The sequence below is a fragment of the Trichococcus ilyis genome, from assembly GCF_900109135.1.
Classification (GTDB): Bacteria; Bacillota; Bacilli; order Lactobacillales; family Aerococcaceae; genus Trichococcus; species Trichococcus ilyis.
On record NZ_FNYT01000016.1, the window covers coordinates 1 to 57,671 of the forward strand.

The following is a 57,671-nucleotide window of genomic DNA, read 5'->3' on the forward strand; positions in this document are numbered from 1 at the left end:
GAACCGTGGGGGCCACGGGGTTAGCCTAACGAGAATCTGACCGATAGGTCGGAGTTTTTAGGAATCTCCCACCTCTAAGCATAAGCATAGGTGGGAGTAGTTCAATTAAATTTAACGGCGGTTCCATATGCGATCACTTCAGCTGCGCCTTGCATGATTGCAGAGGAAGCATACCGAATGTTTACAACCGCATCCGCCCCTAAAGCAGTCGCTTCGTCCACCATCCGCTTTGTTGCTATAGCCCTGGCTTCATTCATCATTTCGTTATAGGCTTTGAGCTCCCCACCGATCAGCGTTTTAAGCCCTTGTGAAATATCGCGCCCTAAGTTTTTGGACTGAATCGTACTCCCCTTGACTAGCCCTAACATTTCCAATTCTTTTCCGGTTATGTAATCAGTATTGACTAAGATCATCGTCATCATCCTCCTTGATTTCCTTCATTCTTTCGATTAACAGGTACACCATCAGCACGATTAATCCGATTGGGATAACAATCAACAGTATTCTCACAAGTATAGGGAGCTCACCAGAGTCAGCGAGTCCCAGCCAGAGGTAGAAGATAAAATAGGAAATGACCAAAAATGTAATCACTATTGGTGCTATCATTTTTTTCGTTTGTTTTTTCAATAGCATTACCCACTTTCTGCATCTTCAAAAAATTATTACATTCTCTGTACAGTATACCTTATCCAAAGCGAGCATATCCAACATATACCGCTTCCGTCAAAGAGTATCGTCGGCAGCTCCTGTAATGCTGCATGCAACATTCTGATTTCGATACTTGTCAAAGCAATCGAAATCTGCACTGTTCTCCTCCGGCGAACGGAGGCTTCGCCGGAGTTCAGCCAACATTCTTGCTCGCGTTCTCCGATGGCGCCGGCTTCGCAGGAGTTGAGGCTACCTATTACCGACGAACTCCGGTGTGCGGCCTTTCGCCGGAGTTGCGGACGGATTCCGGGACCGCGATTTTTACGTTTTTATCGCGCTCCACGCAAAGAAGCGGCCGCCCATTGCCGGGACGGCCGCTTCTTTGCGGTTGTTTCTGATTTTATTGGTGCTGTCGCCCTTTTGCCTGGATGTCGGTCGGCCGAAATTGTCGAATGCTGAGAGGACATTCGATTGTTTGACGGCTGCAGGAGGCGAAATTGTCGAATGTTGGGAAATATTCGACAATTTGCCCCACCGGATCCGATCGTTCGCTGCGCTTCTACCCGCGCGGCAGCTCGACTTTCATCTTGGTGCCGCGGCCGAGGGTGCTTTCGACGGTGATGGAGCCTTTCAGCAGGTTGACGACGCGCAGGACCAAGGCCATACCGAGGCCGTTGCCTTCGGAGGCGCGGGATGGATCGCCTTGATAGAATTTGTCGAAGAGGTTGGACAGTGTTCTTTGGGACATGCCGCAGCCGGTGTCGCTGATCTGCACATAGACTTTCTTGGCGTCGGACGTTTGGGTGATCGTGATTTTTCCGTTCGGGTCGGTGAATTTGATCGCGTTCGACAGGATGTTGTTCCAGACGATATCGAGCATGCCGCTGTTGGAGGCGATGAAGACATTTTCTTCGAGATCGATGTCCAGTTTGAGGTTCTTCTCTTCGATCAGGAGCTCGTGCTTCAGGATGGCTTCTGCCAGTTGTCTCGAGAAATCCAGTTTTTCGATGTCCAGGATGATTTCCTGGTTCTCGAGTTTGTTCAGCTGGAGGACGTTTGTGATGAGGGAATCCAGCTTTTTGGAGGCTTCGACGATCGTATCGATGTAGTCCTGGGCATACACGGGCGACAGGTCGGCTTTCTGGAGGGCAGTTGCATAGCTTTGGATCACCGAAAGCGGGGTTTTCATCTCATGCGACACGTTGCCGACGATGTCGTTCTTCAGCGTCTGGATGCTGCCGAGTTCCTCCACCATTTTGTTGAAATCCTCGAACATGACATCGATGTAGTCGTACTTTTCCGGCTTGTGGTAAGGCTCGATGCAGACGCTGAAATCCCCTTCCGCGACGGTCTTGGCGGCCTGGCTCATGGCCTTCATCGGCTTGTCGAAGTAATATTTTTTTTGGTAAAAGATGATGCTGATGATGACCAGCGTGACGATGGCCCAAAAGCCCACCATCGACAGCACATAGAAAAGCGGCATGTGGTCGATGCCGACGTAGGAATTGTAGATGAAGGCCTGTGCGACCGCTAAAGCCATCAGCACCCAAAAAATGATCAGAAATCCGTACCAATAGCTGAGTTTCCGTTTCACCCGCGGATCGATGCGGCTGTCTTCCTTTTGCTTTCTCATTCTGTTTCCCCTTCCGTTCGTGTGAATAAAAAGAAACCCTCCGCTGGACTGATGGGAAGTCCGGGGCAAAGGGTTCTGAAGTTGCTACTGCTTTTAGTTTTTGCGTTTCTTGACGAATGCGCCTACGCCGACTGCTGCGGCTGCCACTAATACAAGCAATACTTTCGGATCCATGCGATCACATCCTTTCGTTGTCTTCAGCATTTTTTACTTTCTTCAATTATACGTAAAGCTGTCTTTGATGATTCGCAAACCAAGGAGGCACGCCAATGCTCCATAGAAGACCCCTGAAAGGGCGCTGGCGAATGCGATGTTGCTTTCGTTTGCGGCAGACATGAGGGCCGTTTGCGTGAGCGAAAAGCAGAGCAGCGTCGATGACAAGCTGATGGCACGCAAGGCCTTCGCCTCCAGTGAAGGGCTGTTGCGCAAGCGGACGGCGCCGCGCACATGGATCCCGAACAGGATGAACGTATACAGCGCAATCAGCACGGCAATGTGCAACGGGTACGTCCCCGTCGTTCCGCCAAAGAAAAGGCGCACGGAATAGAGGATATAGCAGCCGCTGGCAACTGCGATGATCGTTCCGATCAGCCGATAGCTTTTGCTTTGGGCTGCCGGTTCCTGATTGTGCATCCTGATGGCGATCAAGCGGGCAAGCCCCATCCCAGCGCTGTACAGAACATTCGCCAGCATGAAGACCGATACATAAATCAGGCTCCAGACCGCCTTCGCGACGACAAGCAGGACATCTTTTGCAAGGCTCAAATGCGCGTACACGAATTGCCGATTCTTTTCTGGCGGGTGACCTTTTGAAACCTGATTTGCGCTCATTTGAGAACGGCCTTGTAGCCGATGCCGTGGACGGTGGCGATCTCGAAATCGTCCTGCTGCGAAAATTTTTCCCGCAACTTCATGATGTAGACGTCCACTGCCTGCAGGCTTGTCTTGCTTTCCAGTCCCCAAAACTCGTCCATCAGCTGGGCGCGGGAAAAGGTCTTTTGGGGATAGGACAGCAATTTGAAGAGGATGGCGAACTCGCGGCCGGTCAGCGGGATTTTTTCTTCGTCCACCGTCGCTGTCTGGGTATCGGCATCCAGCACAAGTCCTCCGACCACGACTTTCCGTTCACCGAGGATATTCGCCCGCCGCAGCAAGGCCTCCACGCGCAGGATCAGTTCGTTCAGGTCGACCGGCTTCACCATATAGTCATCGATGCCGATCCGGAAACCTTTTTGCTTCGAGATGATGTCATCGCGGGCCGACACGAACAGGATCGGGATTGTTTTGTTCAAGGACCGGACCGTTTTGGCGAACTCGAAGCCATCCACAAAGGGCATCATGATATCGGAAATCACCAGATCGTAGTGTTCCCCGTAAAGCAGGACGTAGGCTTCGTTCGGGTTCAGACACCCCTTCACCGTGAAGCCGTAATCGGTAAGGTAGCTGCAGACGATCTGGTTCAGCTTCAGGTCGTCTTCCACCACTAGTAGTTTCGTCATCGTTTCCCTCCCTTCGATGGACTAACTATATAATGTCCACGTAACGGCAACGTAAACAAAAAGGGGTACTGTCGTTTTTGTTGGAAAAAAGAATAGGGGGGCCGGACCTCCGGCAAAAGACCGGTTGGCCGGAGCAGGTGCTGCTGCCGGGAAGACCAACGCCTGTGAATACCGGCTCACCGGAGAAGCGGAAATGCTCGGACGCCTGAACTCCGGGGAGACTGGCTTCCCCGGAGTTCAGGGCCCACCAGGATGCCGGGGCACTCGGATGCATGCGAAAAAAAACGGCTGTCCCCCAAACGGGACGGCCGCTTCCTGCGTTTTTCTCCTATTTTTATTCCGAAACAACCACGCGCACGCGGGCCAAGTTCTTGATCCGTGCCAACGTGTTGGTCCGCTCACCCTCTCTTCCGGATTCCACCAACAGCACCGGGAAGTAGGTTCCGCTTTCCGGATAAGCATGCGCGATTTCCACCCTTGCCCGGGTTTTGGCATCGTTCAGGAACGTCAATTCCGCCAAGGTGCTGAATGCACCGGACCGATCCAGATCGAAGGCGGCGGAAAGAAGCTCTCCTGTTCCCTCAGGCAATTCGATTTCCCCAACCAAGCGGACCGGTTGATCGACTTTGACCTCGGCGCGCTGTCCGCCGTCCGCTGCCAAATGGACGCTCGGCTGAAGGCCTTTGCGGTCGTTGCCCCGCTCCGGAAACACGACTTGCCCTTTCTCGATCGTGTAGCGGAAACTTTCGGCAGGTGCAGTGCCTCTTTCCACCCAATCGCTCAAATCCAGCAACGCTTGGTTGACCACTTCCATATAAGGAACGACGTGCAGGTTATCGTACTCGTTTTCGGCATCGCCATGCATCGCGTTTTCCACGTACCACAGGCGGTTGCTGTCCTCAGCCTGCTTGCTTTCGATTTTTTTCCTGTTCCAGTCCTGCTGCCACGGGAACGCACTCTCATCCATCAGGCATCCCACCATGATCGTTTTACAGGAAAAATGCCCCGGGTCAGCGACACCGCCGCTGCCTCTCATCAATCCATCCGTTACGGAGAAAGGCAGGTTGCGCTGCGGATAGATCGGCTGGCCCTCCTGATCCCGGAATAGTTCATTCCAGGGCGTATGGCCGTCCTCAAAAGGCGGCAAATTATGCCGGTGATACGTCTGACTGGCCAAGTAATCGGCGTTTTCCAGAACAATATCATCCCCGATCGACAGTTTAGCCAAGGTTTCCAACAGGGCCGGCTGGTCCATGCTGGCCCCTACCGAAAGGATGCCGTTCTTGAAGGAGCCGATCGGAATGATTGCCCCTTCAGCGGCTCCGGAATGGACTTTGAGGATGGCTCCCGCGCCGATATAAGCGGGTGCTTCCGGATAAGCTTCCAACTGAAGATGATCATTATGCCCCAAATCTTGCAGCAAGGATTTCCAGGCATCATCGATTCCCGAGAAGGAATCCGTTTTTGCCGATTGACCGACAGACGGAAAATGAACGGCCTTTATTTTTGTCGGGAATTGGGCTCTCGCCTTATACGCCGACCCCTCCTTGTCGTAACCCAAATAGCCGGGCTTGTTCCAGAAATCGGCATAATAGGAAGGATCCATCATCCCGATGGCCGGCGACAACACAGGCAGGGCACCGGCTCCGATCAGATCCATCGCGAAAATCGTTTTGGGCGGAAAGCCCATCTGGATCAGTTCGTTCAATGCGGCTTTCTCCTCTTCGGTCAGGCCCTCTTCCATAGCATGCGTGCTGCCTGGCTCGATGGCATCAATGATGGACGGCAATTTGCTTTCCAATACCCGCTTCGCATGCACCCGCACCGTGAAATTGTTCGGCATCGCGGCATTCGATCCGGAAACAATCGGAACGGCACCGTCCCAGACACCCTCTGTGTTCGTAATGCAGCCAAGTGTCTTGTAGGACCCGCCACTGCCCCCGTAAACATAGCCGTAAGTGCGCTGTTTGCCGTACAAACGTTCCGCCACGATGCGCGAATACTCGGCAACTTGGGCACTGGACTGCCAGATCAGACTCGGGTCAGGAGAGAACCCGCCCATATTGGACTCGACAAAATAGGCCCCCGCCGAAATCGCAAAGATGATTTCATCACCTTTTTCGGAGTATTGGGCAGCATTTTCATTCCCTTGAACTGGTGCCAACCGCTGAAAAAAGCGATGTTTGTACGTTTCCTTATCCGGAAAATAGAGGGCAAACTTTACGGTCGTCCCATGGAAGCCGCCGTGGATGTATTTGTGGCGGATCGGTGCCTCACGCCACTCCTCCTTGTCTATGTAGGGATTGCTGTAATTGCGGTCATTTTTTGGAAGATATTTTTCTGATTTCATCATGGTTATTCCCTGCTTTCCTGCTGTCAAATATGCAATGCTCACCCTCCATTTTAAAGCGTTTTCTTTTTTTAGGGAGCCATATTTTCGCTTTTACGGATACATTTTCGACAACAATATCGGAAGCAGGCCGGAACCGATGTGTGATTTTTGCTTACTCCTTGTTTAAAAGGCGGAACATGCATATGCTCCGCCTGGAGTTTGGATGATAATCCGCTGTTTAAGGTTTTGCCGCGGCCAAATCACTGGTCGCGATCTTCCCTTCGGCCTGCAGCCAGAGGATTTCGTCGCGCATCGTGTCGCGGAAAGGCCGGACTTTGTAGCCGAGTTCACGCTTCGCTTTTTCGGAGGAAAAATTGTTGTTGCGCAGCATGTTGTACACGGCGAAGGAAGTCAGGCGCGGCTGGCTCTTGGTCAGACGGCCGACGATATCGGAAGTTTTGCCCAGTATTCTGGCCAGAGGCGCCGGCAAGATTGTCTTGACGTTCTTGGCGCCGCTCAATTCGGAAAGCAGGTCGAACATCTCCCGCATCGAGACGAGTTCGTTGCTCATGATGTAGGTTTCGCCTTTGCCCCCTTTGCGTGCGCAGGCGATGCAGCCGGCTGCCAGATCGCGGACATCCACGGCGTTGAAGGAGCCTTCGATGCCGGCCTTCATTTCGCCCGCCGCGTAGTCAATCACGAAAGTGCTGACGGGACCGTAGGCAAAGTCGTTCGGCCCGCAGATGCCGGACGGGAAGACGATCGAAGCGTCCAGGCCCTGTTCCACCGCATCCATGACCAGCTGGCTGGCTTCGGCTTTGGTTTGGCCGTAGAAACCGATGATGCCCTGCGGCGAAAAGCTGTTTACTTCCTTGATCTGCTGGCCGTTCGGCAATTCAGGGATGGCGCTGGTCGAACTGATGTAGACAAACTTTTTGACTTTCTTCGCGAACGCCTGCTTCAGCATATTCCTCGTCCCATTGACATTGACTTCGTGCACGTTCGGATTGTAGTCGCCGCTGACGGTGACGATGCTGGCGCTGTGGATGACGTAGATATCCCGATCGCCCACATCAAAGAAGCGGTCCAGATCGGCTTCGACCGTGATGTCGCCGAGGACGACAGTCACTTCCGAAGGCACATGCCCCAAGGCGGGATCCCCCTCCAAGACCAATGCACGGACGTCCTCCCCTTGTTCGATCAGTTGTCTGGAGATGTTGCTCCCCAAAAGGCCTGCAGCACCGGTCAATAAAAACAGTTTCTTCTTCATTTTCTTTTCCACCTTTTCCTATTTTCTTGTTTGCTTATTTTCTTGTGAAGGGTCCGACTCCGGAGGCGATGCAGCCGCCGTCGCAGACGATGTCGGTGCCGGTCAGGTAGCCCATCCGCTCGTCCAGGCAGGCCGCGAACAGTTGCGCGATCTCTTCCACTTTGCCGGGCCGTTTGATGGCATTGTATTGGATGTACGTCTGTGCTTCCTCCGCCTCCAGTTGGCCCATCGGCGTTTCGAAGTTCCCTGGCGTCACCGAAAGGACCCGAATGCCCCTTTCCCCGAAGCGGGAGGCATCCTGTTTGGCCAGCCAGATGACGAAATGCTTGGATATGCCGTACGCCACGCCGCTCCTGACCTTTTTCGGGAATAGCTGCAGCCAGCGCATCATTTTTTTCGTGAACAAGGCTTCGTTTTCCAGCGCCAGCCTGTAGAAACGCGTCGGCATAACGATCCGCGGCGTCAGATAGGCCGACATCGAGGAGACGTCGATGAGACATCCGCCCTCTTCAAGGACATCCCTGAAGGCATTGTGGATATGCAGCGTCCCCAGCGCATTGGCGGCCATGATCGTTTCGGCCTCGCCCATATGCGGCGACATGCCGGCCGCATGCAGGACACCCTGCACCTTACCGAGACCGGTGGCGAAATCCGCCAGCGCCTCGACCGACTGCCGATCCGAAATGTCGCAGGCGAAGGTGGCGACATTGCTGTCATAGAATTCCAGCTCTTTTTTCGCTTGCAGCAATTTTTTCTCATTTCTTCCGACAAGAACCACATTTCCGTAGTCCCCGAGTATTTTCGCGGTCGCCAAGCCCATTCCGCTGCCGCCGCCCGTGATGACATATACTTTTTCCATGTGAGCATCTCCTTTTGATGGCTTCAGTTTATAATTTCCATGTAACAGCAACGTAAACTCTTCTATTTTTTTCGGGATTTGTTACACTGGATTTACCTGGCGCGCATATAATGAACGAAACAAGAGCGAACAAGGAGGAACGGATATGGCAACGATTTTGGTGGCGGAGGATGAAAAAAATCTCCAATTGTTGATACGGGCGCAACTGAAACCTTACTATACGGTGCTGACGGCGGACAATGGCGAAGAGGCGCTGGCGATCATCGAGTCGCAGCACATCGATCTGCTGATCGCCGACATCATGATGCCGAAGATGGACGGCATCGAACTGCTGCGGGAACTGCGCCGGGACGGCTTTGGGTTTCCGGTGTTGTTGCTGACGGCGAAACAGACGATCACGGACAAAAGGGAAGGCTTCAAGACCGGGGCGGATGATTATTTGACGAAGCCGGTCATCTACGAGGAACTGCTTTTGCGCATTGAGGCCCTTCTGCGGCGGGCGCACATATCGGCGGAACAGAAGATCCGGATCGGCGATGTGACGGTCGATTCCGCAACCTATACGCTTTCGGACAGTGAGACCGTTGTTTCGCTGCCGAAGAAGGAGTTCGAGCTGCTGTTCAAATTGCTCTCCTATCCCGGACAGATTTTCACCCGCAATCAGTTGCTGGATGAAATTTGGGGCTATGATTCGGAGAGCAGCGAGGATACGATCAAAACGCACATGAATCGCCTGCGCAACAAATGCAAACCGTTCGAGGTGTTCCAGCTGCTCACAGTGAAGGGTTTGGGGTACAAGGCGGTCATCACGGAGGAGGCGGGCAATCATGGCACGCAGGCATAATAAGCACAAGGATCCGCTGGCGCACTGGCTGATCATGCAGGCGCTCATCATCGTGGTGGCTTCGGTGATGGTTTCCTTACTGGTTGTGGTTTTCTACAACCTGATCACTTCCCCGGCGGAACCGATTGATTCGATCATCGGGATCGGCATGTTTTTCCCGATGGCGGTTGTGACGGGTGTCCTTTTTTACTTCTTTTCCAAAAGGATGAACGAGAACACCAGCAAGTTGATGAATGCCATCAAAGAAGTTTCGTCGGGAAATTACCGCTACCGATTGGAAGCAACCAAGGGACCTTTCCAATCGATTTTCAAGGATTTCAACAAGATGACGGAGGAACTTGCCGGCGTCGAAATGCTGCGGAACGAATTCGTCAACAAATTTTCGCATGAGTTCAAAACACCGATCGCCTCAATCAACGGTTTCGCCGACCTGATCCTGAGGGGCGACAGCAGCCCGGAAGAGGAGCGCCAGTATCTCGAAATCATCCTGGCGGAATCGAAGCGGCTCGCCGCCTTATCCACCGATTCCCTGCTGCTGTCCTCGCTGGAATCGCAACAGATTCTGCCAGACAGGAAGCGTTACTCTCTGGATGAGCAGCTGAAGCAGGTCGCCATCCTGCTGTCCCCGCAGTGGACAGCGAAGAATCTGCAGGTGGAGCTGGAGCTGCCGGACCTGACTTATTTCGGAAATGCGGAACTGATGCAGCACGTCTGGATCAACCTGCTGAACAATGCCATCACCTACACACCCAACGGCGGCACGATCACCATTTCCGGCAAAAAGGAAAACGGCCGAATTGCGGTGACGTTCCAGGATTCCGGCATCGGGATGCGCTCCGAAGAGATCGCCAACATCTTCAACAAATACTACCAGAGCAACCCGAACGACAACGGCCGGGGCTTGGGGCTCGGTCTGGCGATCGTCAGCCGCATCGTCTCCCTGGCGAAGGGCCAGATAACCGTCGAAAGCGAGCAGGATAGCGGGAGCACGTTTACGGTTTATTTGCCTGATTTTCCCGAAGCCTGAGGAAAAATAAACTTTGCCGGCACCTGATATTCCGGCTGCAAAAAAACTGCTGCCGAGGGACAGGATAAGATCCCCTCGGCAGCAGTATTCTGTTCAATTCATTATTTTTCTTCCAAGCCAATGACGATTTTGTCCAGTTTGCTGAAGTATCGTGAGGCAAAGAACGTGATCGCCAGCAACACCATCGGAATGAAACTGTACAATAAGCGGATCATAAGCAGCGCGCTATCCGGCTGTACGGCAGCTGCCCCATCATAACCTGATGTGCTCAAAAGTATCCCGAGCAGAGCAGATCCCAGACCCATACCGATATTTCCGAACAACATACCCAATGAATTCGCTGTCGCTTCCATCCGCGGCAACTTTACGGACTCGTTATAGGAAGCCAAATTCATTACCATAACAGCTTGCAAGTAACTGACCGGCAGTAAGGAAAAACCTGTGAAAAGGAAAGCGATGGCCAGCATGATCATATTGTCTCCAGCAAAGAAGTTCAGGAAATACCCCACCATTCCGACAATGGTTCCCAAAGCCACCACACCGGAAACGGAGATCTTGTTCATCAGTTTCGGGAACGAGAACATAACCAGAAGCATAAGGATATTTATTGCCTGCAAAGTGCCGAGCTTTCCGATATCCCCTACGATTTCGGTAAAGTAGAAAGCACCCACGTTCAACGTTGTGATCATTTGGATCGGAGCAAGAATAAAACCGTATACCCAAGCAAATTTGTTCTTCTTCAGCATCTCGACGATTGTTTTGATTTCGAGCGGCTTTTCATTTCCGGACTCCAGACCTTCCAGGTTTTCCTTCACAAAGAAGAAGCGCATCAGGCCGATGATGACCAACGGGATGGCATACAGTGCCACCAGATTTCGCCAGCCTGCGGGACTCGTGGCCATGCTGGCCATCAATTTCGGGAACGTGATTGTAACGACCATGGCCCCGAGCGTCGAGATGATGCCGCCGTAGGAAGAGACTTTCCCCACCATCTGCCGTGTGCCGAACGCGCGGATGATGTAAGGCGTTTGATTTGAGTTCAACAGAGAAGTAAAGACCGTGTGCACCAATGTGTACGAGGTGAAGATCCAGATGGATTTTGCAACCATCCCCAGGCTTGCCGGTGCCGAAAACATGAACAGAGTGCCTAGCCAAACCCCAATAATAGCTAATTCATACGGTCTCGCTTTCCCGAAACGGGTGATCGGACTTTTATCGACCAGATAGCCCAGGAACAAATCCACTACGACATCCACCAGTTTGCTCGCAAACAGCAAGCTCCCTACCAAACCTGCATTCATGCCCAATGTGTTTGTCGCGAAGAACGTCAAATATCCTACGACTGTGAAACTCGCGGCCAACGAAATATCCCGGCTTTTCCAGGCCAGAAATTTTCCTACCGGCAAACGCTCTTTTTTCGGCTTTGTTGCCTCCGCCATTTCCTCTACCAATTCAACTTTTTCAGCCATTTTTTGCATCTCCTTTTATGTTTGCGTTTTCAATTTTTGTTACATACACACCGGCATTGCTCTTGTTCGCAACACCAGTATGCACGGATCTGTTATTAATAGTCCTCTATGCGCCATTCCTCGTGCCAACGGATGATCGGGCGATCGCCTTCCCATTCGATAGGCAACCAAACGTAGTTGGCTTTCGATGTGTCCACATTCCCCAAGATCGGCGAACCCATCAGTTGTTTCTTCTCTTCATCGGTCGTCGTGTAGCGCTCGTCGAATCGTGCTGCGATTACTCTTGACAGGATATCGTACCTTTCCGCCGTCATCACGTAATCGGGTACCCAACGGTCGGCCAAGGCAATGTACAGATCTTTCTCTGGGTGCTTGAAGATGCCGGAAATCTGGCTGTTGTAGGAGGAACGGCTTTCATCTTCCGGATGCAGGTTCCCCATCACCTTGTATGGTCCCAAATGATGCGCGGCAATCGCCGCCTCGGACGGGTTCGGCACATAGTTCGTCAACCCGCTCGTCAACAGGTAATGGCGGCCGTTGCGTTTCACATAAGCCGGTGCCTCCCTGATGAATGGCGGGATCATCCCGTCGAAGTTTGTCACATAATCCGCCTTGACATCCAAGTAGTCCGCGGTCAGTTCCGTGGAAGTCATATTCTTGTGGTCCGACTCGAAATGGAGATGGGCCTGCTTCGTCTCTTCATCCACAGCCAAGTCGAAGTCCCCGACTTTTTTGCCGAACGGACGGTAGTTTTCTTTGATGACTTCGTACGGACCCAAGAGGCGATCCGCCGTCAGGATCACGAAACAGGCCGCGTCTCCGCTGATTTTGATCCAGCAGACGTATTTTCCGGTCTCTTCATTATAAAGGATATGCGGGCGGTCCACACGCTGATTCGGATGCAAGTTGGATTGTTCATCCTCGAGGTTCGGTGGGATGATCAGTCCTTCATCCTGCCAGTTATACAGGTCCTGCGAAGAATAGGCGCGGATGCCGTAAGTCCAGATGCTGTTCTTGCCGTCCGTCTTCTCCTTGTTTTCTCCGTACCAATAGAAGGTGCCGCCTTCGAAGAAAAGCTTGCCTCCATGCGCTTCGATGCGTTTTCCGTTTGTGTCCAGCCATTCTTGGCCGGGTCTGATTGCTGTATACATAAGTCCCTCCTGTTATTTTACTGCCAGCGGTTCGAATGTCAGGGCAGTGTTTTTTGCGATTAATCCCAATATTCTTGCTGCGCTGCGTTTCAGGTCTTCAAGGTCCACTTGTCGAGCGGCTACCCCCGCGATCAGGTCCTGCACTTGCTGCGGCGTCCCGGGCGTCACCAGGTCGCATTGGGCAAAGTGGGCTTTGAGGATATCCCCTTTTTCTTCGTGGATGGACTCCCAATCGCTCATGACCAGTCCTTCATAACCCCATTCGTTCCGCAGCACTTTCACAAGCAGATCGTGGTTGTTGGTGCTGTAGACCCCGTTGACTTTATTGTATCTCTCCTTCATCCTGGCTTTTCGGCTAGGATATTTTTTCGATTTTGTTCAGTTCCTGGTTGACTTGAACGATCATTTCTTTCGGAACGGCCTCCCCGGCTTGCTTAAGCAATTCTTCGAGCGTCATCCCGTTCATCATACGCTCCATCGCTTCGTTGCGGTCCAGGCCTTGCGCCACATCGCCACGCTTTGAAGAAGCATGCGCGATGATGCTGTTGACCAGTGCCGCTCCGCTCTGCGTTTTGCGGATGGTCCCCAAAGTTTCCTTGATGGACAATTTGCCTTCGGGAAAGGCCATGCCCGGCTCATCGAACCAGTTATGGATACCCGTGCTCGGCAGCGTATAATCCGGATTGGCTTGCGCTGATTTGCGGATTGCGATCGCATCCACCAAATCTCCCGATCTGGCTTCCAACCGGTGTTCTCCGGCAAGCGGCACTTCGAAAGTGAACACATGCTGGCCCGTCTTTTCCGCGATCAGCTCCCCATTGCTGTACAGAGCGACTTTTGTTTGGTTGGAATAGACTTTGACTTCGGACAGCGCTTCTGTGCGGTCGATGTAGCGCCGGCCGGTGATGTGCACGAACGGTTCAGCCGACAGGTAGGCTTTGTAGAGATAGAAGGCGTCCTTTTTCGTCTGGCGGTCAAACGTGACCAAGCCTTTCTGGTTCAGCCCCTTTTCCCCGCCTTCCTCGCGGCCGTCCGCCGCAAAATCGAACATGTTCCAGGCATGCGTCGCCCAGATGTATGGCCGCTCCTCGATCGTCTTCAGCAGATACTCATGGTACACGCATTGGAATTGCTCTGTGTAATCGCCGCGTTCCGGTGTCGGCGTCTGCCATTTGATCGAAGCGTCCGCTCCGTATTCGGCGAGTCCGATTGCTTTTTCCGGATGCTGCTTATGGAAATCATCGAACCATTTTTCGTTGTCTTCGAGGCTGCCGAAGTACCAGCCGAAGTAAAGATTGTAGGACTGGATATCCGGAATCTCCAGAATTGGATCCTCGATCTCCAGCATGATGACGTGCGCCATCGTGGTCGGACGTGTGGCATCCAGCGTATGCGCCAAGTCATTCAATGCCTGATGATTGTCGACCAGATCCTCCGACTTGCCGGAAACGGTGATTTCATTCGACAACCCCCAAGTGATGATGGAAGGATGGTTGTAGTTCTGGACGATCAGTTCGCTCAGCTGGCTGAGCGTATTCGCCCGCCCCTTCGGTAAGTGCTCGGAGATGTAGGGGATTTCCGCCCACACGATCATCCCGTGCTGGTCACAGAGGTCATAGAAATACTGATCGTGCTGGTAATGGGCCAGGCGGATTGTGTTCGCGCCCATTTCGGCGATGAGCGCCATATCAGTCTCCTGCATCTCTTTCGTGATGGCGTTGCCGACCCCCTGCCAATCCTGATGCCGGGCGACACCGCGGAGCGGATAACTGTTGCCGTTCAAGTAAAAGCCTTTCTCCGGATCGAAATGAAAACTTCTGCATCCGAATGCCGTCGCCACCTGATCGATTTCCTCCCCGTCCTTCAGCAACGTAGCGGTCAGGTGGTACAGATGCGGATCTTTGACGCCGTCCCAAAGGCGCACAGCCTCGATGAACAGCGCCGCTTCCGCTTTGCCATGCTTCACTTCGACGACTTCCTCGGCCACTCCCGCAATCGCGAATCTGACGCTGTCGGCATTGCCGGTCACATCAGCCTCTACCCGCACCGTCGCTTGGTCCAAAGCCTCGTTCAGGTTCGGCGTGACCATGATGCCCGGCCCGCCATGGCTGTCCAGATCGAAATGGCTTTTCGGCACCGCAATCAGGTACACGTCCCTGTAGATGCCTCCATAAAAGGTGAAGTCCGCTTTCTGTGGGTAGACGTAATCGTTTTTCCGATTGTCGACTTCCACGATCAACTCGTTCTCGTCCTCCAAAAGCTCCGTGATGTTCACGCGGAAAGTGGAATAGCCGCCGTGGTGGACTGCAGCCGACTTCCCATTGACGATGACCCTCGCCGAGGAATTGACTCCCCGGAATTCCAGGTAGATGTCTTCAGCTTGGGGATCCAAAACACCCCGATCGAATGTTTTCCTGTACCGGCAGACTCCGCGGTAATAATCGTTCCCACCATCCTGCCCATCTAGGTGATTCCATGTATGCGGCAATTCGACCGCAGTTGTCTCATTCTCCTTCGTGAAGAACCAATTTTGATTGAATAATTTTATCTGTCGCATCTATCTTCCTCCTACTCTTTGACTGAATTATAAAACGCTTCCAGAGATCAGCGTAGCCATATATTCGCTTTAAAGAACATTTATTGGCTGACTTAACAAAAATCGCATAAAAATCAGAACGCTTTCAATGTACAAACATTCGGCTTTATGTATATAATTTAGACAAACATCACCAAAGGAGGAGCGTTTATGGATACACTTGAGCAAAAAATCAATTTTTTCGCAGAACTGATTTCCTGCAACTATGCCATCGAACTCACTACTTATGATCAGGATATGAACTTCATCCAATCGAACGGCGAAAACAGCCATGTATTTGATAAAATGTTGGAATACAGCGATGCCAAGCAGTCCATTTTGGAATACAGCGCCGCTTCCGGCCAGCACTATCCGGTCGTGCTGAGTGATTCATTCGACCTGATCTGGATCGCTTGCTTCGAGAAGAAGGACGGTGCGGTCAAAAGGATCCACCTGCTCGGGCCAGCCTACATCAGTGAATATGCCATCAACAGCCTCCAATCCAAGCTGGATTACCACAATATTTCCCTGAGCCTGCGCAAGATGATCCTGAACAAAATCACCCAAGTGCCGATCATCATCCGCGGTCTGTATTTCCAGTACGCTATTATGCTGCATTATTGCCTGACAGAAGCGAAAATATCAGCCGCAGATCTGCAGTACGTCAGTCCTGATGAGAAAGAGAGCATCAATCCTGACTTTGATGAAGCGGATGCCTTCGATCCCGACAAGAGCCACACCGGTGTTTGGGCTGCCGAGCAGCGGATGCTCTCCATGATCGAGGAAGGCAATCTGAACTATCATGAGGCACTGAGTTCCGTCGCCACCCTTAGCCGGGGCGTCAAGATCCGGACAACGACCCCACTGGCCCAAGCCAAAGCATCCGTCATCACCTTTACCGCCCTCTGCAGCCGTGCCGCAATCAAGGGCGGCCTGTTATCCGGAATGGCCTACACCATCGGCGACTATTACGTGCAAAGCATCGAGAACGCGAAGTCCGTTTCCGAGCTGGGCATCATCAGCCATGAGATGTATGAGGATTTTGTCTTGCGGGTGCACAACCTCAAACAAGCCGCCCTGCATTCCGCCACAGTCCAAAACATCCATGATTATGTTCAAATGCATATCGAGGACCGATTTTCGTTGGGAGACATTGCCCAGCAGTTGGGCTATACCGAATATTACTTGAGCAAAAAATACAAAAAAGAGACCGGCAGCACGCTCAATGACTACATCCAGCAAAAAAAGATCGACCACGCCAAATTGCTTCTGCGCACCACCAAATACTCCGTGCAGGAAATCGGCGATCGCCTGCATTTCAGCTCGCGCAGTCATTTTTCGGCCGTTTTCCAGAAATGGACCAATCAAACGCCCAAGGAATACCGGGTGGAAAACTACCGGAATTGAAGCCATCCAGCCATAAGAGGATTGGATAAAAAAACGCTGCAGATTGTGGGCGGGGGTTTCTTCTACGGCGAACGGAGGCTTCGCCGAAGTTCAGCCAACACTCTTGCTTGCGTTCTCCGATGGCGCCGGCTTCGCAGGAGTTGAGGCTAACTATTACCGACGAACTCCGGTGTGCGGCCTTTCGCCGGAGTTGCGGACGGATTCCACGATTGCTGCTTTACGTTTTTGCAGCATTTAACTTTACAAATTTGCAGGCTCCAATTTTACGTTTTTGTAGCTACCTTCTATAGCAATTGCTCTTGTGTATGCATTCGGCGGAGAAAAAGGCCGCGAAATGTGGTAAAAGTACTGCGTTGTTCCGGTAATCTTCCCGAAATATCGGATGTTCCGCCAAATAAATCTGAAAAAACCGCAAGGAAGCTGTCGCTTCTTTGCGGTTTGATGGTGGGATTGTATGTTCCGGGGTTTGCGTTCGGGTCGAGATTCCCCGCCAAAATGGATTTCACGGGGAATCTCGTGTTGTCTGCGGACGTTTTTGCCCGCCAAGGCAGTTTTAGCGGGTTTTCTGACTGTAATTTGGGCTGATTTTCCCCGCCAACGAAGTTTTGGCGGGCTATTTCTGGACATTAATCCGCTCTCCAAAAAGAAGCGGCCGCCCCGCAATGGGACGACCGCTTCTTTGCATACATTTTCAGGCTGCCTTCACTCCAGCATATCCTTATAAATATCCTTCAATATCGCCAGCTGTTCGTCCGTCCAGGTGCCGCGCTGGCGCTGGTCGCGGAAGCGGCTGCTTTCGCCCTCCAAGGCTTTTTTGGAGCGCTTGATGTCCTTGTAGAGCTCCAGGGCGGAGATGCGCTGGGCGCCTTTCGAGAAGACGAGCTGCTGTTCGGCCAGGTCGCTGGTGGCGACGTAGACTTCGGTCAGCACGTTGCGCAGCTTTTTGACGACGCCTTCGATGTAGGTGTCGGCGGTCTCTCCCTGAGCGGTGAAGATGACCTTCACCTTGTATTTGGAGTATTCTTTCGTGATGCCGGGCACGAACTGGGCGTCGAAGACGCACCAGATTTCGCTGCCTTCGTAGTTCTGGTAATCGGACAGCGCCTGCAGCAGTTGATCCCTGGCCTCTTCGATGAGGTCCTGGTTCTTCAGCTTGACCAGTTCCGGCCAGGCGCCGATCATATTGTAGCCGTCCACGATCACGATTTCTTTCTTCAGCATGATCTCACCTCGCTTTTTCTGGTACGCAGACGCAGCCGTTTAAACGTGGCGTTTGCGGAAAACTTCGTACATCATCAGTCCGGCGGCGACGCCGGCGTTCAGGCTTTGGACGTGGCCGACCATCGGGATGGTCAAGAGGCCGTCCGCGGATTCCTTCAGCAGACGGGAGACGCCTTTGCCTTCGTTGCCGATGATCATGGCAAGCGGCAAGGTCGTATCCCACTGGCGGTAATCCTGCCCTTTCATGTCGGTGGCATAAATCCAGACACCGCGTTCCTTCAATTCTTCAATGGTACGGTGCAAGTTCGTGACGCGCACGACCGGGACATGCTCGATGGCGCCTGTCGACGCTTTGGCGACAGTCGCCGTCAAGCCGACTGCGCGGCGTTTCGGGATGATGACCCCATGCGCGCCGCAGGCATCCGCGGTACGCAGCACAGATCCCAAGTTATGCGGATCCTCGACGCCATCCAGGATGATGAAGAAGGGATCTTCGTTCTTGGCGGCGGCCGCTTCGAACAGGTCATCGAGCACAGCATACTGGAATGCAGCCGTAGCGGCGATGACACCCTGGTGGACGGCGTTGTCGGACAACGTGTCGAGCTTGGTTTTCGGCACCGCTTGGATCTGGATCTTGCGGTCCTTCGCCAGCTTGATGATGTCGCCTAATTTTTCGCCGCCCAGTCCGTCCTGGATGAACAGTTTGTTGACGTCGCGATCGGAGCGCAAAAGCTCCAATACCGGATGGCGGCCGATCACGAAGTCTTCGTTTTCGGGTGTTTCTTTTTCTGCTTCAGCGCGGCGTCTTGGTTCCGGTCTGCCCTTTTTTGGGGCATTGCGGGTGTCCTTGAACGCGCGGTTCGGTTTATTTTTCATAGTTGTTTTCCTCGACTTCTTGGATACACCAACGGATCAGCTCTTCCAGACGTTCCTTCTGGCCGGAGAGGTGCAGGTAGCCCATCAGCGACTCGAAGCCGGTCGCGATGCGGTAAGTCGTCACGTCCGCATTTTTGGCGATCGTATGGCTTTTGCTGTTGCGGCCGCGGCGGTACATATCCGTTTCTTCCTCACTCAGGAAGCCCTCTTTGGCGAGCAGCGCCTGCATCAGCTTGGCTTGCGCCTTTGCGGAAACGAAGAAAGTCGCCCGGCGGTGGAGCTGGTTCGGTTTGGTGTGCCCTTTTTCTAATAAATGCGTGCGGATATAGGTCTCATAAGCGGCATCGCCGACATAGGCCAAGGCGAGGCCGTTCAATAAGCTCCAGTTCTGTTCTGTCACTAGGCTCTTCTCCATCTGGTGCCTTGGGCGGTGTCATCCAGGATGATGCCCTGATCCTTCAGGTAATCACGGATTTCATCGCTGCGGGCAAAATTTTTGTCTGTTCGGGCTTGCGTCCGTTCATCGATAAGCGCCTGGATGGCATCATCCAGCAAGGCCTCTTCACCCAGCACGACGCCGAAGACGCCGGCCATCGCTTTGTACAAAGCCAAAGCTTCGCTGAGGACCGCTGCGGAAACGGCTTCGCCTTCCGCGTAGATGTTCAGCTCCTTCGCGAATTGGTAGACGACCGACATGGCGTTGTCCGCCTGGAAATCGTCGTCCATTTCGGTGATGAACTGTTCCTGCAGCTTTTGGAACAAAGCCAACTTCTCGGCATCGTCCGGCAATGCCGCAGCGGCGGCCTCCAGACGGTACTGGGCGTTCTGGTAGGCGATTTTGACCTTCTCCAGGTTGATTTTGGCTTCTTCGAGGGCTTTCGCGCTGTATTTCAGCGGACGGCGATAATGCGCCGTTCCGAGGAAGAATCGCAGCACCTGCGCATCGACTTCCTTCAGGATATCATGCACCGTCACGAAGTTGCCGAGCGATTTGCTCATCTTTTCGGCTGTCTCGCCGATCGTGACGAAGCCGTTGTGCATCCAGTAGTTCGCGAAAGTTTTGCCGGTTTTGGCTTCGCTCTGCGCGATTTCGTTCTCGTGGTGCGGGAAGGTCAGGTCGTGGCCGCCGCCGTGGATATCGATCGTGTCGCCCAAGTATTTGGTCGCCATCACCGAGCATTCGATGTGCCAGCCCGGGCGTCCCGGACCCCAAGGCGATTCCCAGGAGACTTCGTCCGGCTTCGCTTCTTTCCAGAGCGCGAAATCGAGCTGGTCCTCCTTCTTGACGTTCTCTTCCGCGTCCAGGCGTTCGCTGGCGCCGACGATCAGGTCCTTGATCGACTGGTCGCTCAGTTTGCCGTAGTCCTTGAACTTGCCGGTGCGGTAGTAGACATCGCCGTCAGCCGCATAGGCATAACCTTTTGCGATCAGCTCCTCGATGAAGGCGATGATGTCCGGGATGTTCTCCATCACGCGCGGATTCAGCGTCGCTTTTTCGACATGCAGGGCCGCGGTGTCTTCATAGAAGGCAGCGATGAACTTTTCGGCGACTTCTTTGGCGGAAATGCCCATTTCTTTGGCGGCGCGGATGATTTTGTCGTCGACGTCGGTGAAGTTGGAGACGAAGTTCACGTCGTAGCCGCGGTATTCCAGATAGCGGCGGACGGTGTCGAAGGCCACCGTGCTGCGCGCGTTGCCGATGTGGATGTAGTTGTAGACGGTCGGTCCGCAGACATACATCGCCACCTTATTTTTTTGGATCGGTTGGAACGCTTCTTTTTCGCGCGTCAACGTATTGTAGATTTTTAACATTTTGCAACTCCTTTCCGGCTTCGAAAAAAGGGCTCGCGGCCCTTTTTTCGTTTGCTGATCATTCGGTCTTGTCTTCTTTACTTTTTGTGGTAACGGACGATTTTTGCCGGGATGCCGACAGCCGTGACGTCAGGCGGAATTTCGCTGACGACGACAGCGGAGGCGCCGATTTTGGCGTTGTCGCCGATTTTGATCGGGCCCAGCACCTGCACATGGGCGGACAACAGCACGTTGTTGCCGATGGTGGGATGGCGCTTGCCGGTGTCCTTTCCGGTTCCGCCCAAGGTCACGCCATGATAGATCATGACATCGTCGCCGACCTCGGCTGTTTCGCCGATGACGATGCCCATGCCGTGGTCGATGAACAGACGGCGGCCGATCGTCGCGCCCGGATGGATCTCGATGCCGGTCAGGAAACGCCCGAGATGCGAAAGCACCCGGCTGAATGTATACCATTTTCGCTTATAAAAGAAATGAGCGATGTCATATATAAGGATGGCATGCAGCCCGGGGTACGTCAGGACAACTTCCAACGTACTCCTGGCAGCCGGATCATGATCTTTTATGGTCTGAATCGTTTCGCGTAATCTATTCAAGTCCTCTCATGCTCCTTTTTGGATTATCCATCCATTATATAGAATCAGCTCATTTTTGCTAGCCTTTTTTGGTGGCCTTACATTTTTTCAAGGACGCTGTTCAGGTGAGCCAAGCTCTTCTCTCTGCCCAGCACTTCGATGGTCTTGCCGATTTCCGGCCCGTGCATTTGGCCGCTGACGGCGACACGGATGGCCATGTAAAGGTTCTTGCCTTTGATTTTGGTTTCTTTTTGGACGGCCTTGATGGCGCCCAGGATTTCGGCTTCCTCGAACGGCTCGATGGCAAGCAATTGTTCTTTGAATGCAGCAAGCACGATCGGCGCCGTTTCGGCAGCTAGGATTTCCTGCGCTTCCGCGTCCAGGTTGATCTCATCCGTGAAGAACAGCTCGGAAAGGGCGACGATCTCAGCGGCATAGCTCATCTGCTCGTGATACAGGCTGATCAGCTTCTTCGCGTAGGCTTTGTCTGCCTCGGTCGGGTTTTCCGGCAGTTTGCCGGCAGCCACCAAATGCGGCGTAGCCAAAGCAACAATTGTGTCCAAGTCGGCACTCTTCATGTACTGGTTGTTGATCCATTCCAGTTTCTTCTGGTCGAAGGCGGCAGGCGATTTGCTCAAGCGCTCCGGATCGAACATCTTGATCAGATCCTCTTGCGAGAAGATTTCGTCTTCCCCGACCGGTGACCAGCCCAGCAGCGTGATGAAGTTGAACATCGCTTCCGGCAGGTAGCCCAAGTCTTTGTATTGTTCGATGAACTGCAGGATCGACTCATCGCGTTTGCTCAGTTTTTTGCCGGTCTCGCTGTTGATGATCAAGGTCATGTGGCCGAAAACAGGCACTTTCCATTCGAACGCTTCATAAATCATCATCTGTTTCGGCGTGTTGGCGATGTGGTCATCCCCGCGCAGGACATGGGTGATGCCCATCATATGGTCGTCGACGGCCACCGCGAAGTTGTAGGTCGGGAAACCGTCGCGTTTGCGGATGATGTAGTCCCCGCCGACGCTGCTGGCTTCGAACGTGATCGGCCCTTTAACAATGTCATCGAACGTATACGTGTTTTCGATCGGCACACGGAAACGGATGACCGGCGTGATGCCTTGTGCCTCTTTTTCCGCTTGCTGGGAAGGCGTCAGGTGCGAGCAAGTGCCGGCATAATGAGGCATTTCGCCACGGGCACGCTGATATTCGCGTTCCGTTTCCAATTCTTCCTCGGTGCAGTAGCATTTATAGGCTTGGTTCGCAAGCAGCAGCTGATCGATCAACGGATCGTAGATGTGCTGTCTTTCGGACTGGCGGTACGGGCCGACTTTGCCGGGTTTGTCCGGACCTTCATCCCAGTCCATCCCCAGCCATTTCAAGTTTTCCAGTTGGCTCGCTTCGCCGTGCTCGAGATTGCGTTTTTGGTCCGTATCCTCGATGCGGATGATGAACTCGCCGTCGTTATGGCGGGCAAACAGATAGTTGAACAATGCGGTACGGGCGTTCCCGATATGCAGGTTACCGGTTGGGCTTGGTGCATAACGTACGCGGATTTTCTTTGTCATATGAAGTATCCCCTTTTCTGTAAAGCTGTTTGTATCGTGCTGGCTTCTTTATTTGATGCCTTTTTGTGAATGGGTAGGCTTCGCAAAAATCATGCGGCCGGCCGCTGTCTGCAAAGCGCTCGTGACGACGACTTCGATCGTCTCGTTCATGTAATGCTGGCCGTCTTCCACGACGATCATCGTGCCGTCGTCCAGATAGGCCACCCCTTGGTTGCGTTCCGTTCCGACTTTGATGACGGTGACGACCATGTATTCGCCGGGGATGACGACCGGCTTCACGGCATTGGCCAAGGCGTTGATGTTCAATACCGGCACATTCTGGAATTCGCAGACTTTGTTCAGGTTGTAGTCGTTCGTGACGACGATGCCGTCGATCAGCTTCGCCAGACGGATCAGCTTGCTGTCGACTTCAGGAATTTCTTCGAATTCGCCGTCGTAGCTCTCGACGATGATGTCCTCTTCTTTTTGGAGTTTGTTCAGGATATCCAATCCGCGTCTGCCTCGGACGCGCTTCAGGCTGTCCGACGAATCCGCGATGTATTGCAGTTCGCGCAAAACGAAGTTCGGGATGACGATGACGCCTTCGATGAAGCCGGTTTTGGCGATATCATAGATCCGGCCGTCGATGATGACGCTCGTATCCAGAATCTTGTATTTGCGGAAAGTGTCGTCCGCTTTGCGGTCCAGCATCTGCGGCTCTTCCTGCTTCTTCGGCTTCGGTGCGAACAGCTTGCGGAATTCTTCGATCCGGGTCGTCCCGACGCGGAAGCCGAAATAGGCCAGAATCAAGGACAGGATCGCCGGCAGCACATCATTAAGGACGGGAATCCTCAGGGACGTCAGCGGAATGCCGATCAGCCAGGCCAAGACCAGCCCGATGATCGTTCCGATCGAACCGAACAGCATATAGCTGACCGATAAAGTGCTGAAATAATTCTCTATCTTTTGGATGACGTCCAAAATCAATTTCATCAACAGGAATGATAATAAATAAAATATAAGTGCTCCAACCCCAAAATTAACAAAAACATTATTGAAAAGGTTATTTTGTATGCCCGCTAATTCCCAAAGGTAAGGCAGTGCTGTAATACCCACGCTGCCGCCCACCAACAGGAAAACGGCCGTAATGATTTTCCGTTTCAAAGGCTTCCCTCTCTTTCCATTTTCCTTAATTTTTATTCGGAAATACTTTGCGCAGTGTTTCTTGAAGCGTTGCGACAGGGATGATCTGGATATCTTCCGGGTGCTTCCAGCCGGACAGGTTGTTCTTCGGCAGATAGACTTTTGTGAAGCCCAGTTTCTTGGCTTCATTGACGCGCTGCTCGATGCGGCTCACCCTGCGGATTTCCCCGGTCAGGCCGATTTCGCCGATGAAGCATTCCGTCGCGGACGTCTCGCTGTCCCAGTAGCTCGAAGCGATGCTGACCGCCACAGCCAAGTCGATGGCCGGCTCGTCCAGCTTCACGCCGCCTGTCGATTTGAAGTAGGCATCCTGGTTCTGCAGCAGCAAGCCCGCCCGTTTTTCCAAGACGGCCATGATCAGCGAAACCCGGTTGTAGTCCAGTCCGCTCGCGGTCCGGCGGGCATTCCCGAAGACCGTCGGCGTGATCAGGCACTGGATTTCAGCCAAAATCGGCCGCGTCCCCTCGAGCGAGGCCACGACTGCGGAACCGGAAGCCCCGGCCAGCCGCTCCTCCAGGAACAGTTCGGAAGGGTTGCGGACCTCGCGCAGGCCGCCTTCGATCATCTCGAAAACGCCGATTTCGTCGGTCGAGCCGAAACGGTTCTTGACGGCGCGCAGGATCCGGAAGGCATGATGCCGGTCGCCTTCAAAATACAGCACCGTATCCACCATATGCTCCAGCATCCGCGGCCCGGCGATGGCGCCTTCCTTCGTCACGTGGCCGACGATGAAGATGGCGATGTCGTTGCTCTTCGCGATGCGCATGAACTCGGCGGTGCATTCGCGCACTTGCGACACGCTGCCGGCCGTGCTTGTGTTGTCCGGATGAATCATCGTCTGGATCGAGTCGACGATGACGAATTCCGGCTTGATCCGCTCGATCGTGTTGCGGATCGCCTCGATATCAGTTTCCGGGTAGATGTAGAAATCGGTGCCCTTGACCCCGAGCCGTTCCGCCCGCAATTTGATCTGACTCGCGCTTTCCTCTCCGGAGATGTAAAGGACGCGGTGCCCGCCCTGGTTGATCTGCGCCGACACCTGCAAAAGCAACGTGGACTTGCCGATACCCGGGTCGCCCCCGATCAGGATCAGCGAACCGGGCACGATGCCGCCGCCCAACACATGATTGACTTCTTCCATCTGCGTCTTGACGCGCGGCAGGTTTTCGGTCTTGATGTCCTGGATGGCGATCGCTTCGGGAACATTCCCGCTGAAATTGGAACGTTGCTGCTGCTTCACGGCTTTCGTCGCTTCCCGTTCTTCCTCCATTTGGTTCCAAGTGCCGCAGTTCGGGCAGCGTCCCAGCCATTTCGGCGACTCGTATCCGCAAGCCTGACAAACGTATTTCACTGCATTTTTCTTTGCCAAATGAATCTCTCCTTCAAGTGTGAACCAACTTATCTTATTTTATCACAAAAAGCCTTCTCTACGTACAACAATACGCAAATACCCGCGGATTCGGCTTTTCTTTTTAGGCCTGGCCTGACGAGCCGAAACCGCCTGTGCGTTCCGATCCTTCCGCCTCATCCTGGTCGGCTTTCAGGAACTGCAGGAAGATGCCCTGGCCGATGCGGTCGCCCTTGCGGATGACTTTGTCGCGCAAGCCGAAATTCAGGAACTGGAAGTAGATGTGGCCTTCGTTGCCCTCGTTATTGTAATAATCCGCATCAACGATGCCCACGCCGTTCGGCAGCACGATGAAATTCTTCAGCGGATTGCTGGAACGGTTCGTCAGCTGCAGGTATTCGTCTTCCTGCATGTAGGCTTTGATCCCGGTAGGCACCAAAAGCGGACGCAACAGCTGCTCTTTCTTTTCGAGCGCCTCTTCGTTGTCGCTGCCGAACAGTTCCCCAAGCTGCAACCCTGCGCTTTTCACGACCGTTTTCCAGATCGCCGGCAGCACGATTTCTTCGGCTGCTTCAAAATCGTATCCCGCTGCGTGTTTCGTTGCGCGCTTGGGCAATTGGATGTTTTTGTCAGCATAACTGCTGATGACTTCAAACCCTCTTTTGTTCATGGTTGAAAACCCCTTTTTCTCTCTGATATCGCTGCAGCGCTCTCTCCTGCACCAAAGAACCATTTTACCAAAACAACGGCGCTTTTTCACGGTTTAGTTGTGCGTTTGGCCCGTTGAGGACACTATAGCAAAGGATTGCGACTTTTCTTTGAAGAATTCCTGTGCTTTTCCAAAAGCTTCCGGACTCAGAAAGCGCCTTCGGCAAAGTGCACAAAACGACGGCGGATTTTTTGGGCAGTTTCCCGTGGTCGCGGAATCCGCTTTCAATTAAGATAAGGACATAAAGAAAAGCCCAAAAAAACCAAAAAGGCAGGTACAAATAAATGGTAGAGATCCAGTTGAACAGCATCCATAAAAAATACGACAATTCCCAAAATTATTCCGTGACGGACTTCAACTTGCACATCCAGGATCGCGAATTCATCGTTTTCGTCGGTCCATCCGGTTGCGGAAAGTCGACGACGCTGCGCATGATCGCCGGTCTGGAAGACATTTCCGAAGGCGAACTGATCATCGGCGATACAGTGATGAACGATGTCGCGCCGAAAGACCGCGATATCGCGATGGTTTTCCAGAACTATGCGCTCTATCCGCACATGACCGTGTTCGACAATATGGCTTTCGGTCTGAAACTGAGAAAATACGCCAAAGATGAAATCAAACAGCGCGTCGACAACGCAGCCGAAATCCTGGGCTTGACGGAATACTTGGACCGCAAACCGGCAGCTCTATCCGGTGGCCAAAGACAGCGTGTCGCTTTGGGCCGCGCGATCGTGCGTGATGCCAAGGTCTTCCTGATGGATGAGCCGTTGTCCAACTTGGACGCAAAATTGCGTGTGGCCATGCGTGCCGAAATCGCAAAACTGCACCGTCGCCTGAACACGACAACGATCTACGTAACCCATGACCAGACCGAAGCGATGACCATGGCGGACCGCATCGTCATCATGAAGGACGGTTTTGTGCAACAGATCGGCAGCCCGAAAGAAGTCTACGATACGCCAGTGAACGTCTTCGTGGCCGGCTTCATCGGCTCGCCTGCCATGAACTTCTTCAACGTCACTTTGCAGGATGGCGTCATCACGGATGGATCGGGTCTGAAATTGACCTTGCCGGCCGGAAAACGCAGAGTCCTGGAAGACAAAGGCTACAACGGCAAAGAATTGATCTTCGGCATCCGTCCGGAAGATATCCAAAGTGAGCAGATCGTTCTTGACACCAACCCGACTTGGGCAGTCAAAGCGGAAGTGGTCGTATCCGAATTGTTGGGTGCCGAAACCATGCTTTACAGCAAAGTCGGCGGCACAGAATTCATTTCCCGTGTGGACGCGCGCGATTTCCATTCGCCGGGCGAAGTCATTGATTTGGCTTTCAACATGAGCAAGTCCCACTTCTTCGACAAGCAATCTCAAGATGTGATCGCCATCCCTTAACCAGAGGACGGCTGCATCACCTGAAACACGCTTACCAGTTCTAACCTACCCTCCCCCAGAAAAAGGCGAGCCGCTGACGGCTCGCCTTTTTCGTTTGCATGCGTTTGGGTTTGTTTGCGTACGTTTGGGTGCGCCTGCTGGCCGGAGGAGCGCGACGGCATGCGGGCACAACTCCGGTGAAGGACCCGCTGACAGGAGCACGCCGGCAGCAATTGGGCGGACCTCCGGTGAAGCCGTGCTCGCCGGCGAACACAAAAAAATGTGGGCCGAACTCCGGCGAAGCACCGCTCGCCGGAGCAGGGCGCTCCCGGCCGATAAAGAAGGAGGTGCCTCGATGAGACACCTCCTTCTTTATGCAGCTATCGTTGTTTATTCAGTATATTCGCTGGCGCTTGCCCCGAAAAACTACTCCTCCACCGCATCCGCAGCAAAGGCTTCCTCAGGGGAAATCGCGTCCCTGACCCAAACAGAGATCGAACCGGCATTGACCGGGAAGCGGCCGTTTCCGTCTTCGCCGATTTCGACTTTGTCTTCGCGGTTGCCGGTATAGTCCGCAAAAATCTGGCCGGCGTACTGTTCGCCGACATACATATCCTTGAAGCCTTCTTCGCTGTTGGAAATGACAGTAGCCAAACCGTAAGGATGCTCTTCGTTGCCGAGGCGGGTCCAGCCGACGCAGTTGCCGTGGTCGAAGTAATCGCGCTGTTCGCCGTAGGCATGGTTGGCGCGCAGATAAAGCAGTTTGTCCAGGAAAGTCTGCTGGCCTTCTACCGGATGCGGACCCTTGATTCCGTAATAATCCCCGTAGAACAGGCACGGGAAGCCTTGTTCGCGCAGCAGGATGACGCCGTATGCCAACGGGGTGAACCACGGCTCCACGTAGGACTGCAGCGCTTGGGCCGGTTGCGAATCATGGTTGTCGACGAAAGTGACCGCATGGGTCGGATTTTTGGCTACCAGCGTCTGATTGAAAAGATTGCGCAGATCGTAATCCTTGCCTTGCTGGGAAGCAAGGTGGAAATTCTGATGCAGCGCCACGTCGAACAGATCAAAAGTGAAATCGGTCGCCTCCAGATATTCCTTGATCGCGCCGTATTTGTATTTCCAATATTCGCCGACCACATAGAAATCATCGCCGTGCTGGGCGCGGATCGTTTCGACGAAATCCCGCACGAACTGGTCGTTGATGTGTTTGACGGCATCCAGGCGGAAACCGTCGACGCCGGTCTCCTTGATGTACCAATCCGCCCACTTTTTGACTTCTTCGATGACTGCCGGGTGGCTGTAGTCGATGTCGGCATACATCAGGTAATCGTAATTGCCGTATTCGCTGTCGACGCTCTCGTTTTCCGCCCAGCCTTTGTCGAGGCCTTTGATCATGTAGATGGCTTCTTTGCCGGATTCGTTATTGAAGTCCGTTCCGGTGAAATGTTCCCAAGACCATTTGAAATCGGAATATTTGTCGCCGCGACCCGGGAAGGTGAATTTCGTCCAGCCTTCGATTTCGTATGATTTCGTCTGCTTTTCCTGACGATTGTCCGGATCGACTTCGTAGGCAAGGAAGCGTTCGGTCTCGTCCGCGCCGGCTTTGTGGTTCAGCACGACATCGGCATAAACGGAAATGCCTTCCGCGTGCAGCGCTTCGATCGCGGCCAAATACTCTGCTTTGGTGCCGTATTTGGTGCGGACGGCTCCTTTTTGGTCGAATTCGCCCAGATCATAGAGATCGTAGACGCCGTAGCCGACATCATTCGTTCCGGTGCCTTTGTAGGCCGGCGGAGTCCAGACAGCCGTGATGCCCAATTCCTTCAGATGCTTAGCATCCTCCTTGAGGCGATTCCACAATTGACCATCATCATCCAGATACCATTCAAAATATTGCATCATCAATCCATTTCCTGCCATTCGATCACTGCCTTTCATCCTATTTCGTTTTTGTTGTGGTCCATAAAATGCTTTTTGATACCCTTATTATACATACTTGCCTTGCGATTGCCTTTCCGGACGCCTCCGGATCGCCGCTTTTCTGGTCGCGGAGCGAATTGCTTGCATCCTGGGCCGGACGCCGGTATACTGACATTAAGTTAGCTGACCGCTGATTTCTTTTTTTGGCTATATATCTCGAATTAGGAATATACGAAACAGAAAACACGAGGAAATGAGGAAACGATCCATGAACACATTAAGAGGAATCCACCACGTCACCGCCATCACCAGCAGCGCCGAAAATAACTACGCCTTCTTCACGAACATCCTGGGCATGCGTCTGGTCAAGAAAACCGTCAACCAGGACGACATCCAGACTTATCACCTGTTCTTCGCCGATGACCGCGGCAGTGCCGGCACGGACATCACCTTCTTCGACTTTCCGGGCATCCCGAAAGCCGTCAGGGGGACCAACGAAATTTTCAAGACCGGCCTGCGCGTCCCTTCCGACGAGGCGCTGGACTACTGGGTGAAACGTTTCGACAAATACAACGTCACGCATTCCGGCATCCAGGAGCAGTTCGGCCGCCGGGTGATCGACTTCCAGGACTTCGATGAGCAGCTTTATCAGTTGGTTTCGGATGAGTCGGATACCGGCGTGGCTCCCGGCATTCCGTGGCAGAAAGGTCCGGTCCCGAACGAATACGGCATCCGCGGCTTGGGTCCGATCTTCGTCCGCATCGCCGATTTCGGTTTCTACCGGCAAGTGCTGGAGACGGTCCTTGGCTTCCGTCACGTCGCAACCGAGGGCGACGTGCATCTCTTCGAAGTCGGCGAAGGCGGCAACGGCGGCCGCATGATCGTGGAGCACAATGCTTCGCTGCCGCAAGCGCAGCAAGGCTTCGGCAGCGTCCACCACATGGCCTTCCGCGTCAAGGACCGCCAGGAACTGGAAGAATGGATCGAGCATATGGGCTCCTACCGCTTCCCGATCTCCGGCTATGTCGACCGCTTCTACTTCGAGTCGCTCTACGCCAACATCGCCCAAGGCATCCTTTTGGAGTTTGCGACGGACGGCCCCGGCTTCATCGACGATGAAGAGCCTTACGAAACCTTGGGCGAACGCCTGGCTTTGCCGCCTAAATTCCGCAACAACCGCGAGGAAATCGAAGGCCTGATCCGCCAATTCGACACCGTGCGCAGCACGAAAACTTTCGAAAAAGAATATTTGGACTGACAGAACCATAATCAAATGAATCAAGCAGAATCACCGTCCTTCTCCGGCGAACGGAGGCTTCGCCGGAGTTCAGGATGCATTCCGTTTGCGTTCTCCGATGAGCACGGCCTCGTCGGAGCTGATCCCGATTGTTCCCGGCGTGCTCCGGTGAGCGGAGCGTTCACCGGAGCTGGGGACGGATTACTGGATTACACGCACTGCTCCGATCCGCGCACGCAAAATAAGAGAGGGGCCATCTCATTACGAGACGGCCCCTCTCTTATTTTGCTTCAGATTTTCACAGCTGTGCTTCCTTCAGCACCAGACAGACACTTTGGTAATCCCCTTGCAGGGCATCTTTCAGATACAAGCCGCGGTTCATCAGTTCGTCGCCGCCGATCGCGCCTTCGTAGCCGCTGACGGTGTAGAATTTAGCGGCATCCAAGCCTTTGAACAGGACTTTTTCCCTCTTCGTGTTCGCCCGGCTGAGGACGCGGTAATAGAAGTAGAGCGCTTCGTCCTGCTCCGGACTGACGAAGATCCAAGCGGCTTCGTTCTGCGTTTCGAACGGACTGAGGATGCGGTGGAAAACGCCGTACTGAACGAGTTGGCGGTGTTCCTTATAGAAGCTGATCTGCTCCTGCATTTCCTGTTTCTCCGCTTCGGACAGCATTGTGACGTCAAGTTCATAGCCGAGGTTGCCGGCCATCGCCACATCTCCGCGCATCTTCATCGAAGTCAGCCGGTGCGTCTGGTGATTCGGAATGGCGGACACGTGCGAGGCCATGCTCGAGATCGGCATGATCAGGCTGGTGCCGTACTGGATTTCCAGACGCGCCACCGCATCGGTGTTGTCGCTCGTCCATGTCTGCGGCATGTAGTAGAGAATGCCCGGGTCGAAGCGCCCGCCGCCGCCTGAACAGCTTTCGAAGAGGATGTGCGGGTATTTCGTCACCAGCGCGTCCATGACCTCATAAAGGCCGAGCATGTATTTGTGCAGCACTTCCCCCGGCACGGCGCCCGGACCCGCGCTGCCGATTTCGGTCATGTTGCGGTTGTAGTCCCATTTGATGTAGTCGATCGGCACTTCATCCAGGATCCGCATCATCTGCGCCAGAATATTGTCGCGGACTTCCTTGCGGCTGAAATCGATCACGTACTGGCTGCGGCTGAGCGATTTTTCCCGGCCCGGCGTATGGATGCACCAATCCGGATGGGCGCGGTAAAGCTCGCTGTCCTCGGAAATCATTTCCGGTTCGAACCAGATGCCGAAGAGCATATTCTTCGCCTTGATGTTCTCCGCGAGCTGCTTCAGGCCGGCCGGCAATTTGGCGGTGTGGACGTGCCAATCACCAAGCGAAGAATAATCGTCGTCGCGCTTGCCGAACCAGCCATCATCCAGCACGAACAGCTCGATCCCCAAAGCGGCCGCTTCATCGGCCATCGCCTCGATCTTTTCGGCTGTGAAATCGAAGTAGGTGCCTTCCCAGTTGTTGATCAGGACCGGGCGCTCGGCAAATTGGTGCTGGCCGCGGATCAGGTGCTTCTGGTAGAACGGATGCAGCGTCTGCGACAGGCCGTTCAGCCCGTTTTCGCTGTAGACAAGCACGACTTCCGGCGTCTGGAACGACTCCCCGACTGGCAAACGCCATTGAAAATGGGCCGGATTGATGCCCATCTGCACGCGCGTCTGCGCATAAGTGTCGACTTCGACATTGGCTCGGAATTCACCGCTGTAGACGAAGTGGAAGCCGTAGACGGCGCCTTGGTCTTCTGTCGCCGTTTTTTCGGCCAAAGCCACGAACGGCTGGTAGGCATGGCTCGTCGTTCCGCGTTTGCTGTCGAGCGTGTGGATGCCGCGGACAAGCGGCGTGCGCACGATTTGGCGTTCCCTTCCCCAGGCACCCGGCAGTTGGATCATATCAAATTCGGCGTCCGGAAAATCGATCGACATGCTCAAGGCTTTGTTCAGCTGGATGTCCGCTGCGCCGTTGTTTTTGAAGCTGGCCGAACGCGTCAGCAGCGGGTAGTCCCTGAACAAGGTGTAGCTCAAAACGACTTCCACTTTTGTGACGGTGTCCTCCAAAGTCAGCAGCAGCGTTTCCGCCGGCTCTTCCTTAGTTTCGTACGTCTGCGGCAAGCCTTGCAGCGGCTGTTTGCCGGTCACAATTTCATGGCTTTTGTAAGTCAGCAGGCTGACGGTCGTCTGGTCCGGATACAGGCATTCGAAGGCCGATTCGCGGAAATCGCCGCTGCCGTTGCCCGGGAATTCCTGCGGCAAAGTCGCCAGCGAAAAGATGCGGCCGGGCACTTCGGACGGATTGGGCGCAAAGGCGTTGTCCTGGCGCGGGTAATCGGCCACTTGGGAAAAGCGGTTGATCCGCTTACCCCAATACTGGTGGGACACATATTTCTCTTCTTCCAACGCAAGCACATAGCTCACGAATTCGTTCTGCAAATGAAAATATTTTTTTCTTTCATCAAAGGTTATCGTCACAGTCATCGCTCCTTGGCTCTGTTTGTTTTGCTAAAATATTTGTTGCTCCCCCGCAGCGGTGCGGTGCAGGATCGAGAAGGCCTTTTTGGTCAGATCGACCTTCAGGCTGGCCGCCTCTTCGGCAGTGGCCCAGGTCAAGGTGAAGGCGCCGTCGTCGTGCTGCGTTATCTTCAGGTCGCCGTCGAAAGCTTTGGCCGTGTTGCGGAAAGCCAGCAGACGGAAAAGGTCTTTGACGACCGGACGTTCGATTTCCTGCTCGATTTCAGCCAAGCTGTAGTAGTGACGGTTGATGTTCCGGCCTTCCTTGCTGTTCTCCAGCAACTCCAGATCGTTTTCGCCTGCCAGCAAGCCGACATAGTAGATCTGCGGAATGCCCGGTGTGAAGCACTGGATCGCCCGCGCCAACAAGTAGGCGGCATCGTTGTTGCCCAAAGCCGAGTAGTACGTGCAATTGATCTGGTAGATATCCAGGTTGTTGTAGGCTTCCGAGCTGTAGATCCGTTTCAGGTTGGCCCCTTTTTCGTAGAGGGCTTCCACCGCGAAGTCCACTTCCTCCTGGGTCAGCAGGTCCTTCACGTCGACGACACCGATGCCGTCATGCGTGTCCAAGGTCGTGAACTGGTTGCGCGGGCAAATCTCCAGCCAGTGCAGCAGTTTTTCGGCTTTGCCGCTGTAAAGGGCGTGCAGCACGAGCATCGGCAAGGCGAAATCATAGACCGGATAGCCTTTGTCGGCGATCTTTTGCTGGATCGTGTAGTGTTCATGGATCTCCGGCAGCACCGTCACATCATACGGTTTCAGTATTTCCACTGCATATTCCAGCATCTCCCAGATTTCCGGTTCCACGAAGAAGCAGTTCGTATCCAATTGTTTGATGGCGTAGGCGAATGCGTCCAAGCGGATGATCGAAGCCCCTTTGTCGGCCAGGAAGCTCAAGGTGTCCTTGATGAATTGGCGCGTCGCTTCGGTCTTCACGTTCAGATCGATCTGCTCTTCCGAGAACGTGCACCAAACTTTTTCCGACGTGCCGTCCTTGAAGTGGGCATCCACAAACGGCGCTTTCGGTTTGCGCTTGTAGATCAGGTCGATGTCCGCTTCCGTCGGCCGGTTCTCCGGCCAATAGTCGTTGTAGCGGATGAAGTAGTCCTTGTAGGGGGACTGCTCTTTTTTCTCCAGGAAATCCAGATAGTACGGCGATTGCGCCGAAATATGGTTCAGCATGAATTCGTACATCATGTAGTACTTTTCGCTGATCCGCTTGATGTCGTCCCAGCCGCCGAAGCGTTCATCCACTTTGGTGTAGTCCATCGGCGAAAAGCCGCGGTCGCCGGATGACGGGAAGAACGGCAGGATGTGCACGCCGCCGACTACCCCTTTCAGATGGGTGTCCAGCACGTGTTCCAGGTCCTTCAGGTTGTTGCCCAGACTGTCCGGATAGGTGATCAGCATTGCTTCGTTTTTGATTTTCATTATCGGTTACCTCATTTTTGATGTCATTAGCTGAACGAATACGTTCAGCTTTTCTTTGTCCAGCTTCACGGGTTAGCCCTTCGGAAATTAGATAAATCGTGCCTATTGCGCTCTTCGATGCTCAATCGGCACGATTTCCTAAATTTCTTTCAGGGCTAAGCGAACCCGTGAAGCTTTTCTGTTTATTTTCCGCCAGTTGTGGCGATGCCTTCGATAAATTGTTTTTGGAACAGGATGTAGAGGATGATCATCGGGATGATCGCGATGACCGATCCAGCCATCAGCTGCGGGTAGTTGGTCGTGAATTGCCCTTGCAGGCTGGCCAATCCGGCCGACAGCGTCATTTTATCCTGGGACATATTGACGACGAGCGGCCACATCAGATCTTTGAACGCGAACAGCGACGTGAAGATGCCCAAAGCGACCAAGCCGGAACGCGCCAGCGGCATATAGATGCGGTAGAATACTTGCCAAGTCGTCGCGCCGTCGATTATCGCGGCTTCCATCAGTTCGTCAGGCAATTTTATGAAAAATTGGCGCAGCAGGAACGTTCCGAAAGCGGAGACAATGCCCGGGATGACCAAGGCCGAGACTGAGTTCAAAAGTCCCAGATTCTGGACCAGCAAATATTGCGGCGTCAAGTAAATCTGCGAAGGGATCATCATCTGCGTCAGGACGATGCCGAAAAACAAGTTCTTTCCGGGGAAATCCAGTTTCGCGACCGCGAAGGCAGCCATCGCGCTGAAGAGCGTCGAGGTCAATACCCTGAAGGCGATCATCAAACCGGTGTTGATGTAAAAGCTGACGAAAGGCAAGGAATTCCATACCGCTTTGTAGTTCTCGAGCTGGAACACTTCCGGGAAAATTTGCGGCGGAATCTGCGTCGATTCGCTGATCGTTTTCCCCGAGGTCAGGACCATCCACAGGAACGGCACGATCATCAGCAAGGAGCCGATGATCAGCACGATGTGGATCAGCGCTGTCGTTTTATTCATTTTTGTCTGCATATTTATTCACTCCTAATCGTAGGTGACCCATTTTTTCTGCGCCAACAGCTGGATGCCGGTGATCGCCATGATGATCAGCACCAATGAGATGGCGACGGCCGAACCGTAGCCTTTGTCGTTGAGCACGAATGATTCATTGAAGAACATGTACACCAAAGACTGCGTACTCTTCAGCGCCAAGTTCGTGCGGTCGAACATCATGAAGATGATGTCGAACACCTGCAGCGCACCGATGACGCTCGTCACGGAAACGAAGAACAGTTGCGGCGAAAGCAGCGGCAGCGTGATCGAGAAGAATTGTTTCAGCGGTCCGGCGCCATCGACTACTGCCGCTTCATAGTATTCTTTGGGTATTTCCTTCAGGCCCGCCAGCAGCAGGATCATGTTGTAGCCGACATTCGTCCAGATGCCGACGATGATGATCGACCAGATCGCCACTTCCGGGTCGGTGATCCACAGAATATTTCCGGAATAACCAAGTTTATCCAGCACCGCATTCAGCAAGCCGTATTCCGAATTGAACAACCAGCGCCAAACCATCGCCACGGCAGCCGGAGCGGCGATCATCGGCAGGAAGAAGATGGTCCGGTAAAGCCCGACCGCCTTGATTTTCGTGTTCATCAACACCGCGAAGAACAGCGAAAGGACTATTGTGATCGGCACTTGGATGGCGGCGTAGAAGAAGGTGTTTTTCAATGATTGCCAGAACTCAGGATCCTGCAACATCTGCAGGTAGTTGTCCAGCCCGACGAAGGTCGAGGTGCCGAACGTGCTCACGCTCTGGAAACTCATGTACAGCGACTGGAACAAGGGGATGACGTTCAGGATCAAAAGCCCGATCAGTGTCGGCGCGATGAAAAACCAGCCCCATACCGCCGTTTTCCTTTTGCGCTGCGCAGGCGTCACCGTGCGCACGTTTTTTTCTTTAGGGATTGCTACATCCGATTTCATCATTTTTTCACCTCTATATATTTGAAAGCCACTTATGGGAGCATCCCATAAGCGGCCTTCTATTTTTTTACTTCTCGTTCGCCAAGACTTCTTCGACGCCTGCGACGATATCTGGTGCGACTTCTTTAACCGTCGCTGTACCGTCGAATACCGGCATCAAGGCAGTGTTTTCGACATCTTCCCAACGCGCTGTTTCTTTGGAGTAAGGCTTGATGTAGGCATTTTCCATTTGGTCGACATAGACTTGCATATTGAATTGGCTGTAGGCATTTACGAATGTTTCTTCGGTTCCTTTATAGGCCGGGATTGCCGCGCCGTTCTCGCCTTGCAGGCGCATCGCTTCTTCTGTTCCCAGGAACTCGACGAATTTCAGAGCCGCTTCTTTATTTTCGGTTGAAGCCGCAACGGAGTTCGCCAAACCATTGAATATTGTTGCCGCTTGTTTGCCTTTTGGCAATGGCGCGACATCGGCATTGGCAGCCGTGTACTCATTATTGGCCATTTCCCCAGTCATCCATGAGCCGAAGAAGCCCATCGCACCGCGTCCTGATTGGAAGAAGGACAAGTTCGTGTTTTCAGCAAATTGGCTTTGGGTCGGCGATACGCCATATTTCACGCTCAGATCCGCGTACCATTGCACGGCTTCGATCGTTTCATCCAGGCGGAAGCCGGATTCGGTCTTGTCATCGGACAATACATAGCCGCCGTTCTGGAAGATGAAGTTGTGGTAGCCTTCCTGTCTGTTCAAAGGAGCCAGGATACCGTAGACGCCGTTATCGGGATCGTTCAGCTTTTGAGCGGCCGCCAGCATCGTGTCCCAAGTCCATGTTTCATCCGGGTAGGCAACGCCCGCTGCATCGAACAGCGTTTTGTTGTACCAAAGTGCAATCGTGTCATAGTCTTTCGGAATGCCGTAAAGCGCGTCATCCGCCGAGTACAGTTCGACCAATTCTTTCGGGAAGTTGTCCAGTGAAGTCACTTCGCTGTTTGCATAGGTTTCCGACAGATCCATCAGGACGCCGCCCTCAGCATATTTAGCGATTTCGTTGGAGTGCATCCAGAAAACATCCGGCATGCTTTCGCCTTTTGCTCCCGCTTCCAATTTGGTCCAGTATTGATCCCAAGGTGTCACTTCGACTTTTACGTCGATGTCAGGGTTTTCCGCTTCGAAAGCTTCCGCGATCGCTTCCATGCCCGGTTGTTGGATTTTGTCCCAAATGCCGTACGTGATGGTCACATCACCGGATTCGTTTCCGCTGTCAGAACCGTTTCCGCATGCTCCCAAAACTAATCCTGACAATAATACTGCAGCCAATGATGCTTTCTTCCAATTCTTTACCATTTTTTCTCCACCTTTTCTTTTATCTATAAAATTGTATGCTCGAAAACTAAGGAACTATTGGGTCATAGAGAAATTGCACCTAAACCATTCAAAAACAACCACTTTGCAAACGGTTACTTGTTTTGATGAGCTAATAATACCAAATATGACCCTTAGCTGATAGATATTCATCCATACAAAAACTTACATTTTTGTTGATTTTAAAACTCGCAACTTCAAAGCATGCCCAAAGATGTTCCGCTACCTTTTTGGATGCTGAATAAGGCTTCCCTCCAGCTAGATCACTCCTGTCTTTTTCGTGTGCTGTCTTGTTTTAAAGTATAGGCGCATGTAAGCGTATTCCAAATAGGATTATGTTTTGCATATAAGTCAAAATGTTAGATTCTGGGATTATGGGTGCTGTCCACTTCCATAAAAAAAGCATCGCGAACTTCCGATGCTTTTCTGTCTTTATCACGCTTATTTGGTTTTGACTTTCTTTGCATATTGCCTTGGAGACAGCTGCATCTTGCTTTTGAAGATACGCGTGAAACTCAACGGGTTTTTGTAGCCGATTTTTTCTGCAATATCGGCAATGCTGAGGTCCGTCGTCTCCAGATACTCCCGGCTTTTCTGGATCCGGAAATCGATCAGGTATTCATGCGGCGTCCGGTTCGTCGTTTTGTGAAAAACGGCAGTCAGGTAGGAATCATTCAGTGCCAACTCCTTACTGATGTCACCGATGAAGAAATCGCTGTCCTGATAACGTTCTTTGATGATTTCGATCGCCCTTTTCGTATATTCAACACCTTTGTTGATTTTTTCGATCTGTTTGATTTCGGTGCCATCCAAATCATGTGCGAGCATGCTCAAAAAGAGGTACAACTGTCCTTGCAGACGCAGCCGGGATAACGTATCGAACGGATTTGCCGCCATAATCTCCTGCAACATCGCCTTCACTTGCCCGAAGTTCTTCACGTTCCCCACCGGATGCGAAACCTGGAAACCGATGGCCGTCAGCAAAGCCTCCAAATGCTCGCCCCGCATGCCGATCCAATAATATTCCCAAGGATCCTCTTCATCAGCCTGGTAATAGGTCATCACGTTCGGATAGATGATGAAAAATTGGCCTTCCTTCAGATTGAAGCGGCTGTTGCCGATTTCGAAGTAGCCTTTACCCTTCATGATGATGTGGATCAGAAAATATTCCCGGACAGTCGGCCCGAAGCTGTGGTTGGGCGCGCACTGCTCCTTGCCTTTGGTTGTGTAGTAAAGGTCCTTATAGTAGATCTCGTTTTTGAAAAAATCCTCATCCATCGCCGATACCTCCCTCTTTGACTCCTATTGTGGCTGCTGTTTCCATTATAGGTTGGTCTTTGCTCTATAGCAAACCTTCTCTTTTGGGAGATTCTCTTGTACAATGGGAAAAGATTGCCCGCATGCGGCAACTCCCCGACAACCTGAACACTTCCCATTATTTTCCCTATAGACTTGGAGGCAACACCTTTGAAAAAAAACCTACTTGCTGCGCTGCTCATCCTTCCGCTCGTGCTGCTTTCCGCCTGCCGGACCGCGCTGCCCGGAGAAGAAGTCATGCAGAACTTGGTCAACCGTTCCGCCGACCTCGAAAGCTACCATCAATTCGTGTCTTTGACCACGACGACGACAAAAGAGGATCTGACCGGCGCCACAGTGGTGAGCGAGCAGTATGCGACTTCCGATGCGACGCTGTTCCCGGAGGAGAAGACCGGTTACGGCAAGCGGATCGACAAGGACAGCAATTACCCCGCAACCAAATCCGAGTATTACGTGACTCCGGAAGTCGGCTATGTCCAGATCGACTCCGCCGATTGGACGGCTTATGCCACACCCGATGTCCCGCTGGCCAGCCTGCAGGTTTATCCGCTGGAGACATTCATCGAACTGACCCAAATCATCGAAGCGTACGGCACCCTCGAGCTCAAAGGGAACGAGTATTTGCTGCGCTTTTCCGGCAGCGATGACGCCCTGAACAAAGAAATCAACTATCTGTTCCAGACCTTCCCGTCCGAGCAGACCGATTACGACATCGAAATCCGTCTGGACGCCGAAACCTTCTATCTGAACGCGGTCTCCTACAGCTCGACCGTCACGCAAGCCGACCAGAAATCCGTCTCCACGACGGAACTGACCGGCGAGTTCGACCTGTACAACCAGGCGCAGCAACTGAAGAGCGTGCCTGATTTCGATGCCGCCGAAACGACTGCCGCGACGGCGGATTCTTCGTTTTGACAACAGAGATACCCTGAACCCAAGCCTATTACGGTCTTGGGTTCAGGGTATTATTTGACTCCCGAGTGTATTAAGCATATAATACACCCATAGTATTTTTTTGCCCCTAGTGTATGAACAGATTAATACACTTGATCGAAGAAGGCAGGTGGTAGCAGTGATTTTTGACAAAAGAAGCCCGGTCTATGAACAGATCATCGAAATGTACAAGCAGAAGATCGTCAGCGGGGACTTTCAACCGGGACAGGAGATTCCCTCGCGCCGGGAGTTGGCGACGCAATTGAAGGTAAACCCGAATACCGTGCAACGCGCCTATAAGGAAATGGAGGGACTTGATTTGATTTTTACGGATGGAAATGCGCTCAGCAGAATAACTGAAAATCAGGAAAAGATTCAGTCATTGCGGCAAGGCATCCTGGAAGATGCCATATTATCGTTCATTGATACGGTACGCATCGTCGGACTGGAAGATGAAGCAGTCCTGCACCTGATCGAAACGCGCTTGAAGGAGGGTCACCCTAAATGATCGAAATAAAGAATCTGCAGAAAAGTTATGGAAAAAAAGCCATTCTGGAGAATATCAGTTTTACCATCAATCAAAATGAGGTCATCTGCTTGACCGGCCTGAATGGCACCGGGAAAACGACCCTTATGAATTGCATCATGGGCCTCATTCCGCGCAATAGCGGATCGATCACGATCGATGGGGCGGACATCCAGCATCAACTGTACGAGCGGATCTCCTATATTCCGGATTCGCTGACGATGCCGCGCTGGATGACAGTTGCGGAGACGATGCAGTTCATGGCTACTCATTATCCGAACTGGAATGCCACCAAAGCAGATGAGTTGCTTGCGTTCTTCCGGCTCGAACCTGATGCGCAGCTGAAAAATCTGTCCAAAGGGAACTGCGCAAAGGTGAATTTTTTGTTGGGACTTTCTTTAGACGCGGATTACTATTTGATGGATGAACCTTTTTCCGGCATCGATGTTTTTGCGCGGGAAGATATTCTGGAAGTGTTCACGAGCAAGTTTGTGCAGGACAAAGGTGTCCTAATCGCGACCCACCATATGGATGAAGTGGAAATGTTGCTGGATCGGATCGTGATGCTGCGCAATGGCCGGATCGTGAAAGATTTCTATGCGGAAGACATCCGCCAAACCGAAGGAAAAGCCATCATCGATGTGATGAGGGAGGTGTATCAGCCATGAAAAAATTTATGGAACTATGGGCATTTGAATGGAACCGCGCAAAACGCTTCTACGGCTTTCTGATAATCCTCGTCGCAGGTCTGCAGGCTTATGCAGTTTTCCATGAGTACCGCTTCTGGAAAGGTGGCTATGAACGCATGCTGCGCGCCGGATCCGAAAATACGCTTGAGGGCTATCTGAACAACAATGGGTACATTTCGTTCGATGCAGTGACGAACAATTCGTTCTTTGGCTTCTCCATCGTGACCGCTATTTTCTGTCTGCTTTTTTATGCCGTCGCCATCTGGTATCAGGACTGGACCGGCAAGGACCGCTTCTCTTTCCGCTTGCTCAGTCTGCCCGGAAGCCGTTTCTCTGTATATGCAGCCAAATTCGCAACCATCTGGCTGATGATTACCGGATTGCAGGCTCTGCAGATTGGGTTGCTGTTCGTGGAAGAGCTGATTTTCTCAGGCCTGATGCCTGCCGGCGTTTATATGGACCTGCCTCTGCAGTCGGTTATTCCCACCAGCTCACCGTTGTCATTGGCTTTGCCAGGCAGCTTTTCCAGTTATCTGTTTTACTACAGTGCAGGTTATGCCGCACTCACTTTAGGGTACACATTCATCTTGATGCACCTGAGCGTACGCTGGCGCGGTGTCATCTTGGCGGGTGTCGTTGCAAGCGTCCTGCTCGTATCAGCGTTGCTGTTCCTGCGTACGGGCGTCAGTTCCTTTCTTTACGCGGAGGAAAAATACTGGGCGGCAATCAGTATCCACACGATACTATTTATCGCCGGTACCCGAATAAACGATCACTTGCTGAAAAATCGCATCAGTGTGTAAAAGAAGGAGGATCACATGAGAAAACAAACGACTTTATGGCTGAGTCTCCTGCTGGTCACCATTTTGGGAACTTTCTATACCCAACCGTTATTGGCACAGGAAAAAACTCCGGATATCGCAATCGAAACAATCTCCGGGGATGACGCACTGGTGAAGGGGCTTACCTACTACGGCACAATGAACAATTGGAGCGAACAGACAACGCTGACCTTGGACCGGTCGGGGCTGCTGAGTTCCGAGGTGTACCATCAGGCTGACGTGTTCCACGATTATTCCGAAAGTGCCGTGGCCGCTTGGCAAAAAGATTACCGCTCCTTTATGCGTGGGAAACTTCCTTACCAGAGCAATTATGCCGAAACAGACACTACTTTGTATTATGTGTCAGTTGAAGAAGATGGCTTCTCGCTGGCTGCGCTGGACAAAGGGACCGGAACGACCGCAAAAGCGGCACTTCCGTATCCGGCTACGGCGAGCAATGCCGATTACACAATCACACGGACTTTCAGTTCAGGCAATCGCTTGATCATCCAATATGCTCTTTACAATGGCCTCTCGGAGTACGCCGGCAGTGCGCTTGCCATCTATGATCCTAGGACTGCCACCCTCGAAGATCATCTCATATTTGATTTTCCTGAAGACTTTCCCGGCTATCAGGATGTCTCGGTGGAGCCATTGACCCAGGAAGGCCACAACGCGCTCTTAGTAATCGTCAAAATGCATGAAACCGAGTGGGGTTCAAGTGAATCAGCGACTCCCAACACTTCAACCGTTTTTCATCGGTATGATCTGGAAACGAAACAACTGGTCGACCTTGTCGCCGGAGCGGATTTTTCGGAAGATCATCTGCCTTATGCGATTCAGGACAGCCGCTTCTATCAGTTGCGCCCTGCTGAAGGCGATTGGGTCATCCGGATACTTGATGCTGCACAGGACAAAACAATGGATGAGCTTGTCCTGCAAAACACCGCCACTTGGCAATCGGCCCCTGATATGGGTTGGAAGCTGATTGTATCGGGAAATCGGATTTTGGTGACGAAAACCTATCTGGAAAACCAAAAGCCCGCTCCCGTCGCGGTGTTCGATCTTCAGACCGGCGCCATGCTGTACAACGGTCAAATTTCCGGGGCGTTTGGTACCATCGAGAATACCGATGCCGTCTATTTCGACCGGATCGTGTTTGAACCGTAATGCAATTGGTTTAGCAAATTTCCTAGAACGCAAAAAAGAACAAGTTTCCCTGGAGTGGGAGCTTGTTCTTTTTTGCATTTGCAGGTGACGATGTCCGTTTTTGTTTAAGGCAACTTTTTGCCTGCTGCCATGTAGAGTTCATACCACTCGGTGCGGCTCAAGGTCACATCGGACGCTTTGCAGATGGCGGCGATGCGTTCAGGATTCATGCTGCCGACGATCGGCTGCATTTTGGCCGGATGGCGCAGCAACCAGGCGATCGCGATCGCTTCGCGGGATACGTCCTTGTCATCCGCCATCGCGTCGATTTTTTCGTTCAGCTCCACGTAATCGGGATGGTCGAAGAACAACCCTTTCTTGCCGTTGCCGGACTGGAACGGCGACCACGGCTGGATCGTCATATCCGAGATGCGGCTGTATTCCAGGACGGATCCGTCATGCATGAACGACGGATTGTTCACCATATTCACGTTGAAGCCGGCGTCGATCATCGGCGCATGCGTCAGGCTGAGCTGCAGTTGATTGATCAACAAAGGTTGCGTGACGGCTTTCTTGAGCAGCTCGATCTGCATCGGATTTTGGTTGCTGACTCCGAAGTGGCGCACTTTCCCTGCCTTATGCAGTTCATCGAAGGCTTCCGCGACTTCCTCTGGCTCCATCAACGTATCCGGACGGTGCAGCAGCAACGCATCCACATAATCGGTCTGCAGGCGCTTCAGGCTGCCTTCCACCGATGCGATGATGTGCTCTTTGGAGAAATCGAACATGACGCCCGGCACGATGCCGCATTTCGTCTGCAGCATCACGCTGTCCCGCGCGATGCCGAGCTCCTTGAAGGCTTTGCCGAAGATCTCCTCCGAAGTGCCCCTGCCGTAAATATCCGCGTGGTCGAAGTAATCGATGCCGTTGTCCACTGCCGTGCGGATGACCGCTGTCGCCTCTTCATGCGTCAGAGCGTTCATACGCATGATGCCGAGCGAGATTTCCGATGCGAACAGGCCTGAATTGCCGAGATTAATTTTTTTCACTTGTCATACCAGCTTTCGTGTTGGATTTTCTTGAAAACGTTTCAATAAAATCAGTATAGCATTTTTGCCGGGTTTATGGGTACTGAAGCGCACCGGCAAAAACGCTGCCCCCAAGCACAGCAAAAAGGCTGCCTCAGTGAGACAGCCTCGTGTATGTTTTTACATTCAAGCGTACGCATTGGCCCAGAGGACTTTTTCCCCGGCTGCCAGCGATTTTTGCACATCGATGATGGTTTGGTTGGAGCTGCCGCGGAACTTCAACGTCAGATCACGTTTGGACAGTTCGAAACGTCCGTCGACGAGCACATCCAGCAAGCCGAGCAGCTCCCGTTTGTCTTCGGATTCCAAAGCCAATTCATCCCAATAGTAGCCGGTCCAGCCCCAGATGTCCTTGCTCCGGCCGAACTCCGCCCGGATGCGCCGAGCCAAATGAAGCGCGACTTTCGTGTTCAGGAACGGTTCGCCGCCTAAGAGCGTCAGGCCCTGCACATAAGGCTGGCGCAGATCGGCCATGATCTGTTCCTCCAGTTCGTCGGTGTAGGCGATGCCGTAGTCGAAATTCTGGACGATCTTGTTGTAGCAGCCTTCGCAGGCGAACAGGCAGCCGCTCAGATAGATGCTGCAGCGGACGCCTTCCCCGTCGACAAAGTTGAACGGTTTGTAGTCCGCGATTTTGTCCTTGCTGTATTTCTCTGCCAACCATTCTTGCGGTTGCGGATTTTTCACTTCACATCACCTAACTGTCTTGTTTACTGTTCTGTCTTGCAGTCCACGTGCAGATGTTTGACGCGGGCGGAAATTTCCTTATGGCGGCCTTTCACCATCGGACGGATCTGCGGATTGCCGAGGTAGCCGCAAGTGCGTTTCACGACGTCGCAAGTCTGCGGATCGGTGTTGCCGCATTCCGGGCATTGGAAACCGCGCTCGGTCGGGTTGAAATCCCCTTCGAAACCGCACTCCAGGCAGTGGTCGATCGGCGTGTTCGTCCCCAGGTAGCCGACTTTGTCGTAGGCGAAATCCCAGACTGTTTCCAGCGCTTTCGGATTTTGCTGCAGGTTCGGGTATTCGCAATAATGGATGAAGCCGCCTGAGCAATATTGCGGATATTCCATTTCGAAGGCGATCTTCTCGAACGGATTCGGATTTTTGCGGACATCATAGTGGAAGCTGTTCGTGTAGTACTCTTTATCCGTGATGTCGGCAATGATGCCGAATTTTTCCGTGTCCATGCTGCAGAAACGGTCGGTCAAGCTCTCGCTCGGAGTCGAGTAGACGCTGAAATGGTAACCGTATTGGTTGCCCCAAGCATCCGTTTTTTCCTTCATCTTCTTGACGATGTCCAAAGTGAAGGCTTTTGCTTCCGGATTCGTTTCCCAATCCGCTCCATAGAAGACGGTTGCCGCTTCGTAAAGCCCGATGTAGCCCAAGGAAACGGTCGCGCGTTTGTTTTTGAACAATTCATCGACCTGATCCGTTTCGCCCAGACGTTTCCCGAAAGCCCCGTGCTGATACAGGATCGGTGCGTTCGTAGGCGTCGCTTCTTTGGTGCGCTCCACGCGGTAAACGAGCGCATCCTTACAGATGGCCAAACGCTCTTCGAAGATGTTCCAGAATGCTTCCGGATTGCCTTCCGATTCCAGAGCGATTCTCGGGATGTTCAAGGTAACGACCCCAAGGTTCATCCGGCCGGAATTGACTTCATTGCCGTTTTCGTCTTTCCAGCCCTGCAGGAAGGAACGGCAGCCCATCGGCGTCTTGAAGCTGCCTGTAAGTTCGACGATTTTGTCGTACATCAGCACATCCGGGTACATCCGTTTCGTGGCGCAGGCGATGGCCAACTGTTTGATGTCATAGTTGGGATCCTGCGTTTCCAGGTTTGTGCCTTTCTTCAAAGCGAAGATCAGTTTCGGGAAGATCGCTGTGCGTCTTTCCTTGCCCAAGCCTTTGATGCGGACTTGCAGGACAGCTTTTTGGATTTCGCGCGCAAACCAATCCGTACCCAGACCGAAGCCGAGCGTGGTGAACGGTGTCTGGCCGTTTGAAGTGTAGAGTGTGTTGATTTCGTACTCCAGGCTCTGCATCGCATCATAGATGTCTTTGCGGGTCTTCTCTTCCGCGTAGGCTACCTGTCTTTCTTCGCCTTCCACCCAGTCTTTGGCCGTTTCCAGATGTTTTTCGTAGTTCAGGCGTGCGTACGGTGCCAGCACTTCGTCGACACGGTCGGCGCTGCAGCCGCCGTATTGGCTGGAAGCGACATTCGCAAAAATCTGCGCCATTTGGGCAGTCGCTGTGTTGACCGAACGCGGGCTGTCGACTTCGGCATTGCCGATTTTGAAGCCTTCACGGAGCATGTTCTGGAAATCGATCAGCACGCAGTTCGTCATCGGCGAATATGGCTGGTAATCCAAGTCATGATAATGGATATCGCCCTTCATATGCGCGTTGGAAACGTGTTTCGGCAGCATCCGCAGGCCGATCGCTTTCGCGGCCACCCCTGCCGTCAAGTCGCGGATCGTATTGAAGACGCGGCTGTCCTTGTTGGCATTCTCGTTGACGACGCTCTGATCGGCGTTCATCAGGCTTTGGATGCGCAATTCGATGTCCTGTTGCTGCAATTTTTTGACTTTCTTCGTCAGTTTGTAGGTATTGTAGGCTTCCGCCAACGGCAGATTTCCCATTTCTGCAAGCGTCGCTTCCACTTGATCGTGGATGTCATCCGTCGAAACACTGTCCGTTTCTGATGCGATCAGTTTGTCCACGACCTCGGCCACGACAGCATCCACGTCGTAAGCTGCAGCCGCTTCGTTCTGTTCAGACAAGAAACGCTCCGCTTTCTTGATCGCTTTGTATATTTTCTTGGCATGAAAAGGAACTACCCGTCCATCCGCCTTCAACACTTGGATAGCCACCTCTGCGTCATCGACTTGAAGGTTTGTCATTTCATTCAGGAAATCCGTTGGTAATGAAGCCATATTTTTCCCACTCCTTAGTTAAAAATTAACCGAACATGCAAAAAAAGCTAATAAAAAGTAAGAGGTCGTTACAAAATGAGCAAGCTTTCCTTATCGGACGCCCTTCCCACGTTGATTACCCCCACTTAAAGTAGTCTCTGTTTCGATTCACTGTATATACTATATATCATCCACACCTAAATTTCCACCACAATATATAGTGTTTCAAACCAAAATACCCATAGAGCCAGGAGACACATTTTGCTCTCTTGGTCAATAAGAAATTGCCCTGAAAATGGATTGCATGCTATTTTCTTAGCAGCTTCGCGCCTGCGTAGGCAGAACCGAAACAATCAAGGGACAAACCCCGGAAGTCCCTTCCAATTTCCGAACAATGCCCCGAATATTAAAAATTTTGTTAAAAAACATATAAAGTACAGAAAATCAATAGAATCTTCTGTACTTTGGAAAAAAAAGCAGTTATACTATGACTTGTCAGAAATGTAAGCGATTCATTCTTATTTTCGGATCTGTTATCCGGTTTCATTCCGCAGGGATGTCATAAGAATGAGGAGATAAAAAAAGGGGTGAAAAGATAGTGTGGAAGAACAGAATGTTGCCGGAAATATCCAAAATTGCGAAATTTAGAATACCGGTCGGTGAAGACCTATTTTTGAGACAGTGCGCTTCTTGGCAAAACCTTTTCCATCTGCCTTCATCTTATCGCTACCCGACTGGAAGCATCCAGGGCTACATTACAAGATTGAATTGGACCGATGAATTTATCATTCTTGAAAAAGAACATAATGAAGCATTCGAATATTTTATTATCGATAGAAGAATTGAATCTGTAAAAGGCCCTCTTTCCAAAGCAGGGTTCGAGAAGGCGCTAAAAGAGGAAGCCATCGAGCTGCCGTTGATCGAATTATCCGAAATGGACTGGATCATCAACTTTTAGGCATCACCGAATAAAATGCAAAAAGCCGCAGACGAGCATGTTGTATATGCTCGCTGCGGTTTTTTTTGGCTGCGTTTTTCGTTTTTTGCCGGTTTTTCCTGTCGGGTGCGGCCCATTCCTTGTCACTGATTCTGACATCGGTCATTTTCCCTACTCCGCCATGTCAGATTTTTTTAAATCATATTGACCAAAAAAATACAAACGCATCCAACATTCCTGCAATCCGATGAGATTCAAGATTAAAACTCTCATCATTTTGACATTCAAGCACTTACAAACGTTGATTTAAATGGATTGTCAGATTATGTAACATCTCTGGTAAGCAGGATATAGCCTCAATAAAATTATTTCTATACACTAGGACTATGCTAAAACAAAAGGAGGAATAATTATGTTTTCATCAGTAGATACATTATGGACCTTAGTCGGGACGGTCTTGGTATTCTTTATGCAAGCCGGATTCGCGATGGTCGAGACGGGCTTCACCCGCGCCAAGAACGCGGCGAACATCATCATGAAAAATCTTATGGACTTTGTGCTTGGCTCGCTGGGATTCTTCCTTATCGGCTACAGCATCATGTTCGGTGATGATATCGCCGGCATCATCGGAACGCCCGAACTATTTATGGAAGGACTTGATTCCACCATCCCCGGATCGGTGCACTTCATGTTCCAGAACGTATTCGCAGCCACTGCAGCCACTATCGTATCCGGGGCTGTTGCGGAACGGACCAAATTCAGCTCTTATCTCGTGTACTCCTTCCTCATCTCCTTGCTGATCTACCCTATCTCAGGCCACTGGATCTGGGGCGGCGGCTGGTTGGCGCAAATGGGCTTCATCGATTTTGCCGGTTCCACAGCTGTGCATATGGTCGGCGGGGTTGCCGCTCTTGTCGGTGCTGCTCTCGTCGGACCGCGGATCGGCAAATACAAGGACGGCAAAGCGCAAGTCATCCCTGGCCACAACCTGACACTCGGCGCGCTGGGCGTCTTCATCCTTTGGTTCGCTTGGTTCGGATTCAACGGTGCTTCCACAGTGGCTGCCACCGGCGACGAAACACTTGCCTTGATCGGCACAATCTTCTTGAATACAAATCTGTCAGCGGTCACTGCAACTTTGGTCACACTCTTGTTCACTTGGGCTAAATACGGTAAACCGGACGTTTCCATGACGCTGAACGGCTCGTTGGCTGGGCTTGTCGCCATCACGGCCGGCTGTGCTGTAGTATCTCCTTTCGGCGCTATCGCCATCGGATTCATCGCCGGCTTTGCCATCGTGCTTGCTGTCGAATTCATCGATCAAAAAGTCAAAATCGATGATCCGGTCGGCGCGTTCAGCGTCCACGGCGTCAATGGTGCTTTAGGAACAATTTTGGTCGGTATTTTCGCAACGGACGGCGGATTGTTGTACGGCGGCGGATTGAACCTGCTGGGCGTTCAAACTTTGGGTGTGGCTTCTGTAGCAGCCTACACAGCCGGTTCCATGTATGTGGTCTTCAAAGTCATCCAACAAACGATGGGTCTCCGCGTTACGGCTGAAGAAGAAATCGTCGGTATGGACGTCGCTGAGCACGGCTTGACTTCAAGCTACCATGACTTTGTCGCAACAACCGCCTTCGAGGATTACGTAACAGACAACAACAAGCCTGCTGCAGTCCCAGCTGTCCAAGAAGTGGATCTGTCCAAAATCGGCTCCTTCAAGCTGTCCGATTCAGGCTATACGATGAACAAAGTCGACATCATCGCCAATCCAGACAAACTGGAACGCTTAAAAGCGGAATTGAACGCAATCGGCGTAACCGGCATGACGGTCACATCGGTTCACGGCTACGGCCTCCAAAAAGGCCAACAAACCTTCTATCGTGGTGCGAAGGCAGATGGCAACCTTTTGCCGAAAGTCCGCATCGAGACGATCATCAGCGAGGTGCCCGTCGAAGAAGTCATCCGTGCTGCCCGACGCGCGTTGTACACAGGGCATGTCGGTGACGGAAAAGTCTTCGTTTCTCCGGTTGCCGATGCCTTCCGCATCAGCAACAGCGATTCCGGTGCCGCAGCCTTGAAATATTACTGAACCGAATAACGAACACCGCATGCAACCAAGGAACCGTCTCATCATGAGATGCGCTCCTTGGCTTTTTTTTGTTGCTTTGCAGTGTCTTAGCGCTCAATCCTGATGCAGTTACAGTAAATCTTCATACAATGTTGAAAGTCCAACCCATCCAGAACTAGGATTAATACCTCAATCATTCTTTTTGTCTTCTCCATGCGTATATCTCATCTCGACATGAGGTGTCCCTTCAAAAGTAAAAGTGTCTCCAAATGTATGGAATCCAAATTTTTGATAGAGGCCTACTACTTGTTCCTGGGATTCAATAATGATTTCCTCGTTCGGCCACTGTTCCTTGCAGAGGACAAGGACGGCCTCAATCAGCCGGCTTCCCAATCCTGTTCCTCTGGCATCAACTGAAGTGACTACGCGCCCAAAAGTAACGTGTCCTGCTGCCTTGAACACGCGGGCGTACCCTTCTGTTTCCCCAGTCCGATCATTGGTGTAGTAAACATGAAAAGCATTGAGATCATTGTCATCCAATTCATGATAAATCCGCTGCTGCTCACAGACAAAAGTGTCGATTCGGAGCCGCAGTATTTTGTAAAACTCCAAACTGTTCATTTCTCCTATGGTTTTGATATGCCACATATAAATTTCCCCTTTTTTGGATTATGGTGTATGATATAGTTGAATATGCAACTATTAAAGGCGGTGTCTTATGGATAACACAAAGCTGTTCCGATTGATGGGAACCATCTCCAGGCAAGCGACAACAGATATCAATCAAAAAGTGGCACAGTATGGACTGGACAATAATTTATTTCTGTATCTTATGCGCATTGTGGAAAACGAAGGCATCTCACAAGTGGATTTGGTCAATACAGTGAGAGTGGACAAAACTACGTTGAGCAGAGCCTTGAAGAAGCTCGAAACTAACGGTTTCATCCGGAAAGTAACCAATCCTGTCAACCGCAAATTCAATCAACTCTATCCTACTGATAAAGCCAAAAATACCTACAGGACACTTTATAGTCTGGAAAAAAAATACATTTCCAAAGCTTTGGTAAACTTGAGCACTGACGAAAAGACCACGCTGATTGCCTTATTGACGAAGATAGACTCAGCTTTGTGAAGCTGAGTCTATCTTACCACAAACAGTTGCAAATGCAACTGTTAGGAATATAAAAAAGGAGGATTTACATGAATATTCAATATGGGCTCAAAAATAGGCTGACTTTCTTTGGTTTCGGACTTTTGTTGATTACAATCGGAAATGCGCTATCAATCATTTCCGACACTGGGAGCGGTGTCTGGACGGCAGCTTCCATCAATTTAAGTCAGGCCACGCAACTACCGATAAACTGGACTTTACTTTTTGTTGGTACCTTGATTATTCTGCTCAATCAATTACTTAGCAAAGGAGTACGCTTATATCATTTGCTAGGGGAGTTAATTTTTGTATTCTTTTTTAGTAATTTTATCCAATTCTTTGTGGAACTCCTTCAATTGACAGAAATTCCTGGTCTATCTTTTAGTTTTAGAGTGCTTGTGTCAATTTTTGGCGTTATTCTAACCTGTATCGGAACATCCATCTATCAACGGGCAAATATTTTGCTTTACCCTACTGATGGTCTGACAAATTCCGTTAGACAAAGAATAACTAACAATAGCATCGTTTTCGCTCAAGGACTTGTGTTTCTTATTCCGATAGTCGTTATAGCCGCTTCCGCCTATTTCAATCATCACATATACGGTGTCCAAGTAGTCACTATTTTCTCTTGCATCAGCAATGGGACAATAATTGGCATTTCAGACAAATACATTTTTCCGACTCTAATACATCATATGAGATATCAGCTACCCAACGAGGCTAACATCACTGCTGATTCCTAGTTTGTCCGAGAATCTGAGGATCAAATCAAATTTGATAAATTCTCACCATTAAAAATCATGAACGCCCCTCGATTGCGATGTTCCGCTTTCCATAACAGTGATCTCCCGATTTTGTGTTTGCCTGCGCTTTGTTATAATGGGTTGTAAGGGTGGTTCTCCACCAGACAATGAGGAGGAAAAAATATGTGGATCATCAAGTCTTTTGAGGAACTGACGGCGAAGGAATTGCATCTGATCTACAAAGAACGGACAGCCGTTTTCGTTGTGGAGCAAAATTGCCCCTACCAAGAGGTGGATGACACCGATCTCGTCAGCATCCACTTCTTCAAGCAGTTGGACGACCGATTGTTGGCCTACGCCCGACTGATACCGGAACCGGACAGCGTGCGCATCGGCCGCGTACTGGTCCCGCAAAGCGAACGCACGCATGGCTACGGCCAGGAACTGATGCAGATCGTGCTGGAGTATGCCAAGCTGCATTTTCCGGAGCTCCCGATCCATGCACAAGCACAAGCCTATCTGCAGCAGTTTTACGCCTCTTTCGGATTCCGGCCCGTATCGGAAATCTACCTGGAGGACGATATCCCGCACATCGATATGATCATCAATCCGCAAAATAACCAAGTAGACAGCACAAAACGACAGGAGGAAAACCGTGAATAAATACCTTACAGCCAGCATACTGGGCATCATAAGCATCACAATCAACGTCTGGATCATGTATCAGACCCGCTACGACAAAGGCCTGAACCCGATCACAAAGAAAAACCTCGAAAAATTGTCGTATGCCCTGATCGTCGCAGCAGTACTGTTCATGACGTTCGGCTAGAGTGTGATGATTCGCGAGGATTCAACTCGCCAAAATAAAAAAGCCCGCTAAGGCTTTTTTTATTTTGGGCAAATCACGGTCACTATCACCAGTTTGCGCTACACTTGGATCCGCAGGTCTTTTCGGCTGTAGATCAGATAGCTCAATCCCAATGTCAAGAGACTTCCGATGATACAGATGAGCATGTATTCCCAAGAAATCCCCTCTTCCAGCATGACTGCAGGATGCGCGTATTCAACAGGTGACAAAACACGCAGGAATTCATAGTCCTCGACCATCTTGGAAACGAGGCCGATCATGTACGTGCCGAAGACCAACAGCAAGGCGACACCACTGGTGGATCGGCTGCTCGCGATGAATGTCGAAAAAAGGAAACCGACCGAATAAAAGAACAGCAGCACCAACGACTCCGCAGCGAATATCAAGCTGATATCCTTGAGGATCTCCACAAAAGCGGCTCCATCCTCTTTGAACAAGTAGATGAACACCAAAGCCGATCCGTACAGCACGAGCCAAAAAATCAGCAGGAGTACGAGGTTCGCGATGTATTTGCTCGTGACGATGGCTTTTCGGCTGATCGGCTGGGCGTACAGATACTCGATCGTTCCATTCGTCTCTTCCTTGATCAGCGCCTGCGCGCCTTTCATCGTGGCAAAAATGCAGGCCGCCAAAAAGAGATATTGGAATATATAGGCGAAATATCCGGTTGCCTCCAACAAGCTCGCTCCGTTCGTCAATGAGAAGGCCTCCAGCATCTCAGGAGGCATCGCATCAAGCTTGGTCGTCAGGATATCTTCCATCCCCTGGTTTGACATGACCGGAAACATCGCCATCATCAACCCCATAATCAAGACCATAAAGAAAAGCCATACGAACAACCCACCGCGCTCCTGTTTCCATTCCAAGCGGATGCTATTCATAAGATCCACCTCCACCGTATAAGGTCATGAACTTTTCCTCCAGATTCTGATTGCGGATTTCGATATCCTCCAGATCCAGAGGAGACACATCGGCCAAAATCTGTTTCACGTTGTCCTTGTACAAGAGCGAAACAACCCGGTCTGTCTTAGAAAGGATACGGTACCCTTTGGACTCGAAATCCTCCATCCCGATGGCCGGTCCGGTCAGCGTCACCACTTTCCCGGGTTGATAGCCGGATGACATATCTTCCACAGAAATGATTTTCCCTTCGCGGATGAAGGCGGTACGCGTACAGAATGCTTCCACTTCCGGAAGGTTATGCGTGGAAATGAAGATGGTCGCACCTTCATTATTGTGATACCGCAATTCTTCAAACAAGCGGTGCTGCATCAGAGGATCCAACCCATTCGTAGGCTCATCCAGTATCAAGAGGTCCGGATTGAAAATCAGGCTATTCACGATCGCTACTTTTTTCCGGTTCCCCAGGGAAAGATCCTTCATTTTCTTTTTCGGCTCCAGGGCGAAACGCTCCACATAGTACGCCATCATCTCTTTTATGTTGTGGATTTGGTGGAATTTCCCCGTCATCAAGAGGATTTCCTCGACCGTCAGATTGCTGTAGTAATGCACATCGCTCGGGACATATCCGACGATGCGCTTCAGGCTCTCGGAGTCTTTCTGGACGTCCAACCCGAAAATCCGGGCACTTCCCTTGCTCGGCTTGATGAAATCAAGCAGCAGCTTGATGGTTGTCGACTTGCCGGCTCCGTTCGGCCCGATGAATCCGAACCGTTCGCCCTGCTCCACTGTGAGGTGGACATTGTCCAAAGCCACACTCTTGCGGTATCGTTTGGTCAGGCCTTCCATTTCGATTGCTTCCACAGTAACCCCTCCTCTGAAGAACTTTACATATATCCATTATACGTTTTCTCGGCTGAAGATTACAGCAACAGCACATTATTTTCTTCCTTGAACAGCACAAAAAACCGAGACAAATTAGTCTCGGCTTTTTGGGAAGTGCTCGATTCCTAAACGGGATTCATCGCACTCTTTTTAAACGTGTTCTGAATCCCAGAAATCTCCGCCTAAGCTGATAGCCACACCGTGACCAAAAGCGGGTCGCGTTGTGGCTATCCTCTTAGTGCTCGATTCCTAAACGGGATTCATCGCACTCTCTTTAAACGTGTTCTGATTTGTAGGGGATTCCGCAAATCATCACACTCTCTTAGTACATGTTTAGGTATTGTTCTCTTTCCCACTCTGTTACTTGTTGGATGTAGGACATTACTTCGATTTCTTTTGATTCTACGAAGTTATTGCTGATGTGGTCGCCTAATGCGTCAACCAACAATTGATCTTTGGAGAACTCTTGAAGAGCTTCTTGCAATGTTGTTGGCAAGTCCAAGATGCCGTTTTCGTAACGGTCTTCAGCTGACATTTGGTAGATGTTGCGGTCGATTGGAGCTGGAGCTTCCAATTTGTTCTTCACGCCGTCAAGACCTGCAGCCAATAATGTAGCCAAAGCCAAGTATGGGTTAGCAGCTGGGTCAACGCTACGCAATTCAACACGAGTGGACATGCCGCGTGATTCTGGGATACGGATCAGCGGTGAACGGTTTCTTCCGCTCCATGCGATGTATACAGGTGCTTCATAGCCAGGAACCAAACGTTTGTAAGAGTTTACGATCGGGTTGCAGACAGCTGTAAAGCCGCGCGCGTGCTTGATCAGACCAGCGATGAATTGGTAAGCTGTTTCGCTCAATTGACGTTCATCGTTTTTGTCGAAGAAGGCATTGCCGTTTTCGTTGAACAATGACATGTTGAAGTGCATACCGGAACCGTTGATTCCGAATACTGGTTTAGGCATGAATGTTGCATGCAAGCCATGTTTGCGGGCTACAGTCTTAACGATCAGTTTGAACGTTTGGATGTTGTCGCAAGCTTCAACAGCATTTGCGTATTTCCAGTCGATTTCGTGTTGTCCTGGTGCAACTTCGTGGTGGCTTGCTTCGATTTCGAAACCTAATGCTTCCAATTCCAAAACAATGTCACGACGGCAGTTTTCGCCCAAGTCAGTAGGAGCCAAGTCGAAGTATCCGCCTTGGTCGTTCAATTTCATTGTAGGTTGGCCTTTTTCGTCCAATTTGAACAGGAAGAATTCAGGTTCAGGTCCCAAGTTGAAATCAGTAAAGCCCAAGTCTGTCATTTCTTTCAGGACACGTTTCAAGTTGCTGCGCGGGTCGCCGGCAAACGGTTGGCCGTTTGGTTGGTAGATGTCACAGATCAAGCGTGCAACTTTACCTTGTTCAGTGCCCCATGGGAATACTAACCAAGTATCCAAATCTGGGTACAAGTACATATCGCTCTCTTCGATACGCACGAAACCTTCGATGGAAGAACCGTCGAACATCATTTTGTTGTCTAATACTTTTTCTAACTGGCTGATAGGAACTTCCACGTTTTTGATGGTTCCTAAAATGTCAGTGAACATTAAGCGTAGGTAGCGGACGTTATCATTTTTTGCTGATGCGATGATTTCTTCTCTAGTAAATTTTGGCATTTGTATTCCCTCTCCTTGACTATGCTTTGTTTGTTTTTTGTTTTTTTATTATCTTCCCCAAGGTTTGTTTGAATCCCCAGGGTTAAATCCACTTGCGTTGAGTATTTCTTTGTAGAGGATGCGGCGGACATCTTCATCGGTCAGGTTTTTTTGCTTGTTTTCAAGCTCCTCTTCCTGCTGCCGCTTCAGTCGTTCCGTGCTGTACATCCGCTTGATGGCAGTGATGTTCAACCCTTCCGCCAAATAGTCTTTGACTTCCAGTAGACGATCAACGTCGTTCAATGAAAACATCCGGCGATTGGTGTCTGTCCGCTTAGGATGAACGAGTTCTTGCTCTTCATAATAGCGAATCTGTCTTGCTGTCAAATCCGTCAGTTGCATGACTGTTCCGATGGTAAAGACAGCCATCGAACGTCGTAGCTCCTTTTCTTTCATACCAACCCCTCCATCGAAGCTTCTGAGTTGAGTGAACCACAGATGTGTACTTTTTCTTCAGGAGTTCGCACCTGTTCAGAAAAAGGTGATGCTTTTCAACAATTAATCGTATGTGCTAACAATTAATTGAGTGATTTAATACAACAAGAATACTCTTATTTCTCATCCAAGTCAACGCTAGCTTAACATAGGATGTAATAAATTCTAACATGGCAGTAAACCCTTGTCAGAATAACATTTGAAAGGCATTTCATCTTCCCTTGATAGGCCGATTTCCTCGCATGGACAGAAAAAAAGCGGCCATTAATGAAAAAAATATTAAAAAAAAATGTGAGCGACAAAGCGCTTGCACCGCAAAGAGAGTGGGACAGAACGCGTTTGGCTCCGGACCACTGGAGCGAACAAGCGCAGAATGGCTGCAGGCCAATCGAGCATTGTTCGTGAAGTGGAGCCAGGGGCTGCGTTCTGTCCCGCGTTTACGCACACTATATTCGAATGCAGGAAAGAGGCTGGGAGTTTAGCCCCAGCCTCTTCCATATCTGTTCTGTTTATCAAAAACGGCGCGCGCTCTGATGCCTAATCCACCCGGGTAAGCCGGCTGGCATCCCTTGCCTTCAGGAACAGCGGAACCTGTTCAATGACCAGGTTGGTATTTTCCAACCCGAACCACCTCGCAGGAGAGCCTGTCCACGACTTGATATTATACTTTAAACTCAAAATGAAGCGACTGAAGATGGAGAGATCGCTTTCCGGCGAAATAGCCT

55 protein-coding genes (1 of these 55 running past the window's edge) are annotated in these 57,671 nt (G+C 51.6%); 17 read left to right on the top strand and 38 right to left on the bottom strand.

The annotated features are described in order from the left end of the window. Positions 1-101 precede the first annotated feature (101 nt). The 8 genes from BMX58_RS08645 to BMX58_RS08685 all read right to left on the bottom strand — a co-directional run bounded on the left by BMX58_RS08645 (position 102) and on the right by BMX58_RS08685 (position 8,241). Complete coding sequence (locus tag BMX58_RS08645) at positions 102-413, bottom strand: YbjQ family protein (protein ID WP_068622800.1); 312 nt, start codon at positions 411-413, stop codon at positions 102-104. A 556-nt stretch (positions 414-969) separates the two neighbouring features. Next, on the bottom strand, positions 970-1,173 hold the full coding sequence (locus BMX58_RS08655; RefSeq protein ID WP_068622802.1) for a hypothetical protein: 204 nt from the start codon (positions 1,171-1,173) through the stop codon (positions 970-972). 34 nt (positions 1,174-1,207) lie between these two features. After that, entirely contained in the window at positions 1,208-2,281 is a 1,074-nt protein-coding gene (locus BMX58_RS08660; RefSeq protein WP_068622803.1) for a HAMP domain-containing sensor histidine kinase, read from the bottom strand. A 216-nt stretch (positions 2,282-2,497) separates the two neighbouring features. Continuing rightward, entirely contained in the window at positions 2,498-3,112 is a 615-nt protein-coding gene (locus BMX58_RS08665) for a hypothetical protein (protein ID WP_068622804.1), read from the bottom strand. After that, positions 3,109-3,780 carry a response regulator transcription factor gene (locus BMX58_RS08670; RefSeq protein WP_068622805.1) on the bottom strand — a complete coding sequence of 224 codons (672 nt, stop codon included), beginning with the start codon at positions 3,778-3,780 and terminating at the stop codon, positions 3,109-3,111. The genes BMX58_RS08665 and BMX58_RS08670 overlap by 4 nt, the downstream gene beginning before the upstream one ends. 334 nt (positions 3,781-4,114) lie before the next feature. After that, a complete protein-coding gene (locus tag BMX58_RS08675; RefSeq protein WP_084253887.1) occupies positions 4,115-6,133 on the bottom strand; it encodes a hypothetical protein in 2,019 nt (672 codons plus the stop codon). Between the two features lie 217 nt (positions 6,134-6,350). Beyond that, the gene (locus tag BMX58_RS08680; protein ID WP_068622806.1) at positions 6,351-7,382 is read right to left on the bottom strand and encodes an NAD-dependent epimerase/dehydratase family protein; all 1,032 of its coding nucleotides are present in this window, start codon (positions 7,380-7,382) and stop codon (positions 6,351-6,353) included. Positions 7,383-7,416: 34 nt separating this feature from the next. After that, positions 7,417-8,241 carry an SDR family oxidoreductase gene (locus BMX58_RS08685; protein ID WP_068622807.1) on the bottom strand — a complete coding sequence of 275 codons (825 nt, stop codon included), beginning with the start codon at positions 8,239-8,241 and terminating at the stop codon, positions 7,417-7,419. 145 nt (positions 8,242-8,386) lie between these two features. Between BMX58_RS08685 and BMX58_RS08690 the strand changes: the two genes are divergently transcribed. Together BMX58_RS08690 and BMX58_RS08695 are read left to right on the top strand one after the other, a co-directional pair. Further along, complete coding sequence (locus tag BMX58_RS08690) at positions 8,387-9,085, top strand: response regulator transcription factor (protein ID WP_068622808.1); 699 nt, start codon at positions 8,387-8,389, stop codon at positions 9,083-9,085. Then, positions 9,069-10,112, top strand: a complete 1,044-nt coding sequence (locus BMX58_RS08695) for a sensor histidine kinase (protein ID WP_068622809.1) — start codon at positions 9,069-9,071, stop codon at positions 10,110-10,112. Before BMX58_RS08690 ends, BMX58_RS08695 begins: the two co-directional genes overlap by 17 nt. A gap of 101 nt (positions 10,113-10,213) precedes the next feature. Here BMX58_RS08695 and BMX58_RS08700 read toward each other — a convergent pair whose 3' ends face one another. From BMX58_RS08700 to BMX58_RS08715, 4 genes are all read right to left on the bottom strand, one after another. Further along, a complete protein-coding gene (locus tag BMX58_RS08700; protein ID WP_068622810.1) occupies positions 10,214-11,581 on the bottom strand; it encodes an MFS transporter in 1,368 nt (455 codons plus the stop codon). Positions 11,582-11,676: 95 nt separating this feature from the next. Further along, entirely contained in the window at positions 11,677-12,732 is a 1,056-nt protein-coding gene (locus BMX58_RS08705) for a family 43 glycosylhydrolase (protein WP_068622811.1), read from the bottom strand. Positions 12,733-12,744: 12 nt separating this feature from the next. Next, the gene (locus tag BMX58_RS08710) at positions 12,745-13,074 is read right to left on the bottom strand and encodes a glycoside hydrolase family 3 protein (RefSeq protein ID WP_068622812.1); all 330 of its coding nucleotides are present in this window, start codon (positions 13,072-13,074) and stop codon (positions 12,745-12,747) included. A 13-nt stretch (positions 13,075-13,087) separates the two neighbouring features. After that, on the bottom strand, positions 13,088-15,289 hold the full coding sequence (locus BMX58_RS08715) for a glycoside hydrolase family 2 protein (protein ID WP_068622813.1): 2,202 nt from the start codon (positions 15,287-15,289) through the stop codon (positions 13,088-13,090). 189 nt (positions 15,290-15,478) lie between these two features. Here BMX58_RS08715 and BMX58_RS08720 point away from each other — a divergent pair, with 189 nt between their 5' ends. Further along, positions 15,479-16,714, top strand: a complete 1,236-nt coding sequence (locus tag BMX58_RS08720; RefSeq protein ID WP_068622814.1) for an AraC family transcriptional regulator — start codon at positions 15,479-15,481, stop codon at positions 16,712-16,714. A 702-nt stretch (positions 16,715-17,416) separates the two neighbouring features. Here the strand turns inward: BMX58_RS08720 and BMX58_RS08730 are convergent. From BMX58_RS08730 to BMX58_RS08770, 9 genes are all read right to left on the bottom strand, one after another. Beyond that, entirely contained in the window at positions 17,417-17,932 is a 516-nt protein-coding gene (locus BMX58_RS08730) for a YacP-like NYN domain-containing protein (RefSeq protein WP_068622857.1), read from the bottom strand. A gap of 42 nt (positions 17,933-17,974) precedes the next feature. Beyond that, positions 17,975-18,811, bottom strand: coding sequence for a 23S rRNA (guanosine(2251)-2'-O)-methyltransferase RlmB (gene rlmB, locus BMX58_RS08735; protein WP_084253889.1), 837 nt, complete (start codon positions 18,809-18,811; stop codon positions 17,975-17,977). After that, a complete protein-coding gene (locus BMX58_RS08740) occupies positions 18,801-19,226 on the bottom strand; it encodes a Mini-ribonuclease 3 (RefSeq protein ID WP_068622816.1) in 426 nt (141 codons plus the stop codon). The genes rlmB and BMX58_RS08740 overlap by 11 nt, the downstream gene beginning before the upstream one ends. Next, positions 19,211-20,623, bottom strand: a complete 1,413-nt coding sequence (gene cysS, locus BMX58_RS08745; RefSeq protein ID WP_068622817.1) for a cysteine--tRNA ligase — start codon at positions 20,621-20,623, stop codon at positions 19,211-19,213. The genes BMX58_RS08740 and cysS overlap by 16 nt, the downstream gene beginning before the upstream one ends. Positions 20,624-20,700: 77 nt before the next feature. Beyond that, positions 20,701-21,219 carry a serine O-acetyltransferase EpsC gene (gene epsC / locus BMX58_RS08750; RefSeq protein WP_068622818.1) on the bottom strand — a complete coding sequence of 173 codons (519 nt, stop codon included), beginning with the start codon at positions 21,217-21,219 and terminating at the stop codon, positions 20,701-20,703. Between the two features lie 77 nt (positions 21,220-21,296). Then, positions 21,297-22,766 carry a glutamate--tRNA ligase gene (gene gltX / locus BMX58_RS08755; protein WP_068622819.1) on the bottom strand — a complete coding sequence of 490 codons (1,470 nt, stop codon included), beginning with the start codon at positions 22,764-22,766 and terminating at the stop codon, positions 21,297-21,299. 48 nt (positions 22,767-22,814) lie between these two features. Continuing rightward, on the bottom strand, positions 22,815-23,909 hold the full coding sequence (locus tag BMX58_RS08760) for a PIN/TRAM domain-containing protein (RefSeq protein WP_068622820.1): 1,095 nt from the start codon (positions 23,907-23,909) through the stop codon (positions 22,815-22,817). Between the two features lie 25 nt (positions 23,910-23,934). Then, on the bottom strand, positions 23,935-25,317 hold the full coding sequence (gene radA / locus BMX58_RS08765; RefSeq protein ID WP_068622821.1) for a DNA repair protein RadA: 1,383 nt from the start codon (positions 25,315-25,317) through the stop codon (positions 23,935-23,937). Between the two features lie 103 nt (positions 25,318-25,420). Next, entirely contained in the window at positions 25,421-25,966 is a 546-nt protein-coding gene (locus tag BMX58_RS08770; protein ID WP_068622822.1) for a dCTP deaminase/dUTPase family protein, read from the bottom strand. 323 nt (positions 25,967-26,289) lie between these two features. Between BMX58_RS08770 and BMX58_RS08775 the strand changes: the two genes are divergently transcribed. Beyond that, positions 26,290-27,399 carry an ABC transporter ATP-binding protein gene (locus tag BMX58_RS08775; RefSeq protein WP_068622823.1) on the top strand — a complete coding sequence of 370 codons (1,110 nt, stop codon included), beginning with the start codon at positions 26,290-26,292 and terminating at the stop codon, positions 27,397-27,399. 405 nt (positions 27,400-27,804) lie between these two features. Here the strand turns inward: BMX58_RS08775 and BMX58_RS08780 are convergent, their stop codons facing one another. Further along, positions 27,805-29,286 carry an alpha-amylase gene (locus tag BMX58_RS08780; protein WP_239420547.1) on the bottom strand — a complete coding sequence of 494 codons (1,482 nt, stop codon included), beginning with the start codon at positions 29,284-29,286 and terminating at the stop codon, positions 27,805-27,807. A 286-nt stretch (positions 29,287-29,572) separates the two neighbouring features. On the opposite strand from BMX58_RS08780, the gene BMX58_RS08785 reads away from it, so the two are divergent. Further along, positions 29,573-30,562 carry a VOC family protein gene (locus BMX58_RS08785; RefSeq protein WP_068622825.1) on the top strand — a complete coding sequence of 330 codons (990 nt, stop codon included), beginning with the start codon at positions 29,573-29,575 and terminating at the stop codon, positions 30,560-30,562. A gap of 277 nt (positions 30,563-30,839) precedes the next feature. On the opposite strand, the gene BMX58_RS08790 is transcribed toward BMX58_RS08785, so the two are convergent. The 6 genes from BMX58_RS08790 to BMX58_RS08815 all read right to left on the bottom strand — a co-directional run bounded on the left by BMX58_RS08790 (position 30,840) and on the right by BMX58_RS08815 (position 39,104). After that, positions 30,840-33,038: an alpha-galactosidase gene (locus tag BMX58_RS08790; RefSeq protein ID WP_420855197.1), complete on the bottom strand. Its 2,199-nt coding sequence runs from the start codon at positions 33,036-33,038 to the stop codon at positions 30,840-30,842. A 30-nt stretch (positions 33,039-33,068) separates the two neighbouring features. Then, the gene (gene gtfA / locus BMX58_RS08795) at positions 33,069-34,508 is read right to left on the bottom strand and encodes a sucrose phosphorylase (RefSeq protein ID WP_068622827.1); all 1,440 of its coding nucleotides are present in this window, start codon (positions 34,506-34,508) and stop codon (positions 33,069-33,071) included. Positions 34,509-34,690: 182 nt separating this feature from the next. Continuing rightward, positions 34,691-35,515: a carbohydrate ABC transporter permease gene (locus BMX58_RS08800; RefSeq protein WP_068622828.1), complete on the bottom strand. Its 825-nt coding sequence runs from the start codon at positions 35,513-35,515 to the stop codon at positions 34,691-34,693. Positions 35,516-35,527: 12 nt separating this feature from the next. Beyond that, positions 35,528-36,466 (bottom strand): carbohydrate ABC transporter permease, encoded by a 939-nt coding sequence (locus tag BMX58_RS08805; RefSeq protein ID WP_068622859.1) that lies wholly within the window; start codon positions 36,464-36,466, stop codon positions 35,528-35,530. 67 nt (positions 36,467-36,533) lie between these two features. Further along, on the bottom strand, positions 36,534-37,808 hold the full coding sequence (locus BMX58_RS08810) for an ABC transporter substrate-binding protein (protein ID WP_068622829.1): 1,275 nt from the start codon (positions 37,806-37,808) through the stop codon (positions 36,534-36,536). Positions 37,809-38,267: 459 nt separating this feature from the next. Continuing rightward, entirely contained in the window at positions 38,268-39,104 is an 837-nt protein-coding gene (locus tag BMX58_RS08815; protein ID WP_068622830.1) for an AraC family transcriptional regulator, read from the bottom strand. A gap of 189 nt (positions 39,105-39,293) precedes the next feature. On the opposite strand from BMX58_RS08815, the gene BMX58_RS08820 reads away from it, so the two are divergent. The 5 genes from BMX58_RS08820 (at position 39,294) to BMX58_RS08840 (ending at position 43,282) form a co-directional block, all read left to right on the top strand. Then, the gene (locus BMX58_RS08820) at positions 39,294-40,058 is read left to right on the top strand and encodes a DUF6612 family protein (RefSeq protein ID WP_068622831.1); all 765 of its coding nucleotides are present in this window, start codon (positions 39,294-39,296) and stop codon (positions 40,056-40,058) included. 157 nt (positions 40,059-40,215) lie between these two features. Next, positions 40,216-40,584, top strand: coding sequence for a GntR family transcriptional regulator (locus BMX58_RS08825; protein WP_204243779.1), 369 nt, complete (start codon positions 40,216-40,218; stop codon positions 40,582-40,584). Beyond that, the gene (locus tag BMX58_RS08830) at positions 40,581-41,270 is read left to right on the top strand and encodes an ABC transporter ATP-binding protein (RefSeq protein WP_068622832.1); all 690 of its coding nucleotides are present in this window, start codon (positions 40,581-40,583) and stop codon (positions 41,268-41,270) included. Before BMX58_RS08825 ends, BMX58_RS08830 begins: the two co-directional genes overlap by 4 nt. Continuing rightward, positions 41,267-42,094, top strand: coding sequence for a hypothetical protein (locus BMX58_RS08835; protein WP_068622833.1), 828 nt, complete (start codon positions 41,267-41,269; stop codon positions 42,092-42,094). The genes BMX58_RS08830 and BMX58_RS08835 overlap by 4 nt, the downstream gene beginning before the upstream one ends. A gap of 15 nt (positions 42,095-42,109) precedes the next feature. Then, entirely contained in the window at positions 42,110-43,282 is a 1,173-nt protein-coding gene (locus tag BMX58_RS08840; RefSeq protein WP_068622834.1) for a hypothetical protein, read from the top strand. 104 nt (positions 43,283-43,386) lie between these two features. Here the strand turns inward: BMX58_RS08840 and BMX58_RS08845 are convergent, their stop codons facing one another. The 3 genes from BMX58_RS08845 to nrdD all read right to left on the bottom strand — a co-directional run bounded on the left by BMX58_RS08845 (position 43,387) and on the right by nrdD (position 47,249). Next, positions 43,387-44,310, bottom strand: coding sequence for an aldo/keto reductase (locus BMX58_RS08845; RefSeq protein WP_068622835.1), 924 nt, complete (start codon positions 44,308-44,310; stop codon positions 43,387-43,389). 165 nt (positions 44,311-44,475) lie between these two features. Next, positions 44,476-45,036 (bottom strand): anaerobic ribonucleoside-triphosphate reductase activating protein, encoded by a 561-nt coding sequence (gene nrdG / locus BMX58_RS08850; RefSeq protein WP_068622836.1) that lies wholly within the window; start codon positions 45,034-45,036, stop codon positions 44,476-44,478. Positions 45,037-45,059: 23 nt separating this feature from the next. Next, complete coding sequence (gene nrdD, locus BMX58_RS08855; protein ID WP_084253890.1) at positions 45,060-47,249, bottom strand: anaerobic ribonucleoside-triphosphate reductase; 2,190 nt, start codon at positions 47,247-47,249, stop codon at positions 45,060-45,062. Positions 47,250-47,859: 610 nt separating this feature from the next. Here nrdD and BMX58_RS08860 point away from each other — a divergent pair. Then, positions 47,860-48,219, top strand: a complete 360-nt coding sequence (locus BMX58_RS08860; protein ID WP_131814065.1) for a hypothetical protein — start codon at positions 47,860-47,862, stop codon at positions 48,217-48,219. Here the strand turns inward: BMX58_RS08860 and BMX58_RS14850 are convergent. After that, positions 48,209-48,364, bottom strand: coding sequence for a hypothetical protein (locus BMX58_RS14850; RefSeq protein WP_207501390.1), 156 nt, complete (start codon positions 48,362-48,364; stop codon positions 48,209-48,211). The genes BMX58_RS08860 and BMX58_RS14850 overlap by 11 nt on opposite strands. A 246-nt stretch (positions 48,365-48,610) precedes the next feature. Between BMX58_RS14850 and BMX58_RS08865 the strand changes: the two genes are divergently transcribed. Next, positions 48,611-50,290, top strand: coding sequence for an ammonium transporter (locus BMX58_RS08865; protein WP_068622839.1), 1,680 nt, complete (start codon positions 48,611-48,613; stop codon positions 50,288-50,290). A 168-nt stretch (positions 50,291-50,458) separates the two neighbouring features. On the opposite strand, the gene BMX58_RS08870 is transcribed toward BMX58_RS08865, so the two are convergent. Beyond that, positions 50,459-50,917, bottom strand: coding sequence for a GNAT family N-acetyltransferase (locus tag BMX58_RS08870; protein ID WP_068622840.1), 459 nt, complete (start codon positions 50,915-50,917; stop codon positions 50,459-50,461). Between the two features lie 70 nt (positions 50,918-50,987). Here BMX58_RS08870 and BMX58_RS08875 point away from each other — a divergent pair, with 70 nt between their 5' ends. The 4 genes from BMX58_RS08875 to BMX58_RS14675 all read left to right on the top strand — a co-directional run bounded on the left by BMX58_RS08875 (position 50,988) and on the right by BMX58_RS14675 (position 52,991). Next, positions 50,988-51,401 carry a MarR family winged helix-turn-helix transcriptional regulator gene (locus tag BMX58_RS08875; RefSeq protein WP_068622841.1) on the top strand — a complete coding sequence of 138 codons (414 nt, stop codon included), beginning with the start codon at positions 50,988-50,990 and terminating at the stop codon, positions 51,399-51,401. A 68-nt stretch (positions 51,402-51,469) separates the two neighbouring features. Then, a complete protein-coding gene (locus BMX58_RS08880) occupies positions 51,470-52,162 on the top strand; it encodes a DUF6198 family protein (RefSeq protein WP_068622842.1) in 693 nt (230 codons plus the stop codon). Between the two features lie 183 nt (positions 52,163-52,345). Further along, positions 52,346-52,825, top strand: coding sequence for a GNAT family N-acetyltransferase (locus BMX58_RS08885; protein ID WP_068622843.1), 480 nt, complete (start codon positions 52,346-52,348; stop codon positions 52,823-52,825). Continuing rightward, positions 52,818-52,991, top strand: coding sequence for a hypothetical protein (locus BMX58_RS14675; RefSeq protein WP_157077225.1), 174 nt, complete (start codon positions 52,818-52,820; stop codon positions 52,989-52,991). The genes BMX58_RS08885 and BMX58_RS14675 overlap by 8 nt, the downstream gene beginning before the upstream one ends. A gap of 98 nt (positions 52,992-53,089) precedes the next feature. On the opposite strand, the gene BMX58_RS08890 is transcribed toward BMX58_RS14675, so the two are convergent. From BMX58_RS08890 to BMX58_RS08905, 4 genes are all read right to left on the bottom strand, one after another. Beyond that, on the bottom strand, positions 53,090-53,911 hold the full coding sequence (locus BMX58_RS08890) for an ABC transporter permease subunit (RefSeq protein ID WP_068622844.1): 822 nt from the start codon (positions 53,909-53,911) through the stop codon (positions 53,090-53,092). Further along, positions 53,904-54,794, bottom strand: coding sequence for an ABC transporter ATP-binding protein (locus tag BMX58_RS08895; RefSeq protein WP_068622845.1), 891 nt, complete (start codon positions 54,792-54,794; stop codon positions 53,904-53,906). Before BMX58_RS08895 ends, BMX58_RS08890 begins: the two co-directional genes overlap by 8 nt. A gap of 343 nt (positions 54,795-55,137) precedes the next feature. Further along, on the bottom strand, positions 55,138-56,472 hold the full coding sequence (gene glnA / locus BMX58_RS08900) for a type I glutamate--ammonia ligase (protein WP_068622846.1): 1,335 nt from the start codon (positions 56,470-56,472) through the stop codon (positions 55,138-55,140). 48 nt (positions 56,473-56,520) lie between these two features. Next, a complete protein-coding gene (locus tag BMX58_RS08905) occupies positions 56,521-56,907 on the bottom strand; it encodes a MerR family transcriptional regulator (RefSeq protein ID WP_068622847.1) in 387 nt (128 codons plus the stop codon). 306 nt (positions 56,908-57,213) lie between these two features. Between BMX58_RS08905 and BMX58_RS14680 the strand changes: the two genes are divergently transcribed. Further along, positions 57,214-57,351, top strand: coding sequence for a hypothetical protein (locus BMX58_RS14680; RefSeq protein ID WP_165605753.1), 138 nt, complete (start codon positions 57,214-57,216; stop codon positions 57,349-57,351). A 132-nt stretch (positions 57,352-57,483) separates the two neighbouring features. On the opposite strand, the gene BMX58_RS08910 is transcribed toward BMX58_RS14680, so the two are convergent. Further along, on the bottom strand, positions 57,484-57,671 hold the final stretch of the coding sequence (locus tag BMX58_RS08910; RefSeq protein ID WP_068622861.1) for a KUP/HAK/KT family potassium transporter. Its footprint extends 1,807 nt past the window's final position; only the last 188 of its 1,995 coding nucleotides appear in the window; its start codon lies off the right edge, out of view; its stop codon occupies positions 57,484-57,486.

What these genes read in the sequence shown, in the direction of transcription:
- BMX58_RS08715 (WP_068622813.1), bottom strand. Translation starts at nt 15,289, where the DNA reads ATGCGACAGATAAAATTATTCAATCAAAATTGGTTCTTCACGAAGGAG.
- BMX58_RS08785 (WP_068622825.1), top strand. Translation starts at nt 29,573, where the DNA reads ATGAACACATTAAGAGGAATCCACCACGTCACCGCCATCACCAGCAGC.
- BMX58_RS08815 (WP_068622830.1), bottom strand. Translation starts at nt 39,104, where the DNA reads ATGGATGAGGATTTTTTCAAAAACGAGATCTACTATAAGGACCTTTAC.
- BMX58_RS08740 (WP_068622816.1), bottom strand. Translation starts at nt 19,226, where the DNA reads ATGGAGAAGAGCCTAGTGACAGAACAGAACTGGAGCTTATTGAACGGC.
- BMX58_RS08775 (WP_068622823.1), top strand. Translation starts at nt 26,290, where the DNA reads ATGGTAGAGATCCAGTTGAACAGCATCCATAAAAAATACGACAATTCC.
- BMX58_RS08675 (WP_084253887.1), bottom strand. Translation starts at nt 6,133, where the DNA reads ATGATGAAATCAGAAAAATATCTTCCAAAAAATGACCGCAATTACAGC.
- BMX58_RS08800 (WP_068622828.1), bottom strand. Translation starts at nt 35,515, where the DNA reads ATGCAGACAAAAATGAATAAAACGACAGCGCTGATCCACATCGTGCTG.
- BMX58_RS08705 (WP_068622811.1), bottom strand. Translation starts at nt 12,732, where the DNA reads ATGTATACAGCAATCAGACCCGGCCAAGAATGGCTGGACACAAACGGA.
- BMX58_RS08870 (WP_068622840.1), bottom strand. Translation starts at nt 50,917, where the DNA reads ATGTGGCATATCAAAACCATAGGAGAAATGAACAGTTTGGAGTTTTAC.
- cysS (WP_068622817.1), bottom strand. Translation starts at nt 20,623, where the DNA reads ATGTTAAAAATCTACAATACGTTGACGCGCGAAAAAGAAGCGTTCCAA.
- BMX58_RS08780 (WP_239420547.1), bottom strand. Translation starts at nt 29,286, where the DNA reads ATGATGCAATATTTTGAATGGTATCTGGATGATGATGGTCAATTGTGG.
- glnA (WP_068622846.1), bottom strand. Translation starts at nt 56,472, where the DNA reads ATGCCAAAATTTACTAGAGAAGAAATCATCGCATCAGCAAAAAATGAT.
- BMX58_RS08875 (WP_068622841.1), top strand. Translation starts at nt 50,988, where the DNA reads ATGGATAACACAAAGCTGTTCCGATTGATGGGAACCATCTCCAGGCAA.
- BMX58_RS08645 (WP_068622800.1), bottom strand. Translation starts at nt 413, where the DNA reads ATGATCTTAGTCAATACTGATTACATAACCGGAAAAGAATTGGAAATG.
- BMX58_RS08710 (WP_068622812.1), bottom strand. Translation starts at nt 13,074, where the DNA reads ATGAAGGAGAGATACAATAAAGTCAACGGGGTCTACAGCACCAACAAC.
- rlmB (WP_084253889.1), bottom strand. Translation starts at nt 18,811, where the DNA reads ATGAAAAATAAACCGAACCGCGCGTTCAAGGACACCCGCAATGCCCCA.
- BMX58_RS08805 (WP_068622859.1), bottom strand. Translation starts at nt 36,466, where the DNA reads ATGAAATCGGATGTAGCAATCCCTAAAGAAAAAAACGTGCGCACGGTG.
- BMX58_RS08720 (WP_068622814.1), top strand. Translation starts at nt 15,479, where the DNA reads ATGGATACACTTGAGCAAAAAATCAATTTTTTCGCAGAACTGATTTCC.
- gtfA (WP_068622827.1), bottom strand. Translation starts at nt 34,508, where the DNA reads ATGAAAATCAAAAACGAAGCAATGCTGATCACCTATCCGGACAGTCTG.
- BMX58_RS08695 (WP_068622809.1), top strand. Translation starts at nt 9,069, where the DNA reads ATGGCACGCAGGCATAATAAGCACAAGGATCCGCTGGCGCACTGGCTG.
- BMX58_RS08885 (WP_068622843.1), top strand. Translation starts at nt 52,346, where the DNA reads ATGTGGATCATCAAGTCTTTTGAGGAACTGACGGCGAAGGAATTGCAT.
- BMX58_RS08840 (WP_068622834.1), top strand. Translation starts at nt 42,110, where the DNA reads ATGAGAAAACAAACGACTTTATGGCTGAGTCTCCTGCTGGTCACCATT.
- BMX58_RS08865 (WP_068622839.1), top strand. Translation starts at nt 48,611, where the DNA reads ATGTTTTCATCAGTAGATACATTATGGACCTTAGTCGGGACGGTCTTG.
- BMX58_RS08890 (WP_068622844.1), bottom strand. Translation starts at nt 53,911, where the DNA reads ATGAATAGCATCCGCTTGGAATGGAAACAGGAGCGCGGTGGGTTGTTC.
- BMX58_RS08905 (WP_068622847.1), bottom strand. Translation starts at nt 56,907, where the DNA reads ATGAAAGAAAAGGAGCTACGACGTTCGATGGCTGTCTTTACCATCGGA.
- nrdD (WP_084253890.1), bottom strand. Translation starts at nt 47,249, where the DNA reads ATGACAAACCTTCAAGTCGATGACGCAGAGGTGGCTATCCAAGTGTTG.
- BMX58_RS08660 (WP_068622803.1), bottom strand. Translation starts at nt 2,281, where the DNA reads ATGAGAAAGCAAAAGGAAGACAGCCGCATCGATCCGCGGGTGAAACGG.
- BMX58_RS08770 (WP_068622822.1), bottom strand. Translation starts at nt 25,966, where the DNA reads ATGAACAAAAGAGGGTTTGAAGTCATCAGCAGTTATGCTGACAAAAAC.
- BMX58_RS08670 (WP_068622805.1), bottom strand. Translation starts at nt 3,780, where the DNA reads ATGACGAAACTACTAGTGGTGGAAGACGACCTGAAGCTGAACCAGATC.
- BMX58_RS08685 (WP_068622807.1), bottom strand. Translation starts at nt 8,241, where the DNA reads ATGGAAAAAGTATATGTCATCACGGGCGGCGGCAGCGGAATGGGCTTG.
- BMX58_RS08835 (WP_068622833.1), top strand. Translation starts at nt 41,267, where the DNA reads ATGAAAAAATTTATGGAACTATGGGCATTTGAATGGAACCGCGCAAAA.
- BMX58_RS08680 (WP_068622806.1), bottom strand. Translation starts at nt 7,382, where the DNA reads ATGAAGAAGAAACTGTTTTTATTGACCGGTGCTGCAGGCCTTTTGGGG.
- BMX58_RS08880 (WP_068622842.1), top strand. Translation starts at nt 51,470, where the DNA reads ATGAATATTCAATATGGGCTCAAAAATAGGCTGACTTTCTTTGGTTTC.
- BMX58_RS08830 (WP_068622832.1), top strand. Translation starts at nt 40,581, where the DNA reads ATGATCGAAATAAAGAATCTGCAGAAAAGTTATGGAAAAAAAGCCATT.
- BMX58_RS14680 (WP_165605753.1), top strand. Translation starts at nt 57,214, where the DNA reads ATGAAAAAAATATTAAAAAAAAATGTGAGCGACAAAGCGCTTGCACCG.
- BMX58_RS14850 (WP_207501390.1), bottom strand. Translation starts at nt 48,364, where the DNA reads ATGACCGATGTCAGAATCAGTGACAAGGAATGGGCCGCACCCGACAGG.
- gltX (WP_068622819.1), bottom strand. Translation starts at nt 22,766, where the DNA reads ATGACAAAGAAAATCCGCGTACGTTATGCACCAAGCCCAACCGGTAAC.
- BMX58_RS08810 (WP_068622829.1), bottom strand. Translation starts at nt 37,808, where the DNA reads ATGGTAAAGAATTGGAAGAAAGCATCATTGGCTGCAGTATTATTGTCA.
- BMX58_RS08690 (WP_068622808.1), top strand. Translation starts at nt 8,387, where the DNA reads ATGGCAACGATTTTGGTGGCGGAGGATGAAAAAAATCTCCAATTGTTG.
- BMX58_RS08665 (WP_068622804.1), bottom strand. Translation starts at nt 3,112, where the DNA reads ATGAGCGCAAATCAGGTTTCAAAAGGTCACCCGCCAGAAAAGAATCGG.
- BMX58_RS08700 (WP_068622810.1), bottom strand. Translation starts at nt 11,581, where the DNA reads ATGGCTGAAAAAGTTGAATTGGTAGAGGAAATGGCGGAGGCAACAAAG.